We start from the raw sequence: 56,355 nt of genomic DNA, 5'->3' as shown, positions 1-56,355 counted from the left end.
TGAGCCCGTGGCCAATGGGGTCGCCGGGCAATTGCTGGTACGCGGCCCCTACACCATCCGCGGCTACCTGAACGCGCCGGAACACAATGCCAGGGCCTTCACGCCAGATGGTTTCTACCGCACGGGGGATGTCGTGGTGTTCCGCGATGACGGCTACCTGGTGGTCACCGGCCGCATCAAGGACCAAGTGAACCGCGGCGGCGAAAAAATCGCCGCAGAAGAAATAGAAGGTTATCTGCTTGCTCATCCAGGCGTTCTGGAGGCCGGGATCATCGGGCTGCCGGACGAGTACCTGGGTGAGGTGTCGTGCGCCGTGGTCGTATTGGCGCCCGGCGCGCAGCTGACTGCCAGCGCCCTCAAGTCGTTCGTTCGCCAGCAAGGCATAGCGGCCTTCAAAGTGCCGGATCAGGTTCATCTGGTCCCGTCGTTGCCCAAGACCACGCTGGGCAAGATCGACAAGAAATTACTGCGAGTACAACTGGGCCAATAAACCCAAGGCTTAACTGGCACCTGAACCTACAAGGACTGAATAATGGCAATCCCGAAAATCATGGAATACCGCGCACCGAGCGAAGTGGCACTGCAACGCAAACCGTTGGACTGGACCGTCGAGCCGTCCCGTGCGGCGCTGTTGATCCACGATATGCAGAATTACTTCCTGGCGCCTTACGCCTCCAAGGCGTTCATCGATGGCGTGATACACCGTATCGCCGCCATCAAGGAGTGCTGCCATGCGCTGAATATTCCGGTGTATTACACCGCCCAGCCGGGCAACCAATCCAGTGACGACCGCGGCTTGCTGACGGACTTCTGGGGGCCGGGCATGCCCGAGGAAGGCAACGCCAAGGACATCGTCGCAGGGCTTGAACCCACCGCCGAGCGCGATGAGGTGCTGGTCAAGCATCGCTACAGCGCCTTTGCCAAATCGCCTCTTCTCAAGAGTTTGCAGGAGGGCCGGCGCGACCAACTGATTATCTGTGGTGTGTATGCCCACATCGGTTGCCTGGTCACGGCGACCGAAGCATTCATGTGCGACATCCAGCCCTTCGTGGTGGCGGATGCCATGGGCGACTTCTCTCTGGACTTGCATGAAATGGCGATACGCCATATGGCCAGTTGCTCCAGCAAAATCATGTCCTGCGACGACATGCTGGCAGAACTGGGGAAGGCACGATGACCCAGGGCAAGCTGATCTACGACAAAGCGGATTTTTATGCCGAGATTGCCGCGATACTGCGCATCCCCACGGAGGAGCTTGCCGAACTCGAGTCGCCTCAAGAGGCTGGAGTCGACTCGGTTCGCCTGCTGACGCTCAGTGAGAAATGGCGCAAGCGCGGCATTGACGTGAGCTTCATGGAGCTTGCCGAACGGCCCGGGTTTACCGCCTGGTGGGAACTGCTCAGCGCGCGGATGCCTGTGACGGAGTGCGAGCAGCCATGAACCGTTTCGAACATCAGTCGATTGTCGTTACCGGCGCGGCCCAGGGTATCGGTGCCGCCATCACCCGCCTGCTGCTCCAGGAAGGCGCCGATGTGTTTGCCCTGGACAACAACGCCCAGGCATTGGCAGCGCTGGCAGACGAACAACGCTCACCCAGGCTGCATCCGAAGGTGGTCGATATCACCCGGCCCCACGAAGTGGAACTGGCCATTGCCGCCATTGACAACCAGTACCCGCTGACCGGGCTGGTCAACAATGCCGGTGTACTGGTCGCCAAGAGCATTGCCACTACGTCAGCCGAAGAATGGCAGACGACCTTTGAGGTGAATGTCCACGGTACCTTCTTCGTCTCCAGGGCCGTGGCCACTCGTATGGCCGAACGGGGTCAAGGCGCAATCGTTACGGTTGCCTCCAATGCCGGCAGCACGCCGCGCATCAACATGGGCGCTTACTGTTCGTCCAAGGCCGCGGCAGCCATGCTCACCCGGTGCATAGGCCTGGAGTTCGCCGCTCAGGGAGTTCGTTGCAATGTCGTATCGCCCGGCTCGACCCGCACCTCCATGCTGGCAACCATTGCCGGTGAAGGACCGCAGACCGAGCAGCGCATCATAGCGGGCGACCCCGGGCAATATCGACTCGGGATTCCGCTGCAAAAAATCGCCGAGCCGCAGGATATTGCTGCGGTAGTGGCCTTTCTGCTGTCTGGCGATGCGAACCACATAACCCTGCAAAACCTGGTCGTTGACGGTGGGGCCACTTTTGAGTGAGTCGCCTATCGCCATTGATGTCGAGTACTGCCTGGAGGCTTGAAGTGTTGAATCTCGATTCGGTATACGCGTCGCAATCCTGGCGACCGGGAAGCTGGCGCGATAAAGAGCGCCGGCACATGCCTAACTATCAAGGCAAGCAGTTGCCCGCCGTGCTCAAGCAACTGTCACGGCTGCCCGGGCTGGTCAGTGAAGACGACATTGTCCGGCTGCGACGGGCACTTGTGCACGCAGCGCAAGGGCACACGTTCGTGCAGCTGATGGGCCAACGTGAACAAAGCCTGAACGATGTTACTCACGCCACGTTCGATCAACGCTTCAAGACGGTTGAATCGTTGAGCCGCTACCTCGCATTGATGCTGGGCCTGCCAGTACTGGCAATCGGCTCGGTCGCCGGCAGTTATGCGCACACCCAACCTGACGCCACAGAACTCGTCGACGGCATCACGCTGGATCGCTACTTTGGCGACATGGTCAACTGCCAGGCGCCAACGCCGTGGGCCAGGCGCCCGGACGCCAATCGCCTGCTGTGGGCTTACGAGGCCACTGAAGCGGCAATGCAGCGGTTGCGCGCCAAGGCATCGGCGATCCATACCAGCCATGAGTGCGCGCATCTGGACTATGAAGAAGCCCTGGTACGTCGCACCCGTCACTCGGGTTTCTATGCCTCCAGTGCATCGTTACTGTGGATCGAGGCGTGCAACCTGTTCAGCGACAGTTGCTACGTGGAATTTGCCCGTGGCCTGGACAACCCCATCGCCCTTCGCCTCGGGGGGCCATTGGATACGCACACGCTGGTCAACATCGTGGAGCGCCTCAACCCTGAGCGTCAAACGGGCAAAATCCTCCTGATTGCCAATACCGCAGATGGCACCCAAGCAGTGGGCGAAGCGATCCGCGCCCTGCAGACACAACGATCGCCCGTAATCTGGTTATGTGACCCACTCAATAGGCACACCGCGCACCCAGCGACCTGCAGCCTGACCCAAAGCGTCGCCCAGCAATGGGATCAGACCCTGAATCTGCACAGGACCCTCGACAGCCGGTTGAGTGGCATCGCCCTGGAAGTTCGCAGCCACGCCTCCAGTCTTGCGGCCCCTGAGCGCCATGAAGACGCAGTGCCCTTCTTCGATTTTCAAAAAACCTTGCAGCTATGCAGTCATCTGGCCCATGCCTATCGGGAGTCTCGATGAATACCCCTAAACAGTCGAGCTACGCCAACCCTTATCCAAACCTGAACGCACACGAACTGGGCGCCGCATTGTTACCGGTATTGGAGCGGCGTTTTCCGAAGCTGGCCGGTGAGTTCATGGGCTTGTTCAGCCAGCATACCGACGGCGTGCGAACGTCGATGGTCGGCCTGGGCAGTGAGTTTCGCGTAGTGGTCACCCATGATGGGGCGCACCTGAACCTGCAGTTGCAGCACGAGCAGGCGGTGTGTCTGGCGCAGACGCTGGCACTGGACGCTTCGCGATTGTTCCATGAACAGTTGTTTGATGCGGTGGCCCGCTTTGTGGAGCAGCTATGCCCATGGTTGATGCAAAAGCATGGCTTGCCCGCTTCTGCGACTTTCCTCGGAGGCTGGCGTTGCGCAACCCATCCCGAACACTTGAGTGAACCACTGGTCTTCACCCTGCCCCGGCTATTCTGCCGGATCAGCGACGAGCAGCTGACGTTCAGCTGTCTGCACGACGATATCTGGTACGCCATCGACGAGCGCCTCATCGCCTCTGCGGCAGACTTCACGCCAACGGCCAACCCGCGCATCACCCAACGCGAAGACATTCCTGCGTGTGCCGACTACGTCAACGATCTGGTCGGTTTGTTGAACGAGCTTGCCTGCACCGATGCAGACAAAGTGGTCATTGGCCGTGAAGTCAAACTGACCCTCGAACGGCCAATTTCACCCGCACTGCTGCTGCGCCTGGTGGCACCGCGCCCCAACCCGCATTACGAGTTCGTCTTCCGATGGGCCGACCAGGTAGCCTGGGTCGGTATTTCACCCGAGACGCTGCTGCGCAAAGACAACGACCTGCTGGTTGTCGAGCCTTTGGCGGGAACCCGCAAAGGCTCGAGCGAGGGTGAAAAAAACGCCCGCTATCGGCACGAACTCACCAGCGACCTGAAGGAACTCGAGGAGCATGAAACCGCAGCCGGGCTCTTTCTTGAACAGCTGGCCACGGTCTGCGAGAACGGCTCATTGGACTTGCGCGAGTCGCGCAGCGTAATCGACCTGGGTTATGTGCAACACCTCAAAAGCTTGATCAGTGGCACGGTAAAAGCAGGGCTGAACGTATTCGATGCCTTGGCGGCGGTCTATCCACCCGCCACGATCTGGGGGAAACCCTTGGCCGTCTGCGGCGAACGTATTCGTCGCTATGAACAAATCGACCGCGGCTTTTTTACCGGTGGGCTTGGTTACTTCACCCTGGGAGATGATGCCAACTTCGCGCTGGCCATTCGCACGGTCAAGCTCACCGAATCGCACATTCATGTCTACGCCGGCAGCGGCATCGTCAAAGCCAGTGACCCCTACCGGGAATGGTTGGAAACCACTAACAAAATGAAACCCTATCTCGCCAATGAATATGTATGGAACATATCGTGATATGGTTGCACACCGCAGTTCCAGACGCTCAGGCAGCATACACAGGATGTGTTGCTTATAAGCTCATGTGCCTATACACGATGCATTCACCCGTTAGAAACTATTAATATTCGAGCACCCTTACATATGGTCACTATCGCTCTACCGGACGGCAGTCGCAGAGATTTTCCAGAAGCTTTGACTGTGCAACAGCTGGCTCAATCCATTGGCGCAGGCCTCGCTGCCGCGACGATTGGCGGCAAGGTCGACGGCACGCTGGTCGATGCCAGCTACCTCCTGGAAACAGACGCTACCGTAGAGATTGTCACGACCAAAAGCCCGCAAGCGCTGGAGCTGATACGCCATTCGACGGCCCACTTGATGGCACAGGCGGTTCAGCGCCTGTACCCCGGCACGCAAGTAACGATAGGCCCCGTTATTGATAATGGCTTCTATTACGACTTCGTGGCACCTCGTCCTTTCACAATGGACGATCTTCCGCTCATCGAAGCCGAAATGACCAGGATCGTCAAAGAACAACTACCGGTTACCCGTACGCAATTACCACGGGATGAAGCACTGGCGTTTTTTGAACAACTGGGCGAAAGCTACAAGACGCAAATCATCGACGCCATACCCGCCGGGGAAACGCTCTCACTTTATACCCAGGGCGAGTTCACCGACCTGTGCCGTGGGCCGCATGTGCCCAACACAGCGAAGCTTGGCGCCTTCAAACTGATGAAAGTGGCTGGCGCCTACTGGCGCGGCGACTCCAACAACATCATGCTCAGCCGTATCTACGGCACTGCCTGGGGCAACGAAAAAGAGCTCAAGGCCTACTTGAACCAACTTCAAGAAGCTGAAAAGCGTGATCACCGCAAACTGGCAAAACAGTTCGACTTGTTTCACCAACAAGAAGAAGCGCCAGGCATGGTCTTTTGGCACCCCAAGGGCTGGTCGTTGTGGCAGACGGTTGAACAGTACATGCGCCGGGTTTACCGCGATGGCGGCTACCGTGAAGTCAAGTCGCCGCAAGTACTCGACAGCACCCTGTGGAAGAAATCAGGGCACTGGGACAACTACAAAGAAAACATGTTTGTCACTGAGTCCGAAAACCGCCAGTACGCACTCAAGCCGATGAACTGCCCCGGCCACATCCAAATCTTCAAGCATGGCCTGCGCAGCCACCGTGAACTACCGATCCGTTACGGCGAGTTCGGCGGCTGCCACCGCAACGAGCCTTCGGGCGCTTTGCACGGCATTATGCGGGTGCGCGCATTTACCCAGGATGACGGGCACATTTTCTGCACCGAAGAGCAAATCGCGGCCGAGATCAAGGCGTTCCATTACCAGGCAGTCAAGGTTTATGCCGACTTCGGCTTCACTGACATTGCGGTAAAAATCGCACTGCGTCCTGAGCCAGGCAAACGCCTGGGCAGCGACGAAGTGTGGGACAAGGCCGAAAACCTGTTGCGTGAAGCCCTGTCCGAGTGTGATGTGGAGTGGGAAGAACTGCCGGGCGAAGGCGCGTTCTACAGCCCCAAGATCGAGTACCACCTGCGTGACGCCATCGGGCGTGAATGGCAGGTAGGCACGATGCAGGTCGACTATCACATGCCGGATCGCCTGGGCGCCGAATACGTCGATGAGCATTCGCAACGACGCAAGCCGGTCATGCTGCACCGCGCAATCGTGGGCTCCCTGGAGCGGTTCCTTGGCATTCTCATCGAACACCATGCCGGTCAGTTCCCGCTCTGGCTTGCGCCGGTGCAGGCCATCGTCGTGACGGTCACTGATGCACAGAACGATTATGCCGACCAGACACGCAATGACCTGGTCCAGCTTGGGTTCAGGGTGGAAGCTGATCTGCGCAATGAGAAAATCGGCTACAAGATTCGTGAAAGCACTCTTCAACGCGTGCCTTACTTGCTCGTGGTCGGTGAGCGCGAAAAAGAAAACGGTACTGTCACCGTGCGCTCGCGCGCAGGCGAAGACTTGGGAAGCATGACGATGGAAGCGCTGCACGCCTTCCTGTTGAACGAGCAATCAGCAGGCGGCTGATTATCGGTTCGCAACAAAAAAAGGCCATTCTCGCGAATGGCCTTTTGCGTTTCTACCGTTCACCCGACAGTGCCGGCACGGTGGGCGCCCCGGCACTTGTTGCTCATCCGTTGAAGAGCGCCTGCACGTTCTTCATCGCATCGTCGGCAAAACCCTGCAGGAACGCCTCGAATGCCGGCACGTCCTCCTTGCTGCCAGTGTGCGGCTGACCAATGATGGTCCAGGTCGCCTGGCTCTGGTTGTCACCGTCAGGCACAACCTGCATCACCGCCCAGAGGTTGCCGATGTTCAGCGAGGTGTAGAGCAGTGACCAGGTCATGGCCATCGCTTGATCGTCATGGGTATTGAGTTGCTCAATCACCACATTGCCGTCCTTGAACAGTTTCTTGCGCACCGAACGCACGCCCTCGCCCGTCATTTCGATATGCGCCAGCGCAGGGATAAACGTTGCGAAACCGGCGAAATCCCCAACGACATTCCACACGCTGCGCGCATCGCTCTTCACCGTGACACTCGCGACGACAGGATTGCCCACTGGATTGCGGACCAAAGTATCGGGTTCAAACTGTTGCACAAGAAAGTTCCTCTGCTGTTCAGATAAGTCGATTTGCTTAAGATAGACGTACCCCTTTGCAGTGCGCTGTTCCTGACCGGTTAATCGCCACCCATGGTCCGAGACGTGAATCGCGATAAACCGTGCAAGGAAGGCCACCGGCATCCGGTCGAAATCGAGCGCCCGTTCGGGTACCTGCTTAAGTTGCAGCGAATCCTTGAGCATTGACATAAGACGGTTCTGATGCAGCCGGCACACATCGGCACGCGTATTGAGCGCAATGTTCCCCAGCGTTCTGCCGTTCAGGAATGTGTATGGGCTAACCAGCGAGATGAACCGATCACGGCGCAATGCGTGTCGATTTGGCGATGCGGAATGACAGGCAAAAAAAAACCCGGAAATCCTCACTTGCGTGGGCCTTCCGGATTTTCTAAACCGCCAAAAATGGTGGGTCGTGTGGGATTCGAACCTACGACCAATTGGTTAAAAGCCAACTGCTCTACCAACTGAGCTAACGACCCGCTGTGTGGTGGCGCGTATAATACTGATTTCTAAGGATTATTCAACACCTTATTTGAAAAAAATCAGAAATAACGCATTGAAGCTAAAAATGGCGCGGTTTGAAGGCCTTCCACAGCCTTCTCATCAGCCGCATCAGCGACCTGGTTCGTCGTTCCACAGGTATTTGTGCAACTGCAATTGCAGACGCACCGGCAGGTTATCCGCCACTACCCAGTCCGCAAGCTCGCGCGCGTTGAGGTCGTGATGACTCGGGGAGAACAGCACCTCCCCTGCTCGACGTTCAAGCCCATACTGGATCAGCTTGGAAGTCGCCCAGTCATAATCATTACGAGAGCAGATGACGAACTTGACCTGATCGTTAGCCGTCAGCAAGTCCATGTTCTCGTAGCGATTGCGGTGGGCTTCCTTGGAGTCAGGGGTCTTTAGATCGACCACTCGGCTGACACGCGGATCTACCGCAGAGATATCCAAGGCGCCGCTGGTTTCCAGCGACACCTCGTAGCCTGCGTCACACAGCTGTTTAAGCAAGGGGATGGCATTGGGTTGCGCCAATGGCTCGCCGCCCGTCAAACAGACGTAGCGCGGCCGGTAACCGGCAACCTGCTCCAGGATGTCATCCAGGGTGCGTAGGGTGCCGCCGCTGAAGGCATAGGCGCTGTCACAGTATTGACAACGCAAGGGGCAGCCAGTGAGTCGTACGAATACGGTAGGCAGGCCGGCAGTGCGCGTTTCACCCTGCAACGAGTAAAAAACTTCGGTAATACGTAATGTGTCTTGCATAGTCGCCACGGGCGTAACAGCTAAACAGGCTGTCCGCCTCCGTCAGGCACTTCAAGGGATCGCGCCAACGCGTCAACCCCAGGAAGCGTGTGTCATAAAAGGGCGTGGATTCTAACGAAAAAACCCGCGCCAGGCGCGGGTTTCTTCTAAACGGGCTGCATTGCCTACAAGCGTTGCAGATCCCGCTGGGCCAGCTGCGCGGCGGAGGAGCCCGGATACTGGGCAACCACCTGCTGCAGAATGCCTTTGACCTTGTCGGTATGACCCAGGCGGCGTTCTACGTCAGCCAGTTTATACAGCGAGTCCGGCACCTTGGAATGCTTGGGGTACAGCTGGCTGACCTTGGCAAACGCCTGGCCCGCCCCCTGCAAATCACCTTTTGTCAGGTTGACCTCACCCAACCAGTACTGGGCATTGCCCGCGTACTGACTATTGGGGTACTTGCGCAGGAACGCGGTAAAGGCCTGGCTGGCCTTATCGAAGTCCTTGGCCTTGATCAGGTCGAAGGCTGCATCGTAATACAGTTTTTCCTTCGCCGGATCGCCCGGTTCGCTGCTCGCGGCAGGGGCAGCCGCTGCGGCCCCCGCTACTGCGCCACCGGCAGCAGCACCACCGGCAGCGGCACTGGGCGCGCCACCGGCAGAAGAATTATCAGGAGTAGCGGCAGGTGCAACACCGGCTCCAATACGTCGATCAAGATCCTGGTAACGTTCCAGGCCTTCTTGCTTGAGTTGATTCACTTGATTCTGCAGAACTTCAATGGCGCCTTGTTGCTGGGCCAATTGATCCTGCATGCGTTGCAGCTGGTTGAACAGCTCGCCCTGTGCCGAGGGCGCGGCCGTAGCCGCCCCCCCAGCATAGGCGCCGTTCGTGCCATAACCCGCTGGCGGATAACTGCTGCCGCTATTGTTATAGCCAGAGTTGCTATCCGTTACAGGAACCGCAGCCCACACCGCAAGCGGTGCGAGGCTGAGAGCCAATACAGTCAGAGCACGACGGCACGTTCGCATGACGAATTACTTACGCAGTTCGACGCGACGGTTCTGAGCCCACGACTGCTCGTCGTTGCCAGTTGCAACTGGACGCTCTTTACCGTAGGAAACCAGTTCCAGTTGGCCTGGAGCAACACCTTGCAGTACCAGGTAGCGCTGAACGGCTTTCGCACGACGCTCGCCCAGAGCCATGTTGTACTCACGAGTACCACGGGCGTCAGTGTTACCTTCCAGAACAACGCGAGCGCCGTTAGCTTTCAGGTCCTTGGCGTGAACGTCCAGAGCGCGCATGGCTTCTGGCTTCAGGTCCGAACTGTCGTATTCGAAGTAGAAAGTGGTGATCGCGCGCAGAGCAGCTTCTTCGCTCAGGGAGCCGTCGACTGCACCAGTGTTAGCGCCGTAACCAGCGTTTGGATCAACAGCTGCGCCTTCACCGGCATTGTCGCCGCCTTTAGAGGAGCAACCAACGGCTACGGACAGAGCCAGAGCCAGAGCAGCAAACTTACCAAACTTCAGCATTTCCATCGTGAAACTCCTAATGAACCCCAGTGTGTTAAGTACTTCTTTTTGTAGCGCCGCGTCAGTTCAGGTAAGGGGACCAGGATGGTTCTCTGACTTCGCCTTGTGCGGTAGGAAGCGGGAGCCTTACGCGTCCGTTGATGGACACGAGCATCAAGACTCCCCGGCCCTGCTGGCGGGTGGCGTAGATTACCATGGTGCCGTTGGGCGCAACAGTGGCTGACTCATCAAGGTTGGTATCTGTAAGGATTTTCACGGTTCCGCGCTGCAAATCCTGGGCCGCAACCCGGAAATTAGTGAAACCATCCTGACGGTGAATCATTACCAACGTCTTTTCATCGGCCGAAAGCTTGGGATTGGCGTTGTAGTTACCGATAAAGGTCACACGTTCCGCGCCGCCACCGTTCACATTTGCCTTGTAGACCTGAGGCTTGCCGCCACGGTCAGAGGTGAAATAGATGGTCGAACCATCTTTACCCCAGAACGGTTCGGTGTTGATACCTGGGCCGCTGGTCACACGCGAGAGCTGACGCGAGGCCATGTTCATCACGTAGATATCCGGGTTGCCGTCCTTGGACAGCACGAATGCCAGGCGCGAACCATCCGGCGACCAGGCCGGTGCACCGTTGAGGCCTTCGAAGTTGGTGATCTGCTCACGACGGCCCGTATCGATGTGCTGGACGAAGATACGTGGACGCTTCTGTTCGAACGATACGTAGGCAATACGCTTGCCGTCCGGCGCGAAGCGCGGCGACAGGATCGGCTCACGCGACTGCAACAAGGTCACTGCACGCGCACCGTCGTAGTCCGAACGCTGCAGGGTGTAGCGAGTGTTGTCTACAGAGAAACGCTCAGCCGTCACATACAACAGGCGCGTCGAGAACGCCCCTTTGATACCGGTGAGTTTTTCAAACGACTGGTCCGAAATGTAGTGGGCCATGTCACGCAGTTGTTCAGCGGTGCCGGAGACGTTGCCGGTCAGGACCTGCTGCTCGGTGGCCACGTTGAACAAGGTGTAGGTGATTTGCAGGCGACCGCCGGCCGGCGTGATGTTGCCGACCATCAGGTACTGCGCGCCCACCGCTTTCCAGTCACGGAACACGACTTCGCTGGCCTGGTTGGGCTGGCTGATCATGTTGCCCTTTGGAATCGGTGCGTAGTAGCCGGAATTGCGCAGGTCGTCGCTGACGATCTGGGCCATGTCATCCGGCAGCACGCTGCCGCCCTGCCAGCCGAACGGTACTACCGCGATCGGGGTGGCCCGATCGCTGCCGCTGGTAACCAGGATGTTCTTTTCATCCGCCGCCGCTATCCCTGCCATACAGCAAATAACGACAAGCATTCCTCGAAGAAGGTTTCTCACAAGGCTAGATCCTCAGGTGTGAATGTCATCTTGAATGAACGATAGGGAGCGAAGTCGCTTGGTTTCATTCCCTGCATCTCGGTCAACCGGCCAATATTCTTGACTGCGGCAACCGCCGAACTGTCGAACGAACCGTCACCACTGGACTTGGCCACGCTGACCGAAGTCACCGTACCGTCCGGCAACATGCCGATCTGCAGCACTACTGTCATGCCTTTACGTGCCGAAGGTGGACGTGTCCAGCCTTCCGCTGCCCGCGCCCGGATCAGGTCGTCAAAACTGCCCGCGACTTCATCGCCACGTTCATCGGCCAAGGCTTGCTGACGCTGCGGCGTGTCGGAAAGCAAATCTGCCAGGGCCTGGGCCTTTTTCTCTTCGGCGGATTTACGGGCTGCTTCCTGGGCCTTTTTCTTGGAGGCGTCGGCGGCAGCTTTCTTCTTCGCGTCGTCGGCGACTTTCTTCTTCGCCTCGTCTGCTTCTGCTTTTTTCTTGGCGTCTTCGGCGGCTTTCTTCTTCGCGTCTTCGACGATCTTTTTCTTGGCTTCCTCAGCGGCCTTTTTCTTGGCCTCTTCTTCGGCAGCTTTCTTGGCTTCTTCTTCGGACTTCTTCTTGGCTATATCAGCCAATTGTTTCTCTTCGGCCTTTTTGGCTTCGGCGGCTTTCTCGGCTTTCTTGGCTTCATCAGCCTTTTTCGCTTCGTCGGCTTTCTTGGCTTCGTCAGCCTTTTTCGATTCCTCGGCCTTTTGAGCCGCCTCTTCTTTCTTTTGTTCCGCAGCAGCCTTCACCGCTTCCTGCTCGACCTTCTTCTGTTCCATCTGCTCGACTTCGGTCTGGCGCGCAGCCGACTTCTGGGCCTCACCCGCAATCTTCTGATTGGTCTGGGTGGTGGCCTGACTTTTCGATTTCAGCTGATACAGGGTCGCCTGCACGATCGGCTTGGCTGGCGGCAGGTCCGGGGTCATGGCAAAGCTGACGAACAGCATGCCGAACACCAGCACGTGCAGGGCAATTGCCCACACGCCAGGCCAGAAGTAGCTTTCCGAGGCGGACGGCTCTCGCTGTTGCTGCATCAGGGTGCCTCGGTAATCAAGCCAACGTTACCCACGCCGGCCTTCTGCAGCCCGCCCATGGCGCCCATGACGGAACCGTAGTCGACCGACTTGTCACCGCGGATGAACACCTGGGTGTGCTTGCCGCCTTCGTTGCCGGAGCGAATGATCTTGGTCACGGCATCCGTCATCGCTGGCAAGGTCAAGGCCTTGTCCTGCTGCTTCTGCGTGTCGACTTCGCTGCCAAGGTTCCAGTAGTAGGTCTTGTCAGCCTTGATCGAAATGGTCAGGACCTGAGTGTTGTTGTCCTGCGGCAAGGCTTCACTGGAAACCTTGGGCAGATCAACCTTCACGCCCTGGTTGAGCATCGGCGCGGTCACCATGAAGATGACCAGCAGCACCAGCATCACGTCGATGTAGGGCACTACGTTCATCTCGGCGACCGGCTTGCGCTTTTTGCGAGCTCGAGCGATTAAAGCCATTGGGAATTACCTGCTTATTCTTCGCTGGTGTGCACTTTACGGTGCAGGATCGCCTGGAATTCATCGGCGAAGGTGTAGTAACGGCCGATCAAGGTTTCGCTGGTGGCGGCAAAACGGTTGTAGGCGATTACTGCGGGGATAGCGGCGAACAGGCCGATCGCGGTGGCGATCAGGGCTTCGGCAATGCCCGGGGCCACGGTGGCCAGGGTCGCCTGCTGGGCCTGGGCCAGACCGCGGAAGGAGTTCATGATGCCCCATACGGTACCGAACAGGCCGATGTACGGACTGACGGAGCCGACGGTCGCCAGGAACGGCAGGCTTTGCTCCAGCTTCTCTTCTTCGCGGGAGATGGCCACGCGCATGGCGCGGGCCACGCCTTCCATCACGGCTTCCGGATCAACGCCCGGCTGCTGGCGCAGGCGCGAGAACTCCTTGAAGCCGGCGCGGAAGATTTGCTCGACGCCCGAATCCGGGTCCGGGTTGCTGCCGGCCTGGCGATACAGCTTGGACAGGTCGATACCCGACCAGAAGCGCTCCTCGAAGCTCTCCAGGGCGCGTCGACCGGCACGCAGCAAGTTGCTGCGCTGAAAAATCATGACCCAAGAGGTAACCGATGCGGCCACCAGGGTCAGCATGACCAGTTGCACCACGACACTGGCATTACTGACCAGGCTCCACATCGAGGAATGGTCGACGACGGTAGGTTCCACGCTAAATCTCCTGCTTTGATTGTTTACCCGCGCCGCTCACGGCAGCAAAGGCCGCACGTAGAGTTTCGGGAATGGCCCGAGGTTTCAAACTGTTGGTGCGTACACACGCCACCAGGAACTGCCCCTCACAGAGCAGCGTTGCATCCGTAGCCCGCCTGACCTGCTGCTTGAATCGCAGGCTGGCACGGTTCAATTCGACGACTTCAGCGCTGACCAGCAACTCATCGTCCAGTCGCGCCGGTGCGTGGTAACGCGCCTCGCTGGAATGCACGACGAATAACAGGTCCTCCCCTGCCAGCGTGGATTGGGCAAAGCCCAGCTCCCTGAGCCGCTCGGTTCGAGCCCGTTCCATGAATTTCAGGTAATTGACGTAATAAACGATGCCGCCGGCATCAGTGTCCTCGTAATAAACGCGACAGCGATGTGCGAACGACTGATCCCCGTTTTGCGCGCGCATACTCTAGTGCTTACTCCTCAGGTTGCCAATCCGGCTGGACAACTGTTTTTTCATTCCTGAAACTTTCTTCAGTGACTCAAATGACGACACCAGACACTGGGACAGCACAAAGCTCGGATAAATCACCCCACATGGCAAATACCCTGTAGGAGCGAGCTTGCTCGCGAAGGACCTGAGGCCGCCGCGCATAACCAGACACACTGCGTTATCGTTGGCGTTTTTCGCGAGCAAGCTCGCTCCTACAATTTTTTTAATCGTCCACTGCATCGAGAAATTCGTCTACCACAGGCATGTCTCCCAATCGTGACGGGATGTTTAGCCCAAAGTGCAGATAGGCATGCCGCGTCACCACCCTGCCCCGCGGCGTGCGCATGATGTAGCCCTGCTGGATCAGGTAGGGCTCCAGCACATCCTCGATGGTGTGACGCTCTTCACTGATGGCGGCAGCGAGGCTATCCACGCCCACCGGGCCGCCGTCGAACTTCTCGATCATGGTCAGGAGCAGACGCCGGTCCTGATGATCGAAGCCATGTTCGTCCACATCCAGCAGATTCAAGGCCAGGTCCGCGACCGCCTTGGTGATATGCCCCTTGGCGCGCACCTCGGCAAAATCGCGCACACGGCGCAGCAAGCGGTTGGCGATCCGTGGTGTACCGCGGGCGCGCCGGGCGATTTCGAACGCGCCTTCCGGGTCCAGCGGCAGGCCAAGGATGCTCGCCGAACGGCTGACGATGGTCGCAAGGTCTGCCGTGCTATAGAACTCAAGACGTTGAACGATGCCGAAACGGTCTCGCAGCGGGTTGGTCAACATGCCCGCGCGGGTCGTGGCACCCACCAATGTGAACGGCGGCAGGTCGAGCTTGATTGAACGGGCCGCCGGGCCTTCACCGATCATGATGTCGAGCTGGAAGTCCTCCATCGCCGGGTACAGCACTTCCTCGACGATCGGCGACAGCCGGTGGATCTCATCGATGAACAGGACGTCGTGAGGCTCCAGATTGGTCAGCAACGCGGCCAGGTCGCCAGGGCGCTCCAGCACCGGGCCGGACGTGGACTTGATCGACACGCCCATTTCCTGGGCGATGATGTTGGCCAGGGTGGTCTTACCCAGGCCCGGCGGGCCGAAGATCAGCGTGTGATCCAGCGACTCACTGCGCCCGCGTGCGGCCTGGATGAACAGCTCCATCTGCTCGCGCACGGTGGGCTGGCCGATGTAGTCGGCCAGGCTCAGGGGGCGGATGGCGCGGTCCTGGACTTCTTCACGGTCGCGCGGACCGGTGGCCGCGATCAGACGATCAGCTTCTATCACTTAAATCATTCCCTTCAGGGCTCGGCGGATCATGTCTTCACTGCTCAGGTTCTTGTCCTTGATGGCCGATACCGCCTTGCTGGCCTCCTGCGGCTTGTAGCCCAGGGAGATCAACGCACTGACCGCATCGCTTTCGGCACTGGCGACCTGGCCTGCCGGCATATCCGGCTGGTTCGGTACCAGGGCGAACATGCTCGGCACCACTTCCCAGGCCTTGAAACGGTCCTTGAGTTCCACCAGCAGGCGCTCGGCGGTTTTCTTGCCCACACCCGGCACCTTGGTCAGGGCCGAGGTGTCCTGGGCTGAAACGGCACGTACCAGTTCATCCACTTCCAGGCTCGACATCAATGCCAGGGCCAATTTCGGCCCGACGCCGTTAAGCCGAATCAGCTCGCGGAAGAAGTCGCGGTCGCGCTTGCCGATGAAACCATAGAGCAGTTGCGCGTCTTCGCGCACGACTAAATGCGTGTGCAAGGTTATCGGCTCGCCGACCGAAGGCAAGCGGTACAAGGTGGTCATGGGCACTTCAAGCTCATAACCCAATCCATTCACATCCAGAATCAGGTGCGGCGGCTGTTTCTCAGCCAGGGTGCCGCGCAAGCGTCCAATCACGGTTCAGATCCTTAAAGCTTGGGGTCAGAGCAGGCCTGACCGGAAATAACGATTGCGCTGATGCTATCAGAGACGCAGGCGTCCGCCACGACTGCGTGCCGCGCCCAAACCATGGGGCAGCAGGCTGGAGCGGGTGTGGGCGTGGCAAATGGCGATGGCCAGGGCGTCGGAGGCGTCGATCTGGGGTTTTGAGGTGAGTTTGAGCATGTGCATGACCATCATCTGCACCTGCTCTTTATTCGCCCCACCCGTACCCACGACGGCCTGCTTGACCTGGGTCGCGGTGTATTCGGCGATTTCCATGCCCTCCTCGGCCCCCGCCACGATGGCCGCACCACGCGCCTGGCCGAGCTTCAACGCCGAATCGGCATTCTTGGCCATAAAGACTTTTTCGATGCCCATGGTCACCGGACCGTAGGTCTGGATGACTTCCCGCACCCCGCGATAGACGATCTGCAGGCGTTCGGCCAATTCCCCCGCGCCGGTGCGGATGCAGCCCGAGGCGACATATACGCAGCCGCGCGGAGTCTGTTGCACCACGCCAAAACCGGTGATGCGCGAACCGGGGTCGATACCTAGGATTAAAGTCATAACGCCTGCGGATTAAATAAACATATTTTTTGATACACCGAGAACCCAATGTGGGAGGGGGCTTGCCCCCGATGGCGGTGGGTCAGTCACAAATGTGCCTACTGACACTCCCTCATCGGGGGCAAGCCCCCTCCCACATTTTGAACGACATTTTTCTCAGCCTAGCTGTTCAGCCACGGATTCCGGGATGTCGGCATTCGAATACACATTCTGCACATCATCCAGGTCTTCGAGCATGTCCAGCAGCTTCAACACCTTCTGCGCACCGTCCAGGTCAAGTTCGGCGCTGGTGGTCGGCAGCATCACGATTTCCGCATCGGTGCCCTTGAAGCCTGCGGCTTCCAGGGTATTGCGCACTGAGTAGAAGCTGGCGAACGAGGTGAATACGTCAATAGAGCCATCTTCGTGGGTGACGACGTCGTCGGCGTCCGCCTCCATCGCCGCTTCCATCAGCGCGTCTTCATCCGTGCCCGGAGCAAAGGTGATCTGCCCCTTGCGCTCGAACAGGTAGGCCACCGAACCGTCGGTCCCCAGGTTGCCGCCGCACTTGCTGAAGGCATGGCGCACCGCTGCAGCGGTACGGTTGCGGTTGTCGGTCATGCATTCGACCATCACCGCCACGCCGCCCGGGCCGTAGCCTTCATAGGTCAATTCGACCATGTCGTCGGTATCGGCCGCACCGGCACCACGGGCCACGGCGCGGTCGATGATGTCGCGGCTCATGTTGGCGCCCAGCGCCTTGTCCAGCGCCAGGCGCAGGCGCGGGTTGGAACCCGGGTCACCCCCACCCTGGCGGGCGGCGACGGTCAGTTCGCGAATCCACTTGGTGAAGATCTTGCCTTTCTTGGCATCCTGACGCTCTTTGCGGTGCTTGATGTTCGCCCACTTGGAATGGCCAGCCATAACACAACTCCGAAATTCTCTAGAAACCTATCAATCCCGCCGCCGGCGAGATTTCCCTCTTTCAAACGCAAAGGCGCATCCGAAGATGCGCCTTTTTGACTGCTTACAACCTTATCGCGCTTTCACGCAGCAGCCTTACTCAGCCTTCGGCGTCTCGCGCAGACGGATGTGCAGTTCGCGCAGTGCCTTGGCATCCACCACACCCGGGGCCTGGGTCATGACGTCCGCGGCGCTCTGGGTTTTCGGGAACGCAATCACTTCACGGATCGACTGGGCGCCGGTCATCAGCATCACCAGGCGGTCCAGGCCGAACGCCAGGCCACCGTGGGGCGGCGCACCGTATTTGAGCGCGTCGAGCAGGAAGCCGAACTTCTCTTCCTGTTCCGCTTCGTTGATGCCCAGCAGACGGAACACCGCTTGCTGCATCTCTTTGCGGTGGATACGGATCGAACCGCCACCCAACTCGGTGCCGTTGAGCACCATGTCATAGGCACGGGACAGCGCGCCGGCCGGGTTGGCTTCCAGCTCGGCCGGGGAGCACTTCGGCGCGGTGAACGGATGGTGCAAGGCGCTGAAGCTGCCGTCGTCGTTTTCTTCGAACATCGGGAAGTCGACAACCCACATCGGCGCCCATTCGCAGGTCAGCAGGCTCAGGTCGTGACCGAGCTTGATGCGCAGCGCGCCCAGGGCCTCGCTGACGATCTTGGCTTTGTCGGCACCGAAGAACACGATGTCGCCATCGACTGCACCGACGCGATCGAGGATCGCGTTGAGGTTGTCCAGCGGAATGTTTTTAACGATCGGCGATTGCAGGCCGTCAACGCCGTTGGCGCGCTCGTTGACCTTGATGTACGCCAGGCCCTTGGCACCGTAGATGCCGACGAACTTGGTGTAGTCGTCAATCTGCTTGCGCGGCATGCTCGCGCCGCCCGGCACGCGCAGGGCGGCGATGCGGCATTTCGGGTCATTGGCCGGGCCGCTGAACACCTTGAAGTCGACTTCTTTCAGCTGGTCGGCCACGTCCACCAGTTCCAGCGGGTTGCGCAGGTCCGGCTTGTCGGAACCGTAGCGGCGCATGGCTTCTTCGAAGGTCATGTGCGGGAAGTCACCGAATTCCAGGTCCAGCACTTCCTTGAACAGGTTGCGGATCATCTGTTCGGTGAGGCCCATGATCTCTTCTTCATTGAGGAAGCTGGTCTCAATGTCGATCTGGGTGAATTCAGGCTGGCGGTCGGCGCGCAGGTCTTCGTCACGGAAGCATTTGGCGATCTGGTAGTAACGGTCGAAGCCGGCCACCATCAGCAGTTGCTTGAACAATTGCGGCGATTGCGGCAGGGCGAAGAAACTGCCTGGGTGGGTACGGCTAGGCACCAGGTAGTCACGCGCGCCTTCCGGGGTGGCGCGGGTCAGGATCGGGGTTTCGACGTCGAGGAAGCCGTTCTCGTCGAGGAAGCGGCGGATGCTGGTAGTCATGCGCGAGCGCAGACGCAGCTTCTCGGCCATTTCCGGGCGACGCAGGTCCAGGAAGCGATAGCGCAGGCGAGTTTCCTCGCCAACGTCGGAATATTCGTTGAGTGGGAACGGCGGGGTTTCCGACTCGTTCAGCACTTCCAGCTCATAGCCCAGCACTTCAATGCCGCCGGACGCCATGTTCTTGTTCACCGCACCGGCCGGGCGCAGGCGCACCTTGCCGGTAATCTTCACGACGTATTCGCTGCGCACGCGGTCGGCGGCAGCGAAGCTCTCGGCGCGGTCGGGATCGAACACCACCTGGGCCAGACCATCACGATCACGGATATCGAGGAAGATCACCCCGCCGTGGTCGCGGCGACGGTGAACCCATCCGCAAAGGGTGATTTCCTGACCTTCCAGGGTCTCGTTCAATTGGCCGCAATAGTGGCTGCGCATCATGGTAGTGGTTTCACTTCTCGTAATTCGAAATTCGGTGGCAGGCCTGCCGCGCCACCGTACATTAAAGCAGGGGACGGATAATGCAGGAGCCTGCGCGTAGAGTTCAACTCAGTCTGCTTTGTCGCCGCCCGCCAGGTTCTTCTTGGCGCCGGTCTTGAAATCGGTCTCGTACCAGCCGCTGCCGCTCAGGCGGAAGCCCGGCATGGACAACATTTTTTTCAACTCAGGTGCCTGACAGGCTGGGCAATCGACCAACGGCGCGGCGCTGATCTTCTGAATGACTTCCAACTGATGACCACAGGAAGCACATTGATAGTCGTACATGGGCATGGAGATGTCTCGGCGATCAGATCGTGACTGCGCCACGCCCTGCCGTTGTGCATATAGCCCGGCATGCGCAGCAAAGCGCGGGATTATATCTGGTAAATCGAGGCAGCGCAGCCGGCTTTCTGCCCGAGGCCCGGCCCGCCAGAAGGACGGGCCGGGCCCTGGAGCCATCCAGTCACACTGCCCCGGAGGCGCCAAGGCGATCTTTCAACAGGTGAACGACGCACACCACCCGCACCAGCCCGCTGAAGTTCTTCACACCGCCATAACGCAGATGCACTTCGCGGTCGACGTAGGACAACAACGCGCTGACCGAGCAGGTATTGATCCTGGCTATTTCCGTCAGGATATTCCAATAGATCTGTTCAAGCCGCAGGCACGTGGAAAACCCATTGAGGCGCACCGACCGCGATAAGGGTTTGGCGAGCCCCATGTCGAACCCTTTAGCGAAGGGATCGACCTTTATCTTGTGAAAACCACCGGTTTCCACGCCCTTACCCACTCCACATGACATACACCTGACACTCCCTTGCCAAACAGCAGTCCATGGGTTTGTCCCATTGGACGGTAGGCCTATAAAACCGCAGGAACACAAGAGCGGCCAGAAGACGCGGGAGCTGGGATTCGTAGGACAACGCCAGGAAGTGCAGGGAAACCAGTGAGTGGCGCCCTGCAGACGCCACCCGGTTCGACGATTACTGGTTTTCGAGCAGCGAGCGCAGCATCCAGGCAGTTTTTTCGTGCACTTGCATACGCTGGGTCAACAGGTCCGCCGTCGGTTCATCGCTGACTTTGTCGAGCAACGGGAAAATGCCACGCGCGGTGCGAGTGACGGCCTCTTGGCCGGCCACCAGTTGCTTGATCATCTCTTCGGCGCTCGGCACACCCTCTTCTTCCTTGATCGAGGACAGGCGGGCATAGATCGAGTAGGCACCCGGCGCCGGGAAGCCCAGGGCACGGATCCGCTCGGCAATGGAATCCACCGCCAGCGCCAGTTCGTTGTACTGCTCCTCGAACATCAGGTGCAGCGTACGAAACATGGGACCCGTGACGTTCCAGTGGAAGTTGTGGGTCTTCAGATACAGTACATAGGTATCGGACAGCAACCGCGAAAGTCCGTCGACGATGGATTTACGGTCTTCTTCACTGATACCAATATCGATTGCCATGTTTTTCCCCTTCAATTGATGAGCATTCATTGATCAGGTGCAGGACCACTCTAGCAAGAGTGCGGGCCTCGTGCAGCCCGGCATGTCCAGGCGATGTGCGGCAAATCGCCCCGCATCGCTTGCGAGGCAGCGGCTGGCGAGCCTGTTGTCCTGTAGGAAAACGCTCGAAAGGCCGCTCAAATTACCTGCACCCGTCTAGGACAAGCCTTCGGCGCAAAAATGCCGCCGCGATTGCAACACCCCGAAATGCTTGATTTGAGTAGGCACAGCCTTTGCTGTTAAATAGGCGCCGTGTGGCTGCCGTTCATTTCTGCGGCACGCCTCATAGGCTGATACCCGCGCACGTGCTCAACGCCTCCCATTGTTCAGAAGCGAACCGTGCCAGTCAGCTCTTCCTTGTGATCCGTCTTAACGTGAGTTAATCAAAATGTTGAAAATCGTCCACCTGCTAACGGGCGTTGCAGCTTTGCTGCTGTCCTTTATCCCGAGCCTGCAGCCTGAAAGCCTGCCCTACCTGCAACAACACGACGCTCTATACCTGGCCTTGTTCGGCCTTCTCAACCTGACACTGGCACCGGTAATTCCTTACTGGAACAAAGGCACGCGTCATCAACTGCAAAACCTGGTCAGCGCGCTGCTGGTACTGACCGTTGTCGTTCAAACCCTCACCCTGCTGGCACCCATGCCTGAAGTGGGCGGCCACCCGGCCATCCTGCTCAGCCTGGTGATTGCGGTGGTCGCCATCGTTCTTCACCTGGCCATCAGCTTCTACCGTTCGTCCCCAGCGGCCGCGTCGCAAAATTACGACATGACCAACCGGGATACCGGGACCGTCAAGTGGTTCAATACCTCCAAAGGCTTCGGCTTCATTTCGCGCGACTCGGGCGACGATATCTTCGTCCACTTCCGGGCTATCCGCGGTGAAGGCCACCGCGTCCTGGTCGAAGGCCAGCGCGTGGAGTTCTCGGTAATGAACCGCGACAAAGGCCTGCAAGCTGAAGATGTAATCGCTGCCCTGCCGCGTCGCTGATTCCAGCCTGCGCTGCAAAAAAAACCGCGATCCGGCGTTGGCTGGATCGCGGTTTTTTATTGCGCGCTCATTCAATAGTGCGGCGGCGGTGCTTCTTCTTCCGAGGTTTCAAACTGGCCGCCCATCTCTTCCTGGCGCTTGAGCAACGCGATCATCTGCAATTGCAGGCGCTCCACAGCTTGCTGTTGGGCGACCAGAATGTCATTGAGGGTTTCGATGGTGTCGTCCTGGAAGGCCAGGCGGCTTTCCAGATCGGTGACGCGTTCTTGCAGGTCCATGGTTCAGTCCTGGGTAAAAATGAAGTCGGCGGGCAGTAATTCACGCAATCGACTGCGGATCGCCACCACTTGCTCCGCGCTGTAGGGACGGGCCGGATGCTTGCCCCACACCGGCGCCGGCCAGGCTGCGTCATCGCGCTTGCGCACGATCACATGCACATGCAACTGGCTGACGACGTTGCCCAGCGCGCCGATGTTCATCTTGTCGGCGGCCAGGCCTTCGTTCAGCAGCTGTGCGAGGCTCGTCGTTTCCTGCCACATCGTCTGTTGATCGGCGACATCCAGCTGAAACACTTCGCTGATACCGTTGACACGCGGTACCAGGATGAACCAGGGGTAATTCGCATCATTGGAGAGCAGCAGGCGGCAAAGCGGAAAGTCCCCGATGGCCAATGTGTCTTGTTGCAGGCGTTGATCTAAAGCGAACACGTAGGCACTCCGTTCGGCAGGTCAATTCAGGCGCCCAGCATAACGCCGAATGCTCACGGCTTCACGGTGAATGCGCAGGAAGCCTTGAGGCAAATGGATCGCCTGCACGCACCCTTTCGAGGCAGCGGGACACTTGAACCACCCTAACTCGGGCTTCGAAGGGATGCACCAAAATGACCCAGCCGTGCCTCAAAGAGGTCCAGCACCTACCCACTTGGAGGGTCAATAGGTAACGTTTTGCTCAGGCGCGGGTTTGGTAGCCCACCAAAAGGGGGTAACACCCGCGCGCCAAGCGAGAACCAAACGGTTTAAAAAGCCCGTGCTTATGCGGTTTTTACATTCCCGTAACGTTTTTCACGAAAAAATGACATTCGGTCAGTGCTTTGTGCACGCTTGTTGCATTCACCTCACTATCGTCGGCAACGACACTGGGTGGATGCCAGGGTTTCGCGATAGGAAACAATAGCGTTTCAATGTGTACCAGGGATGAGTTTCAAACTTTTAACCCGTTTGAAGAGAACATTGAAGTTGTCAGCCGGGTGATAGCCGGGCTGTGATTTGCGACACGGAGCTAGCAATTTACGACAGCCTCGTAAAGAAGCTGAAAGGATAGTTGAGTCAGTATCGTCAATAGAGCCGGCGTGAGATAACTTTGCGCCGACACAAATAAAGAAAGAGCCGCCCAGATAAAAATACAGGTGGGACGGCAGTACTCTTCCTAAAACCAAAGGAGCAAATCACGATGCGCGTGATGAAGTGGAGCATGATCGCCCTGGCTGTTTCAGCAGGCACCTCGCAGTTCGCAATGGCGTCCGCCCAGGACGATTCCAAGGGCTTTGTTGAAGACAGCACTTTCAGCATCAATACTCGCGCTCTGTACTTCAGCCGCGACTTCCGTAACAACCCGTCGGGCCCGGGCTCCAAGAGCCGTGCCGAAGAAACCGGCCTGGGCTTCAACGCCTTGTACGAATCGGGCTTCACCCAGGGCACCGTGGGTGTCGGTGTCGACGTGATCGGCCTGATGGGCCTCAAGCTCGACAGCGGCAAGGGCCGCGCCGGCACCGGCCTGTTCCCCACCGGTTCCGACGGTCGCTCGCAAGACGAATATTCCAAAGGCGGCGGCGCGGTCAAGTTCCGTATCTCCAATACCGTGCTTAAAATCGGTGACCAGTACACTACGGCACCGGTCTTCGCCTCCGATGACAGCCGTCTGCTGCCCGAGCTGCCACAGGGCATCTCGATCACCAGCAACGAAATCAAGGGCCTGAAGCTCGAAGGCGGTCACTTCACTTCCAGCGTCGCGCAGAGCCAGACCTACCACGACAGCCTGGGCCTGACGAAGACCGACTTTGTCGGCGGCGTCTATGCCTTCACGCCTGAAGTCACCGGTAGCCTGTACTACGCGAAAACCGAAGATTACTTCCGCAAGTACTACAGCAACCTGAACTGGACCCACGCCCTGAGCGATGACCAGTCGTTCGCGCTGGACTTCAACATCTACGACACCAAGAGCGATGGTGCCGGCCTGCAACGCGCCGAGAAAGATGGCGTGACCAAGCTCGACAACCGCGCATTCAGCTTGCAGGGCGCGTACACCATCGGCGCTCACACCTTTACCCTGGCTGCGCAGAAGGTTACCGGCGACGGCGACTACGGCTATGGCGTAGATGGCGGCGGCACCGTGTTCCTGGCCAACTCCATCGCCCGTTCCGACTTCAACGCCGAAGGCGAGAAGTCCTACCAGGCGCGTTACGACATCAACATGGCGACCTTCGGCATTCCCGGCCTGAGCTTCATGACCCGTTACGTCACCGGTAGCGGCGCCAACACGGCCACCACCAGCAACGGTAAAGAGTGGGAACGTGACATCGAAGCCAAGTACGTGATCCAGAGCGGCCCGGCTAAAAACCTCAGCCTGCGTCTGCGTCAAGCAACCTATCGTTCCGGTGACGGCGTTTACTACGGTTCGCCTTCGATCGACGAACTGCGTCTGATCGCGAACTACCCGCTGAACATCCTGTAATCGCGCAAGCCGTTACAACGATGACTTGAGGTTTCGACCTTGAATAAAAAGCCGCTCCCCTATTACAAGGGAGCGGCTTTTTTATGGCAGTTATATTTCAACGGACAAGTAACTAGCAAGCTAAGTAACTATTCAGTCAAGCCATCCAATAACGCTATTCCCCTGTTGCGTTTAAGCTGACCCATCGGCCAACTTAAATGCGGCACTGCTTATCACTTCGCCGGGGCTTCCTGCATCACGCGAATAACGCGCTGCGGGAACGGAATATCAATGTTCGCCGCTTTCAAACGGTCGCGCGCCAGTTCATTGAGCATGAACACAACATCCCAGTAATCCGCAGTTTTGGTCCAGCAACGCAGCGAAACGGTGATGGAGCTATCGCCCAGGGTCGATACCACTGCAGCGGGGGCCGGGTCGGCCAGTACGCGCGGGTCTTTGGCCAGTTCCAGCAACACTTCACGGGCTTTCTGCAGGTCAGCCTCGTAGTCCACGCCTACATCGAACACCACCTTGCGAGTCGGCTGGCGGTTGGTGTTGGTGATGATGCCGTTGGACAGGATGCCGTTCGGCACGATTACGGTCTTGTTGTCGCCGGTACGCAGCACCGTGTGGAAAATCTGGATACTGTCCACGGTCCCCGAGGTGCCCTGGGCTTCGATCCAGTCACCGATGCGAAACGGGCGGAACAGCAGAATCAGCACGCCGCCGGCGAAGTTGGCCAGGCTGCCTTGCAATGCCAGGCCGATAGCCAGGGTGGCCGCACCGATGGCGGCGACGAACGAGGTGGTTGCCACGCCGATCATCGATGCCACGCTGACGATCAGCATGACTTTCAGCGCGATGTTCGCAAGGCTGGTGATGAAGTGCTGCAGCGCCAGGTCGGCGTTACGCAGCGCCAGCAGGCGCCCTACGCGGTGGGTAAACACGTTGATCAACCACCAACCGATGGCCAGGGTGATAACGGCCAGCAGTACCCGGCTGCCATATTCCATGATCATCGGGATCCAGGACTGCGAGGTCTTGATCAAGTGATCCACTTCTGCGTTTAAATCCATGTAGCTTCTCCTGTCTTAGCGGATATGCGGCTTGATTGACTGCCTGAAAACGCAATTGAGCCCCGTAGGGCTCAATTGTAGGCGCCGATTCTGCGCCGTGGGACGTCAAAAACGCCCACAGGTTCCCCAAACTGCCATCAGTCGCGGAAGTTATTGAACTGCAGCGGCATGTCGAAGGTCTTGGCGCGCAGGGCCGCAATGGCCTCTTGCAGGTCATCACGCTTCTTGCCGGTGACACGTACCTGCTCGCCCTGGATGGCAGCCTGGACCTTCAGCTTGGCATCCTTGATGTGCGCGACGATCTTCTTCGCCAGTTCCTTGTCGATGCCTTCCTTGAGCACGGCTTCCTGCTTCATCAGCTTGCCGGAAGCGTAAGCGTCCTTGACTTCAAGGCACTGCACGTCGATCTTGCGCTTGACCAGGGCCAGCTTGAGGATTTCGATCATCGCTTCCAGCTGGAAATCGGCTTCAGCGGTCAGGTTGACGGTCAGTTCCTTTTCCTTGAATTCGAAGCTGCCCTTGCCTTTCAAGTCATAGCGACGGTCCAGTTCCTTGACGGCGTTTTCGACGGCGTTGGTGACTTCGTGTTTGTCCAGTTCGGATACCACGTCGAACGAAGGCATGTCATTTCTCCAATATAAGGGGCGGGCTCAGTAGAGATGGAGCGTGCCCGAGCTAAAATGCCGGGGCATTATAGCGGTTCTTTCGCCGCGTTCACCGCTGGCGACCCTAAGGAGCACACACTGATGGCGACCACCTGGCATATTCTCGGCGCCGGTAGCCTGGGCACCCTCTGGGCCACGCGGTTGGCGCGGGCGGGTGTGCCGGTGCGGCTTATCCTGCGCGATCAGGCGCGCCTGGCCAGCTATGCGTCGGGGGCGGGCCTGACCCTGGTTGAACAAGGCATTGCGCACACCTACCGGGTCACCGGCGAAACGCCCGACAGTCCCGAACCAATCCATCGCCTGCTGGTGGCGTGCAAAGCCTACGATGCCCAAAGCGCCGTCGCACAGGTGCAACATCGCCTGGTGCCCGACGCGGAACTGATCCTGCTGCAAAACGGCCTCGGCAGCCAGGATGCGGTGGCCGCGCAGTTGCCGCAGGCGCGTTGCATCTTTGCCTCCAGCACCGAAGGCGCGTTCCGCGATGGCGAGTGGCGCGTGGTATTTGCCGGCCACGGCTACACCTGGCTGGGGGACACGGCGCACCCCACCGCGCCGCACTGGCTGGCGGACTTGCAGGCCGCTGCCATTCCCCATGAATGGAGCGCCGATATCCTTACGCGACTGTGGCGCAAGCTGGCGCTCAATTGCGCGATCAACCCGCTGACCGTGCTTTACCAGTGCCGCAACGGAGGCCTGCAGGCTCATCAATGCGAAGTCGCCACCTTGTGCGCCGAATTGACCGAACTGCTGGAGTGGTGCGGCCAGCCTGCGGCTGCGCAGGATTTGCACAGTGAAGTGCAGCGGGTGATCCAGGCCACTGCGGCCAACTACTCGTCCATGTACCAGGACGTGGCCAACGCGCGGCGTACCGAAATCAGCTACTTACTGGGCTACGCCTGCCAGGCGGCCGCCCGCCATCGACGGGTGCTGCCGCATCTGCAGCAGGTGCAGGCGCGTTTGATCGAGCACTTGGTTGCACGCCGATTGCCCCGCGACTGAGGCACGCGCTACCCTGCCTTATATCTATTGCCTGCGAAAAACCTGATGCCACTGCGCCAGCGTCTTGAAAACTTACCGGTAGGGCAGAAATTGCTGGCCGCCCTGCTGGTACTGCTGACCACCGTATTACTGGTGGCCAACCTGACCTTTATCAGCGCCGCCTACTGGATCTCCCAGGAAAGCATGGCGCCCCAGGCCTTGCAGGCCATCGGTCGACTGGTGTCCAACCCGGCACTCGCCGCCGAAGCCCTTCAATCCCCGGCCAAGGCCAACGCGCTGCTCAATGAACTGACCAGCTATTCACCGTTGCGCGCCGCCGCTCTGTACGACGGCGAGGGCAATCGTCTGGCGCAGATGCAGCACGGCGACCGCCTGCACCTGCCCGACAACTATCGACATATCGAGGCCTGGCGCATCACCGAGTTTCGCAGCAATCAGGTCATCAGCCTGCCCCGCGCCGGCCAGCCGTCAGGGCATTTGCTGCTGGTGGCCAGCAGTGAGCTACCGGTGGCGTTCTATACCGGCACCCTGACCGCGAGCCTGGGCATCCTGATTTTCAGCGTCTTGCTGTGGCTGGTGATTGCCCGGCAGATCAAACGCCTGATCACCCGCCCCATCCATGAGCTCGAAGAACTGTCACGCCAGGTGACGCGCGAAGAGAACTACGCCCTGCGCGCAGGCCCCGGCAACCATGACGAAATCGGCAGCCTGGCGGAAGCGTTCAATACCATGCTGTCGCGCATCGAGGCCCGTGAACAACAGCTCAAACGTGCACGGGATGATTCCCAGGCCGCCTACGACCAGGCCCAGGGCCTGGCTGAAGAGACCCGCCATACCAACCGCAAGCTGGAACTGGAAGTCCAGGTGCGCAGCAAAATCGAGAAAAAGCTCACCGGTTTTCAGAATTACCTGAACAGCATTATCGACTCAATGCCTTCGGCGCTGATTGCCCTGGACGAACAGCTCTACGTCACTCAGTGGAATCAGGAAGCCACTGCGCTTTCCGGCACGCGCCTGGATGAAGCGCTCAATCAGCCGATTTTCCTCGCATTCCAACCGCTCAAGCCGTACCTGCCGCAGATCAAGGCCACGGTGGAACAGCACACGGTGGAGCGGATCGAGCGGGTCACCTGGGTCAAGGACGACGAGCCAAAGCATTACGCCCTGACGTTCTACCCGTTGATGGGCGGTGCCGGGCGTGGCGTGGTGATCCGCATCGACGACATCACCCAGCGCCTGTCCCTGGAAGAAATGATGGTGCAATCGGAAAAAATGCTGTCGGTGGGCGGCCTGGCTGCCGGCATGGCCCATGAAATCAACAACCCGTTGGGCGCGATCCTGCACAACGTGCAAAACATCCGGCGCCGCCTGTCACCCGACCTGCCCAGGAACCTGGAACACGCCGAACAGGCAGGTATCGAACTGGAAACGGTCAACCGTTACCTGCAAGCGCGCGAAGTCCCGCAATTACTCGACGGCATTCAACAGGCGGGGGCGCGTGCAGCGAAAATCGTCACGCACATGCTCAGCTTCAGCCGGCGCAGCAATCGGCAAATGGCCCCCTGCGACCTGCCGGCCCTGATCGACCAGGCCGTGGAGATCGCCGGTAACGATTTCGACCTGGCCATCGGTTTTGACTTCAAGGGCCAGGCGATCATCCGCCAATTCGACCCGCAACTGGGCCCGGCGCCCGGCACGGCCAACGAACTGGAGCAAGTGCTGCTCAACCTGCTGAAAAACGCCGCCCAGGCGATTCACTTGCGTGAAGACGACAGCGAACCGGGGCGCATCATCCTGCGCACCCGCCTCAACCCGCCCTGGGCCGAGATCCAGGTGGAAGACAATGGCATCGGCATGAGCGAAAACGTGCGCAAACGCACCTTCGAGCCGTTCTTCACCACCAAGGAAATAGGCCAGGGCACCGGGCTTGGGCTGTCGGTGTCGTATTTCATCATTACCAATAACCACAAGGGCCAGATGGAAGTGCACTCAACCCTTGGCCAAGGCACGTGTTTCACCTTGCGCCTGCCGCTGGCCGGCAGCCAATTATCCCCTGCTGAACTCACCCAACTGGAGCAATGACCATGGGCTTTCGCCTGTCGAAGATTTACACCCGCACCGGCGACCAGGGCGAAACCGGCCTCGGCGACGGCCGCCGCGTGCCCAAGGATCACCCCAGGGTGGAGGCCATTGGCGAGGTGGATACGCTGAACAGTCAGCTGGGGTTGCTCTTGGCCAACCTGGAAGAACAGAGCGGCAAGCACCCCGAATTGAATGATGTCATTGAAGTGCTCACGCCCTGTCAGCATCGATTGTTCGACCTCGGCGGCGAACTGGCGATGCCGGCGTACAAAGCGTTGACTGCAGCGGAAGTGGATCGGCTGGGAGCGGCCATTGATCGGTGGAACGAAGAGGTGGGGCCGCTGGAGAACTTCATCCTGCCCGGCGGTTCAGCACTGATCGCCCAGGCACATGTGTGCCGCAGCCTGGCGCGCAGTGCCGAACGTCGCTGTCAGCATTTGAATGCGGTGGAACCGTTGGAGGGGGTGGGGTTGGCGTATATCAATCGGTTGTCGGACTTGCTGTTCGTGGCGGCCAGGGTGATTGCCAGGCGCCAGGGGGTTGCTGAAGTGTTGTGGCAGGCGGCGGCCAAGCCACACTGATATTTTTCCGGTGTCTGGCAGGGCCTCATCGGGGGCAAGCCCCCTCGCACATTTTGAAAGTGTTCACAAATCAAGTGTGGGAGGGGGCTTGCCCCCGATAGCGCCCGTCAAAGCAACATCAATCCCCCGGCCAAAACGCCCGAATCCCCGCCACACCCTGCGCCCCAACCTCCCACGCCTGCTCCCGCTGCGCAGGCCCAACGCCGCCCAATAGAAACACCGGCTTGCTGAACCCACGGATCAGCTCGGCCGCCTGCTCCCAACCCAACGGCTGGGCCTCGGGATGGGTTTGAGTCGGCTGAACCGGTGACAGCGTGACGAAATCCACGTCCATCAATTCTGCCAGCGCCAGCTCCTGCGCATTGTGGCAAGAAGCCGCCAGCCAACGATCCTTAGGCAGCGGACGGCCCTTGCTCGCATATTTGCGTAATTGCGCCGAGGTCATGTGCCAGCCAGCTGCGGGAAAATCCCCCAGCCATTCGAACGGCCCCTTGATCATCAATTGCGCCTTGCCGGCACACAGGCCCACCGCATCCACCGCCAGATCACGGTATTTGGGGTCGTAGCCGTTGGGCGCGCGCAGTTGAATCAGCTTGATGCCACCTGCAACAGCCTTCTGGATGCCACGTAACAGGGTCGGGGTTTCCAGCTCGCCAGGGGTGATCAGGTATTCGGCGGGCAGGCGCGCAGCGGCGACAATCGGCGCATTCGCCGCCGGGAACGCATAGTTGACGAGGTCCCGTGGCGTCACCCATTCCAACGGCTGCCCTTCAGCGCCGTGGGGCTCGCCGGTGAAGGCCGAGACCTCCCAGACATCCAGCAGCACCTGCTTGTCCGGGTAGTCGTGTTGCACCTGGATCAACGGCCGCGCCGTGGTGACCTGGATGCCCAGTTCTTCCTGCAATTCGCGGGACAAGGCCGTGGCGACCGACTCATCAGCCTCCACCTTGCCGCCGGGAAACTCCCAGAGGCCGCCTTGATGCTGAGTATCGGCGCGGCGTGCCAGCAGGATCCTGCCATCGACACCGCGGATCACCGCTGCTGCTACATGCACTCGTTTCACCGCCACTGCTCCCTCTCGTTATAACCCTTGTAGGCGCGAGCTTGCTTGCGAAGAACGCCAACCATAACGCGTACAGCCTGGATAACGCGGTGGCGTTGAGTTTTTCGCGAGCAAGCTCGCTCCTACTTTCAGGTGCGATATTCCGCGTTGATCTTCACGTATTCGTGGGACAGGTCCGTGGTCCAGATGGTTTCGCTGCACTCGCCGCGACCCAGCTCGATGCGGATGGTGATTTCTTCCTGCTGCATCACTGCCGAGCCCTGGGCTTCGGTATAGGTTTCAGCGCGGGCGCCACGGCTGGCAATGCACACGTCGCCGAGGAACACGTCGATCTTGCTCACATCCAGGTCAGGCACACCGGCACGACCAACGGCCGCGAGGATGCGGCCCCAGTTCGGGTCGGACGCGAACAAGGCGGTCTTGATCAGCGGCGAGTGCGCCACGGTGTAACCCACGTCCAGGCATTCCTGATGGTTGCCGCCGCCGTTGACTTCAACGGTGACGAACTTGGTCGCGCCCTCGCCGTCCCGCACGATGGCCTGGGCCACGTCCATGCACACTTCGAATACCGCCTGCTTCAACGCCGCAAACAGCGGGCCTTCGGTGGAGGTGATTTCGGGCAGGTTGGCCTGGCCGGTGGCGATCAGCATGCAGCAGTCGTTGGTGGAGGTGTCACCGTCGATGGTAATGCGGTTGAACGACTTGTTGGCGCCGTCCAGCATCAGGCGCTGCAACACCTCACGGGAAACTTTGGCATCGGTGGCGATATAACCGAGCATGGTGGCCATGTTCGGACGGATCATGCCCGCGCCCTTGCTGATACCGGTCACGGTCACGGTCACGCCGTCGTGCACGAACTGACGGCTCGCGCCTTTGGGCAAGGTGTCGGTGGTCATGATGCCGGTGGCCGCCGCCGCCCAGTTATCCACAGACAGGTCATCCAGCGCGGCTTGCAGGGCGCCTTCGATTTTCTCCACCGGCAGCGGCTCACCGATCACGCCGGTGGAATACGGCAGCACCTGGCTGGCGTCTACACCGGTCAACTGAGCCAGCTTGGCGCAGGTGCGCGCAGCAGCGACCAGGCCAGGCTCACCGGTACCGGCATTGGCATTACCCGTGTTGGTCAGCAGGTAACGAATCGACCCGGCCACACGTTGCTTGGCCAGGATTACCGGCGCCGCGCAAAAGGCGTTGAGGGTGAACACACCGGCGACGGTCGAGCCTTCGGCACAACGCATCACCACCACATCCTTGCGCCCTGGACGCTTGATACCGGCCGAAGCGATGCCGAGTTCAAAACCGGCGACCGGGTGCAATGTGGGCAAAGGACCAAGACCAACAGCCATGTATGCGCTCCTTGAGAGAGAGGATGTGTGTGCCGTCACTGTCGACGGGGAATTAATGGCAAAACGCCGCGACGGCTGATGCCGGTCGCGGCGCAGGATGTTGCAGCGTCAGGCGAAAATCTTATTCGATCTGGCCGTGGCAGTGTTTGAATTTCTTACCCGAACCGCAGTAGCACAACTCGTTGCGGCCCAGCTTCTGATCATTGCGTACCGGGGTTTGAGCCAGGGCCACATCGACCTCTTCGCCCAACACCTCAGGCGCATCCAGGCCTGGCGCTTCGTCATGCTGGAACTGCATGCGGGCCGCCAGTGCCTCGGCTTCCTGACGCAGACGTGCTTCTTCCTCGATCGGGTCTTCGCGACGCACCTGAACATGGGACAGCACGCGAATCGAATCGCGCTTGATCGAATCCAGCAGCTCGGAGAACAACGTGAACGACTCGCGCTTGTACTCCTGCTTCGGGTTCTTCTGGGCATAGCCACGCAAATGGATACCGTGGCGCAAGTGATCCATGGTCGACAGGTGGTCTTTCCACAGGTCGTCCAGCACGCGCAGAACGATTTGCTTCTCGAAGGTGCGCAGTGCTTCGGCACTCGCCTGCTCTTCTTTCTCGTTGTACGCGGCCAGCAGCTCGGTCATCAGCTTCTCGCGCAGCGTCTCTTCGTACAGGTGATCGTCTTCGTCCAGCCACTGCTGAACCGGCAGGTCGACCCCGAAGTCGCTCTTCAACGCAGCTTCCAGACCGGCCACATCCCACTGCTCAGGCAGCGACTGCGGCGGGATATGCGCGCTGACGGTAGCGTTGAGCACGTCCTGGCGGAAGTCAGCGATGGTTTCGCCAATGTTGTCGGCGGCCAGCAACGTGTTACGCATGTGATAGATCACTTTACGTTGTTCGTTGTTGACGTCATCGAACTCAAGCAGTTGCTTGCGAATGTCGAAGTTGCGGCCTTCAACCTTGCGCTGGGCCTTCTCGATCGCGTTGGTCACCATGCGGTGTTCGATCGCTTCCCCGGACTGCATGCCCAGGGCCTTCATGAAGTTCTTCACCCGATCCGAGGCGAAGATACGCATCAGGCTGTCTTCCAGGGACAGGTAGAAACGGCTGGAACCGGCATCACCCTGGCGACCGGCACGACCACGCAACTGGTTGTCGATACGGCGCGATTCGTGACGCTCGGACGCAATCACCTGCAAACCGCCGGATTCCAGCACGGCCTGGTGGCGTTTCTGCCAGTCGGCCTTGATCTGGGCGATCTGCTCGGGGGTCGGGTTGTCGAGGGAGGCCACTTCCACTTCCCAGTTACCGCCCAACAGGATGTCGGTACCACGACCGGCCATGTTGGTGGCGATGGTCAGCGCGCCGGGGCGACCGGCCTGGGCGATGATCTCGGCTTCCTTCTCGTGGAATTTGGCGTTGAGGACCTTGTGCTCGATGCCTTCCTTGTTGAGCAGGTTGGACACGTGCTCGGACGTCTCGATGGTCGCGGTACCCACCAGGATCGGGCGGCCCTTGGCCATGCCGTCCTTGATGTCGTTGATGATCGCCGCGTATTTCTCTTCGGCGGTCAGGAACACCAGGTCGTTATAGTCTTTACGCGCCAGTGGCTTGTTCGGCGGGATGACCACCACCGACAGACCATAGATCTGGTGGAATTCGAACGCTTCGGTGTCGGCCGTACCGGTCATGCCGGACAATTTGTTGTACAGACGGAAGTAGTTCTGGAAGGTGGTGGACGCCAACGTCTGGCTTTCGGCCTGGATGTTGAGCACTTCCTTGGCTTCGATGGCCTGGTGCAGGCCTTCGGACAAGCGACGACCGGGCATGGTCCGGCCGGTGTGTTCGTCGACCAGTACCACCTGACCGTCCTGGACGATGTATTCGACGTTGCGATGGAACAGCTTGTGGGCGCGCAGGCCGGCATACACGTGGGTCAGCAGGCCCAGGTTATGCGCCGAATACAGGCTCTCGCCTTCGGCCAGCAGGCCGATCTGGGTCAGCATGTCTTCGACGAACTGGTGACCGGCTTCGTTGAGTTCGACCTGACGGGTCTTCTCGTCAATGGTGAAGTGACCTTCTTTGGTCACCACGCCTTCGACTTCCTCGATGTGCTGCTCCAGACGCGGGATCAACTTGTTGATCTCGGTGTACAGGCGCGAGCTGTCTTCGGCCTGGCCGGAGATGATCAGCGGGGTACGGGCTTCGTCGATCAGGATGGAGTCGACTTCGTCGATCACGGCAAAATTGAGTTCGCGCTGGAATTTTTCTTCCATGCTGAACGCCATGTTGTCGCGCAGGTAGTCGAAACCGAATTCGTTGTTGGTGCCGTAGGTGATGTCGGCGGCGTAGGCGGCGCGCTTCTCTTCCGGCGGCTGGAACGGCGTTACCACGCCGACGGTCAGGCCGAGGAATTCATACAGCGGGCGCATCCAGTTGGCGTCGCGGCGAGCCAGGTAGTCGTTCACCGTCACAACGTGCACGCCCTTGCCGGACAATGCGTTGAGGTAAACACCCAGAGTTGCCACCAGGGTCTTGCCTTCACCGGTACGCATTTCGGCAATCATGCCTTCATGCAAGGTCATGCCGCCGATCAACTGGACGTCGAAGTGGCGCATGCCCATGACGCGCTTACCGGCTTCACGGGCAACCGCAAAGGCTTCGGGAAGCAGCTTGTCGAGGGTTTCACCTTTGGCTATGCGGGCCTTGAACTCTTGGGTCTTGGCGCGCAATTGCTCGTCCGACAGGGCAACCATCTGCTCTTCGAAGGCATTGACCAGCTGCACCGTCTTGAGCATGCGTTTGACTTCGCGCTCATTCTTGCTTCCAAAAAGTTTCTTTAACAAAGGCGCAAACATATCGGCAGGTTCTTCCACACATAGGGATGGAGGGCGCACCGTGAGTGGCCCGAGCAGCCCTCACGGCCGCATGCGAACGCGCATTCTACCCGGAATCGTGGGTGAGGAAAGTGGCGTTGTTCCCGGATGCGGGCACGGCGCTGTGAGAGGGCTTGTTTAAAATAAGGACTTTTGCTGGACTTTCAACCCATCAAGCGCTGAAGTTACTTATTGATTTCACGGGAAAAGCCCTGCCGATGCATGGGTTCGGGGCCCACAGGCGCTTTCTGTTAAGATGCTCGCTCTGTTACCTAAGGTGTCTAAACATGGCATTTCGCCCTCTTCCAGCCCGCGCTCCCGGCGTGTTGCTTCGCGAAGCCAAACCGTTGAGAGCCATCTTTGGCCACGCGCAGCGCCTGGGGCATTTGCAACGCCTGCTCGAAAGCCAGCTGCAGCCGGCCGCGCGCGAACACTGTCATGTGGCGTCCTGGCGTGAAGGTAATCTGCTGCTAATTGTCACTGACGGCCACTGGGCGACCCGTTTGCGTTATCAGCAAAAACGCCTGCTGCGCCAATTGATGGTGTTCGATGAGTTTGCCGGCCTGGTGCGTATCCAGTTCAAGGTCCAGCCGCCCACCGTGCTGCGCAGCACGGCGGGACATACAATGGACCTGTCGGACAATGCAGCCGAAACCCTCCAGGCCACGGCCGAAGGGATCAACGATCCGGGGCTGCGCGCGGCCCTGCAACGGCTGGCCGCCCATGCCAGGCCCAAACCCTGAGCCTCACTTGCGCTTGCTGCCGCCCAGCAACGAGCCCAGCAAGCCGCGCACCAACTGCCGCCCCATCTGATTGGCGGCCTGCTGCATGGCCGATTTCAGCGCCTTGCCTGCCGCGGTTCCCAGGAACGCGCCGGCCTTGTCGGTGAAGCTGGGCGCTTGAGCCGCAGGTTTGGCCTCCTCGCTCGGCCCCAAGTCCTTACGCGCCATCAGCACCTCGTAGGCTGATTCGCGGTCAATCGGCTTGTCATAACGACCCTGCAGCGGCGAACTGGCGATCAACGCCGCACGTTCAGCCTCGGTCAGCGGCCCGATCCGCGACTGTGGCGGCGCAACCAGCACCCGCTGGACCATTTCCGGCGTGCCCTTTTCCTGCAAGGTGCCCACCAGCGCCTCCCCGGTGCCCAACTCGGTCAGCACCGCCAGGGCATCGAAGGCCGGGTTGGGCCGGAAACCGTCCGCCACCGCCCGCAGGGATTTTTGCTCTTTGGTGGTGAATGCCCGCAGGCCGTGCTGAATACGCAAGCCCAGTTGCGCCAGCACTGTGTCTGGCAAGTCGCCCGGCGATTGCGTGACGAAGTACACGCCCACGCCTTTGGAGCGAATCAACCGCACCACCTGCTCCAAACGGTCCTGCAACGCCTTGGGCGTGTCGGCGAACAACAGGTGCGCCTCATCGAAAAACAGCGCCAACAGCGGTTTTTCCGCATCACCGCGCTCGGGCAACTGCTCGAACAGTTCCGCCAGCAGCCACAACAGGAAGGTCGCATAGACCTTCGGCGCGTCATGCACCAGGCGGCTGGCGTCCAGCAGATGGATACGGCCGCGCCCGTCGCCGGCGGGCTGCAAAATATCCTCGAGCTGCAGGGCCGGCTCGCCGAACAGGGCTTCGGCGCCCTGCTGCTCCAGCACCGCGAGACGCCGCAACAACGCCTGGCTGGAACCGGTGGTCATCAGCGCCGCATCGTCGCCCAACAGTTCAGGGTGATAACGCAAGTGGTTGAGCAATGCCTTGAGGTCTTTCAGGTCCAGCAGCAACAGGCCTTCCCGGTCGGCCACCTTGAATGTCGCGTACAGCGCCGACTGCTGGCTGTCGGTGAGTTCCAGCAGGCTGCCGAGCAACAACGGGCCCATTTCACTGATGGTGGTGCGCAACGGATGACCGGACTGCCCGTGGATATCCCACAGCGTGACCGGATAAGCCTTCGGCGCGTAATTAAGGAAGGGCATCCCGGCGATGCGTTCGGCGACTTTGCCCTGGGGATTGGCCGCCGCGCCCAGGCCGCAAAGGTCGCCCTTGATGTCGGCGGCGAATACCGCCACGCCCGCATCACTGAAGGCTTCCGCCAGGCGCTGCAAGGTGACGGTCTTGCCAGTCCCCGTGGCACCGGCGATCAGCCCGTGACGGTTGGCCAGGCGCATGGGCTGGGCGATGGGCTGGCCATCTGGGCCGGCGCCGATAAGCAGTTGTGTGGAGTCAGGCATTTCGTCACCTATGGTTAATCTTTAATGCCGCGAGGTCGATATAGACGTATGTAAGCCCGACAAAGACTAAAAAACGGCCAGATAATTCCGACATGGACCAACGGAGCTATCACCAGAAATATCACACCTTTTTTAACGCTGCCATTTTGCGCCTCTTGTACAGGGCGCGCCCTGGATATCAAGACCTTAGCGGACCCTACAAGCCATGAATAAAAACCTGCGCTTCAGCCATAAAATTTTGCTTGCAGCCTCCCTTATCGTCATCGCCGCCTTTGCGTTGTTTACCCTCTATAACGACTACCTTCAGCGCAATGCGATTCGTGACGATCTCAATAGCTACCTGCATGAAATGGGCGACGTCACCGCCGGCAGTATTCAGACCTGGCTCACCGGGCGTATCGCGCTGGTCGAAAACGCCGCGCAGAATATTGCCCTCAACCCCGAACCGTCCGTGGTTGCCAGCCTGCTGGAACAGAAAGCCCTGACATCATCGTTCATGGCAACCTACGTCGGCGACAGCCAGGGCACGTTCACCATCCGCCCTGACACCAAGATGCCCGACGGTTTCGACCCGCGTGTGCGCCCTTGGTACAAGGGCGCACAGGCCAGCAACGGCGCGACCCTGACCGAGCCTTATATCGACGCGGCCACGGGGCAGCTGATTATTTCTATCGCCACACCGAGTACCAAGGCCGGCCAGAGCATCGGCGTGGTGGGCGGCGATCTGAGCCTGCAAACCCTGGTGGACAACGTTGGCGCGCTGGACTTGGGCGGCATGGGTTACGCGTTTCTGGTCAGCGCTGATGGCAAAGTGCTAGTTCACCCGGACAAGGCCCTGGTCATGAAGACCCTGGCTGACGTGTACCCCAAGGACACGCCGAAGATCAGCGCTGATTTCAGCGAAGTGCAGGCCAATGGCAAGACCAATATCGTCACGTTTACCCCGATCAAGGGCCTGCCATCGGTAAACTGGTACCTGGGCATTTCGGTGGATAAAGCCAAATCGTTCGCCATGCTCACCGAGTTCCGCACGTCGGCGGTCATCGCCACCCTCATCGCCGTGGTGATCATCATCGCGTTGCTGGGCATGCTGATCCGCGTGTTGCTGCAACCGCTGCACGTGATGACCCGCGCCATGCAGGATATTGCCGACGGAGAAGGCGACCTGACCCGGCGCCTGACCATCCAGAACCACGACGAGTTCGGCACCCTGGGCACCGCGTTCAACCGTTTCGTCGAACGCATTCACACCTCGATCCGCGAAGTGTCGTCGGCCACCGAGCAGGTCAATGAAGTGGCATTGCGGGTGGTCAGCGCGTCCAACTCGTCGATGGTCAACTCAGACGAACAGGCCAACCGCACCAACAGCGTCGCTGCTGCGATCAATCAACTGGGCGCTGCCGCCCAGGAAATCGCGCGTAACGCGGCGCAGGCCTCCAGTCAGGCCAGTGATGCGCGGCATTTGGCCGAAGACGGCCAGCAGGTGGTAGACCGCAATATCAAGGCCATGACCCAGCTGTCGAGCATGATCAGCGCCTCCAGCAGCAATATCGAAGCACTGAACAGCAAGACGGTGAACATCGGCCAGATCCTTGAAGTGATCACCAGTATTTCCCAGCAAACCAACTTGCTCGCACTCAACGCCGCCATCGAGGCCGCGCGTGCCGGTGAAGCCGGTCGCGGCTTCGCGGTGGTGGCCGATGAAGTGCGCAACCTGGCGCATCGCACCCAGGAATCGGCGCAACAAGTGCAGAAGATGATCGAGGAACTGCAAGTCGGCGCCCGCGACTCGGTGAGCACCATGAGTGAAAGTCAGCGCCACAGCCAGGACAGCGTGGAAATCGCCAACCTGGCCGGCGAGCGCTTGAACAGCGTGACCCAGCGTATTGGCGAGATCGACGGGATGAACCAGTCCGTGGCCACCGCCACCGAGGAGCAGACCTCCGTCGTGGAGTCGATCAATATGGACATTACTGAAATCAACACCCTCAACCAGGAAGGTGTGGAAAACCTGCAATCGACGCTGCGCGCCTGCACCGACCTTGAACGGCAAGCCGCCCGCCTGAAGCAATTGGTGGGCAGCTTCCGCATCTGATACACAGAGGAGCTTGGCGGTACTCGGTAAAAATGTGGGAGGGGGCTTGCCCCCGATGGCGGCCTCTGGGCCGGCCAGGATATTGGATCAGACCGAGTACATATCCGTTTCTGCGGTAACGGCTGCTAACGGTTCCGCTTTTACAGCGGCTCACTTCGCATCGTGGTTACGGTCAGGTGCTACGGAGGTGTGTAGATACCTATGCCCCGATGAGGGAGATGACACACCGCCATCGGGAACAAGCCCTGATACCAGTCAGCTAAGGCTTTTTGTAGGAGCGAGCTTGCTCGCGAAAAACTCACAGGCACTGCGTTCATTCAGGAAGCACGCGTTATCGTTGACGTTTTTCGCGAGCTTGCTCGCTCCTACAGAGGGCGGTGTTCGCTTAACTGACTGGTATCAGGGCAAGCCCCCTCCCCCATCATTTCAAGCTCGAACACGCAGCACGACCCCAATCCCGATCGAACATCTATCCTTACCTCAGGTCCACGTTAAGGAGAGCAATGGATCGGAGGGATGTTCATCGTGCATATCGCTGACATAACCATGTTCTACGCCCCGGCCAGCGGTGGCGTACGCACTTATCTGGACGCCAAGCACCGGCGCCTGGCGCTCAAGCCCGGCATTCGCCACAGCCTGTTGGTGCCGGGCGCCCACTTGAGCGAGCGCGATGGTATTTTTCAGGTGCCGGCGCCGCCGCTGCCCTTCGGCAAAGGCTACCGCTTCCCCCTGCGCCTGGCGCCATGGCGAAATGTCCTGCACGATTTGCAGCCTGACCTGATCGAAGTCGGCGATCCCTACCTGACCGCCTGGGCCGCCCTGGACGCCCGGCGCCAGTTGGATGTGCCCGTCATCGGTTTTTACCACTCCGACCTCCCCCTGCTGGTGCGTAACCGCATGGGCGCCTGGTTCACCCCCAACGTCGAAGCTTATGTCAGCAAACTCTATGGGAATTTTGACCGGGTACTGGCTCCCAGCCAGGTAATGGCCGACAAACTCATTGGACTTGGGGTAAAAAACGTCTTCGTGCAACCCTTGGGCGTCGACCTGCAAACCTTCACGCCACAGGTACGCGACCCCGGCCTGCGCGCCGAACTGGGGATCGATGAAGACACCCGGCTGCTGATTTTCGCCGGGCGTGGCTCCAAGGAAAAAAACCTGCCGGTTCTACTCAACTGCATGAAGCGCCTGGGCGAGGGTTATCACTTATTGCTGGTGGGTTCCGGCATGCCGGCCAATGTGCCGGACAATGTCACCGTAGTCGATGGCTTCCGCCCGGCCGATCATGTTGCCCGCCTGATGGCCAGTGCCGATGCGTTGCTGCATGGCGGTGACCAGGAAACCTTCGGCCTGGTCATTCTGGAAGCCATGGCCTGCGGCATTCCGGTGGTCGCCGTGGCGGCGGGGGCCTTCACTGAGATTGTCGACGAGCGCTGCGGCCTGCTCTGCGCGCCCAACAACCCCAAGGCGATGGCCGATGCGGTATGCGAACTGTTTGGCGCCGACAGCCGCCGTCTGGGAGAACAGGCCCGGCGCCATGTCGAACAGCATTACGCGTGGGATGCGGTGGTGGACAGCCTGCTGGGGCATTACCACGCCGTGCTCGGCACACAAAAACCGATGCTCGCCCATGGTTGAACGATCGGTCATGCTGGTGCTGCACGACGTGGCGCCGAGCACGTGGGCCGATTACCGGCCCTTTGTCGAGGCTGTCGATGCCCTCGGCAATGTCCCTATCACCTGGCTGGTCGTTCCGGACTTTCATCATCACAACGCCCTGGCCGCCCATGCAGACTTCCGCCGCCTGCTCGACAACCGTGTAGCCAAAGGCGATGAACTCACCTTGCACGGGTATTACCACTGCGACGACCAACCCCGGCCGCGTACGCCACGGCAATGGTTCATGCGGCGCATCTATACGCATGAGGGCGAGTTCTACCAGTTGTCCGAGGCCGAGGCCTTGCGGCGCTTGACCGACGGCATCGAGGTATTCCAGCGCAATGACTGGCCCCTGCAAGGGTTTGTCGCTCCCGCCTGGTTGATGAGCCAGGGCACGCGGCTGGCGTTGCGCCAACTACCGCTGAGTTACACCAGCGACCCGCAGCACCTGTATCGCCTGCCTGACTTCACGCCCATCCACGCCCCGGGCCTGGTGTGGAGCGCGCGCAGTGCGTGGCGCCGAGGCATGTCCAGGGTCTTGAGCGATCGACGCGAACAGCGCTGGCAGTGCGCACCGGTGATCCGATTAGGGTTGCACCCCGTCGATATGCGTCACGCATTTTCCCGTGATTACTGGCTGCAAACCCTGGAGCGCCTGCTTGACGATGGACGCACGCCACAGACCAAATCCGCGTGGCTGTCGACGCTGCCATGCGCCGGCTGATCTGGCTGGTGTTGGCGCTGATGGTCGCACTGGTGATCCCGGTGTGGCTGGGTGGCGGCGAAACCGTTGCGCGCCTGCGCCAGTTCCCCCTGTCCCAGTTACTGGGGATGTTTGCCATGATCATCGGCTGCTGGTTGATCAACAGCCTGCGCCTGCGCTTGTTGCTTGGCCAGCAGCGCAGTCGGTTGGGATGGCGCAAAAGCCTGGGCGTGGTGATATCGACCGAATTCGCCACGTGCGCGACCCCAGGCGGCAGCGGCGGACCACTGACGCTGATGGGACTGCTGGCACGCAACGGCATACGGCCCGCCCATGGCAGCGCGGTGTTTGCCATGGACCAGTTGAGTGACTTGCTGTTCTTTTTCTGCGCACTGGCGGGCATCGTGCTGTATGCGCTGTTCCATACCCTCAGCCCACGCCTGGAAGGGCTGCTGGGGCTCAGTGCCGTGTCGATGGTCGGTGGAATCGTCGGCTGCGTGTTGGTGGTGCGCTTTCATCGCCGCCTGATTCGCCTGGCCGGACGGGCACTCAAGGCCATGAAGGTGCGCTTCGGCACCCGCCGGCGCTGGGCCCGCCGGTTGCTGCGCTTTCTTGCGGCATTCACCCAAACGCTGAAATTGCCCTGGAGCACTCTGCTCGGGGTGTTCGCGCTGACCAGCCTGCATTGGTTATTACGCTACAGCGTGTTGTACCTGGCGCTGCGTGGCCTGGGTGGGCAGGTGCAGTGGGCCTGGAGCTTCCTGATCCAGATGCTGTCATTGACCGCCGGGCAATTCAGCCTGCTGCCAGGCGGGGCCGGGGCGGCGGAGTTGACGTCGGCGGCATTGCTCGCGCCGATGGTGGGCAACGCCACGGCGGCGGCGGCCATCCTGATCTGGCGGGCAGTGACCTACTACTTCTATCTGCTGGCCGGTGCGCCAGTGTTTCTGTTGATGGTGGGCAAGCCGCTGCTCAAGCGTCTTTTTCGGGAGCAGCGGGCGGCTTCTCATCCTGCAACTGTTCCCACAACTGGGCAGCACCGGGAAAGTCAGTACCATCCTGCGCATCCAGCGCGTCCGGGTCGTAGCGACTCAGACAGCCCTCGCCCACGGTAGCGGGTGGCCTGGAAGTCGCCTTGTCGAGTGGGTCGGTCATGGCCGCCTCCTGAAAATGAAAAGGGCCCGGAGAGTTTTACTCCCGGGCCCCTGCTTGTTCAATCAAAACGCGTCGGTCAGAACACCACGGTCTTGTTGCCGTGCACCAATACGCGATCTTCCAAGTGATAACGCAAGCCACGGGCCAAGACCATCTTCTCGACGTCGCGGCCGAAACGCACCATGTCTTCGATGCTGTCGCTATGACTGACGCGCACCACGTCCTGCTCGATGATCGGACCGGCGTCCAGCTCTTCGGTGACGTAGTGACAGGTCGCGCCGATCAGCTTCACACCGCGCAGGGACGCCTGGTGATAAGGCTTGGCCCCCACGAACGACGGCAGGAAGCTGTGGTGAATGTTGATCACCTTGCCGGCGTATTCGCGGCACAGTTCCGGCGGCAGGATCTGCATGTAGCGCGCCAGCACCACCACGTCGGCATCGTGCTGCTTGACCAGGCGCGATACCTCGGCGAATGCGGGCTCCTTGTCCTGCGGGTTGACCGGCACATGGTAATAGGGGATGCCATGCCACTCGACCATGCTGCGCAGGTCGTCATGGTTGGAGATTACACAGGCGATCTCGCAATCGAGTTCATCGCTGTGCCAGCGGTGCAGCAGGTCCGCCAGGCAGTGGGATTCACGGCTGGCCATCAGCACGACGCGTTTCTTCTGTTCTGTGTCGGTGATGTGCCAGGTCATCGAAAACTCTTCGGCAATCGGCGCAAACGCCTCACGAAAAGCTTCCAGACCAAAAGGCAAGGTATCGGCACGAATTTCGTGACGCATGAAAAACCAACCGCTGAGATCATCCGAGTGATGACTCGCCTCGGTGATCCAACCGTTATGAGAAGCCAGAAAGTTACTGACCTTGGCAACGATGCCAACCCGGTCCGGGCAAGCAATCACCAGCCGAAAAGTGCGCATTAGGGGGAAACTCCAGAACTTCGCAAAGGCCGCCATTCTAGCGATTGCGCAGAAAAACTGCAGTACTCCTTGTGCCTTATTCTGATCCCCGGCGCTGGCAACACCCCTTAATAGCGTAAGGTTTTACCACCGTTATATGGCCTTACACACGCACGCTCGGCACTTAGCAGAATTAAGCTGATTGTTTTTAGCCGCGCCCCCCACTAATTAACTCGACTGCACAGCGCTGCGAAAAACTTCACTCTAATTCACCCGAATAGCTGCTTAAATGTTTACTTGATGAAATTGCCTGACTATTATTAGGCCACTCACCCTGTCAATCAGCGTTCTACATAAGGTAGTCCACATGTCTCTGATCAACGAATACCGCGCCACCGAAGAAGCTATCAAAGAGCTGCAAGCCCGTTTGAAGAACCTGTCGCAAGACGACAAGCTGAAAACCGAGCTGGAATTTGAAGGCAAACTGCGCACCCTGATGGGCGAATACTCCAAATCCCTGCGTGACATCATCGCGCTGCTGGATCCGGAATCCAAAGTTAAAGCACCGCGCGGCGCTGTGAAAACTACCGGCACCAAACGTGCTCGCAAGGTCAAGCAGTACAAAAACCCGCACAACGGTGAAGTGATTGAAACCAAAGGTGGCAATCACAAGACGCTGAAAGAGTGGAAAGCCAAGTGGGGCGGTGACGTGGTAGAAGGTTGGGCTACCCTGCTGGGCTAAGCCTGGTCGGAACCCCATCCGATACGCGACACATTAAAAACGCCAGCTTGCTGGCGTTTTTTATTGTCTGGATGTTTGCAGTTGCTCGGCTACAGATTCAGGCGGGCCGCTAAAGAGTCGGCATAGTCTTGCCATTCACCCAGTACCTGGCACTGAAACGCTGTCGCACTGTTTTTCAACTCCTTATGGGCCAGCTTAAATGCCGCCAGGGTATTGGGTGCGCCCCATACCGGGTCTGACAACCGTTGCTGACAGAAAAGTCTCCAGCGCTCTTGCTCCTCATTGTTCAAGGTTTCAGGAAAGTTACGCGCGCGATAGCGGAATAATAATTCAGGCAATCGATGATCATCGAACGGCCATTGCTGGCGTCCCAGTTGTACCGGCTCTGCCAGGCGAACTTGTTCACATAAGCGCCGATCACGGTCGCCGATAAAACCCTCATAGAGCTGCTGCTCCGGATCGGCATTCGGCGCATATTCCTCCTCGGCGTAAACGCTCGCCAACTTGTCACGCCAAACTTCCTGTGCGTCAGTTAGTCGCAGCGCCCGCGCCTGGTAAACCTCCCTATCCAATTGCAGCCGCTCGTGATCTTGCGCGCGCAGCACTTTCAAGGGCGCGACGACCGGGCAGCGGTTGATGTGCAGCAACTTGAGCGGCACCGGCAGTTCACCCTCCGCCAGCTCGTCGCGCCGCGTATAGAGGCGCTCGCGCAACGTCTCGGCATCCAGTTCGAGCAGGGCCTGCGGATCGAGCCCCAGGTCACACACAATCAGTGCATTGCGATTGCACGGATGCCAAGCCAACGGCAAGACCACCCCCAGATAATGCCGCTCGGCGCTGAAGCGTCCAGAAATGTGCACCAGCGGCTGCAGCAAGCGCACCTGGTCCATCACCCGTTGCTTGCTACGCAACTGGAACAGCCACTCATACAGCTTGGGTTGTTTTTCCCGCACCAATCGCGCCAGGGCGATGGTCGCGCGCACGTCAGACAACGCATCGTGGGCCTGGCCATGGTCGATGCCGTTGGCTTGCGTCAGGCGTTCAAGCTTGAGCGTCACGCGCCCGTCCTGCTCGGGCCACACAATCCCGTCCGGGCGCAGGGCATACGCGGTACGCATCACATCGATCAAGTCCCAGCGGCTGTTACCGCCCTGCCACTCGCGCGCATAAGGGTCGAAAAAGTTGCGGTACAGGCTGTAGCGCGTCATTTCATCGTCAAAGCGCAGGGTGTTATAACCCGCACCGCAGGTACCGGGGGCCGCGAGTTCGGCATGCACCCGCGTCATGAAATCCGCCTCGGCAAGGCCTTTCTGCGCCAGGACCTGCGGCGTTATACCGGTGATCGCACACGCTGCCGGATGGGGCAGGATATCGTCGCTGGGCTGGCAATACAGATTGATCGGCGGGCCGACCTCGTTGAGCTCGAGGTCGGTACGAATGCCGGCTACCTGCAGCGGGCGATCGCTGCGCGGGTTGATCCCGGTGGTTTCATAGTCGTACCAGAAAATGGAGGTCACGGGCTGTTCCTGTGCTGAAGACCGGCAAAGTCTAGGCGCTGCAAGGTGTCAGGGGCCAGCGATACCTTTACTGGACAAATATCCAGTAAAATCTTGAAGGGTTGCTTCCCGCCTCGACACTGCTAGCATCCGTGTCTCTCAGTTGCTTCGCGCTGCCAAGGATCGCAATGCCAACAGCTCCTCTGGATACCTGCTACCAGATCGAGACCCCCGAGGGTATCGACCTGCCCTTGCGCCCTGCCGGCCTCGCGCCAAGGGCATTGGCCTACGCCTTCGATCTGCTCGCGCGTGGCGTGATCATGGGCATCCTGCTTGTGCCCCTGGCGCTGCTTGGCAACCTCGGGCTTGGCCTGGGCGCGCTGCTGCTGTTCCTGATCAGCTGGTGGTACATGGTGCTGTTCGAAGTGCTCAACCAGGGCTGTTCGCCTGGCAAGCAGGTCATGGGCCTGCGGGTGGTACAGGACGACGGCACCGCCATCGGCTGGTCGGCGTCACTGATCCGCAACCTCCTGCGTTTTGTCGACATGTTGCCCTTCGGCTACTTCTTCGGCGCCATCAGTTGCCTGCAACACCCGCACTTCAAGCGGCTCGGCGATCTGGCAGCGGGTACGCTGGTGGTTTATCGCGAACAGTCGCTGGCCCGCCCGCCCATACCTCAAGCAGCCCCCCTGCGCCTGCCCTTCGCGCTGGAACTGAGCGAACAGCGGGCCATCCTCGGTTTCGCCGAACGCCAGGCGGACCTGTCTGTCGAGCGGGTGCATGAACTGGCTGCAATCCTCGCGGCGCCCTTGCAGGTGTCTCCAGCCCGCGCCGTGGAGCAACTCAACGGTGTGGCCCATGGTTTGTTGGGGCCTACATGAAGCAGAGCCTTTTTGAAAGTCGGCACCAGCAGCAATGGCAGACGTTCGCCGAACAGCTGAACCAGCTGGAGCGAGGCAAAGCCACCGAGGTGGCCGACTTCCCTCATCAATATCGACGCCTGTGCCAACACCTGGCCCTGGCCCAGGAACGCGGCTACAGCAGCTACCTGGTGGACCGCCTGCAACAACTGGCGCTGCGCGGGCACCAACAACTGTATCGCCATCGCAGCCAAACGACAGCGAACGTGCTGGCTTTCATCCTCGCCGACTTCCCGCGCCTGGTGCGTGAACAATGGCGCTTCGTACTGATCGCCAGCCTGCTGTTCTTTGGCAGCCTGCTGGGCATAGCCCTGTTGGTCTACCTGTTCCCCGACCTGATCTACAGCATCGTCAGCCCGCAACAGGTGGCCGAGATGCAAAGCATGTACGACCCCGCCGCCAGTCGCCTGGGCCGCGCGGCCGAACGCGCCGCCAGCGAAGACTGGATGATGTTTGGCTACTACGTGATGCACAACATCGGCATCGCCTTCCAGACCTTTGCCGCCGGCTTGCTGTTCGGCCTGGGCAGCGTGTTCTTCCTGATATTCAACGGCTTGATCATCGGGGCCGTCTCCGGACACCTGAGTGAAATCGGCTACGGCCAGACCTTCTGGTCATTCGTGATCGGCCATGGTGCCTTCGAACTCAGCGCCATCGCACTGGCCGGTGCGGCAGGCCTGCAACTGGGCTGGTCACTGATCGCGCCAGGGCCCCTGGCACGTAGCGAATCCCTGCGCCTGACGGCCCGTAAAAGCGTGCAGATGCTCTGCGGGGTCATGGTGTTCCTGCTGATCGCAGCGTTCATCGAAGCCTACTGGTCATCCACCACGAGCATTGCGCCCTGGATCAAATACCTGGTGGGCAGCGCACTGTGGTTGCTGGTGGCCGCCTACCTGATCTTCGCTGGCCGGACTCGCCATGCGCCTGACTGACGCCAGCGTGGTGATCCGCCCGCGTACCTCCTGGGAAGCCATGGACCTCGGCGTACTGATGGCCCGGGAACATCGTGCAGTGCTGATGAGCAGTTGGGCCCTGGTCAGCCTGCCTGTGTTTATTCTGCTCACCGCATTGCTGTGGCAGTACCCGTCTTACGCCCTATTCCTGTTCTGGTGGCTGAAGCCCGCCTTCGAACGCTTACCCTTATACGTTCTTTCCAAGGCCTTGTTCGGTGAAACGCCGAGCCTGAAACAGGCCGTTCGCCAGTGGCCACGCCTGCTCAAGGGGCAACTGTTTGCCAGCCTGACCTGGCGCCGGCTGAGCCTGAGCCGCAGCTTCATGCTGCCGGTGAGCCAGCTCGAAGGCCTGGATGGGCCAGTGCGTCAACAGCGCCTGGGCGTACTGCAACAGCGCAATGCAGGTGCCCCGCGCTGGTTGACGATCATCGGGGTGCATTTGGAGATCGGCCTGTGGTTCGGGTGCATGGCGCTGTTCTACCTATTCATCCCGGAACAGGTCGAACTGGAGTGGGACTGGCAGCGGCTGGTACTGGCGACAGGCCCGCAGGGGCTATGGCTGGAACACCTGAGCAACGCTTTCTATGCGCTGGTGCTGGTGTTCTGGGAACCCATCTACGTCGCCTGCGGTTTCAGCCTGTATCTCAACCGTCGCACCGCCCTGGAGGCCTGGGACCTGGAACTGGTATTTCGCCGGTTGCGCCAACGCCTGAGCAGCGTCGTACCGCTGTTGCTGCTGGTCGTCGGTCTCACACTGGTGCAACTGAGCCCATCGGCGCTGGCCGATCAAACCGCTGATCCGAAGCCACTCAGTACCCAGGCGGCCAAGCAGTCGATCAAAGCATCACTGGAAAGCCCGCCGTTCAAGAATCAGGAAACCGTCACCCGTTATCGTTTTGGCGAGGAAAAACCCGCCACGGCCCGCAAAACCCACGGCGACGGTAAATTACCTGGCTGGCTCCAGCAATTGCTCGACAACTTCAACAGCGATGCCTTCAAGCACTTGGCCCAAGGCTTGGAGATACTGCTATGGAGCGTGGTGATTGGCGGGCTGGCCCTGGTGATGTGGCGCTACCGTGAATGGCTGCGCACGTTTGTCAGCCGCAGGCGGCGACCTCAACCCAAAACCGCAAAACCTGCGCCTGCCCAGTTGTTCGGCCTGGAAGTGGGGATCCAGACGTTGCCCGATGATATCGCCAGCGCCGCCGAACAGCTGTGGCCCACCCAACCGCGCGAAGCCCTTGGCTTGCTGTATCGCGGCCTGCTCAGCCGACTGCTGCACGAATTCAACCTGCCACTCAAAGGTGCCGACACCGAGGGCCAGGTGCTGGAGCGCATTGATCATTTGCAGCAACCGCAGTTGCTGGCATTCAGTCGCGAATTGACTGATCACTGGCAAAACCTCGCCTACGGCCATCGACTGCCTCCCGATACCGCCCGGCAAAAGCTGTGCAGCGATTGGCGCGCACTCTTCAGTAGCAGGACCAGCCAATGAACCGGCCATTACTGTGGATAGCCGCGCTGCTGGCTTGCCTGTTGGGAGCGGGCGGCCTGTATGCCTGGCACAAGGCAATTCCTTATGAGGAGGTGGTGGACCGCGGCCCGTCGCCGGAGGCACTGGCCAATCCCTATTTGGCGGCCGAGCATTTCCTGGGGCAGCAAGGCTTGACGGTGGCGCATGCCAACGGGCTTGAGCGGCTTGCGGACTTGCCCGCCCCGGGCCATAGCCTGCTGTTGCTGGGGGAGCGTGGCAACATGAGCCCACGCCAGGTCGAACAACTGCTGGCGTGGGCAAAAGCCGGGGGGCACCTGCTGCTGGTGGCCGAGGCGATATGGGATGAAGAGACCGGCAAAAGCGGCGACCTGCTGCTCGATCGTCTCAATCTTCGCCAGACCTTCAGCGATGACTTCGACGAGCCGGCGCCACCGCGCAAAAAAATCGCGCCGGACCTCACCAAACTGTATGTCGACAATGAAACCGCGCCGGCGTATTTCAGTTTCGACACCGCCTTCAACCTGACGGACCCCAGGCACCTGGCGCAGTTTTCAGCCAACAGCGTCCAGTCCAGCCATCTGATGCAACTTGACCTCGGGTCAGGCCGCGTCACGGTGCTCACCGACAGCGACCTGTGGAAAACTCCAGATATCGGCAAACACGACAACGCCTGGTTGCTGTGGTACCTGAACCAGGGCACCGACGTCACCCTGCTGTTCAATAGCGATGCGGACAACCTGCTTACCCTGCTGGTCCGTTACTTCCCCCAGGCCCTCGTCGCGCTGGTCGCACTGATTGCCCTGGCACTCTGGCACGCCGGCATGCGCCAGGGCCCGATCCTGGCGCCGGCGCCCAAGGCGCGTCGACAGCTACAGGAGCATTTGCGCGCCAGCGCCGACTTCCTGCTACGCCGCAGCGGCCAGGGCGCCTTGCTGCAAGCCTTGCAGCAGGACCTGCTGCGCACCGCACGGCGCCGTCACCCCGGCTTTGAACACCTCGACACGGCAGACCAATGCCAGGTGCTGGAACACCTGACGCGACAACCCTCCCCTATCATCCGCCAGGCACTCGGCGCACCTGCGCTGAAACGGCTCTCCAGCGCCGATTTCAGCCGCCAGGTGGCGTGCCTGCAAAAACTCAGGAATGCCCTATGAGCGACTCTCCAACGGCCACAACCCTGACCGCAGAAAATACTATCCAAAACGCCAGCCAACAGGCCCAGGCCCTGCGCATTGAATTACGCAAGGCAGTCATTGGCCAGGACGCGGTGATCGATGACGTGCTCACTGCGTTGATTGCAGGTGGGCATGTGCTGCTAGAAGGTGTACCCGGCCTAGGCAAAACGTTGCTGGTGCGTGCGTTGGCCCGTTGCTTCGGCGGCGATTTCGCACGCATCCAGTTCACGCCGGACCTGATGCCCAGCGATGTCACCGGCCACGCGGTATACGACCTGCAGACCGAACAGTTCAAGCTGCGCAAGGGGCCGTTGTTCACCCACTTGCTGCTGGCCGACGAGATCAACCGCGCCCCGGCCAAGACCCAGGCCGCACTGCTCGAAGCCATGCAGGAGCGCCAGGTCACCCTGGAGGGCGAGGCCTTACCCATCGGCGCGCCGTTCATGGTGCTTGCCACCCAGAACCCGATCGAGCAGGAAGGCACCTACCCGCTGCCCGAAGCTGAGCTGGACCGCTTCATGCTCAAGGTGCGCATGGACTATCCCGACGCCCAACAGGAAGTGGACATGGTGCGCGAAGTGACCCGCTCGTCCAGGGCCGACATGCTCGATGTGCAACCTTTGCGTACCGTGCTGCAGGCCGTAGACGTGGTACAGATGCAGCAGATCGCCAGCGGCATGCCTCTGGATGAACAGGTGCTCGACTATGCCGTACGCCTGGCGCGGGCCACGCGCAGTTGGCCAGGCTTGACTATCGGCGCCGGCCCACGGGCCTCTATCGCCCTGATTCGCGGCGCCCGTGCCCGTGCGCTGTTGCGCGGCGGCGACTTCGTGACCCCGGATGACGTCAAGGGATGCGCCCTGGCAGTGCTGCGTCACCGCGTACGCCTCGCGCCCGAACTGGACATCGATGGCCTGGAGGTGGACCAGGTGATCAAGCAGTTGCTCGACCAGATTGCGGCCCCCAGGCAGTAGCGCCGGCATGAAACCGACCCGTCTGTTCCTGACCTGGCTGGGTGTCCTGTTGGCCCTCAGTATCCTGCTGGGCGCGTCGATGGCTTTGCAGTTCAAGGTGCCTGATACCTTGCACGCAATCGCCTGGGGGCTGCTATTGGCCCTGCTGTTGCTGGCGATGCTCGATGCCATACGGTTACGCCGCCGCCCTTCGGCACGCGTGCACAGGACGCTGCCCGGTAGCCTCGCATTGGGGCGCTGGGGAGAAGTGCGCCTGTCACTGGAACACGACTATCCACAGCCGCTGACCGTGCAGGTGTTCGATCACGTGCCCGACGGGCTGGTTGTGGATAACCTGCCGCAATCCATTTCGCTGCGCCCAGGCGAGCGTGGTGAGTTGGGCTATCGCGTGCGCCCCGTGCGACGTGGGCATTTCAGCTTCAGCCGCTGCGAAATCCATTTGCCCAGCCCCTTGGGGTTGTGGTCGGCGCGGCGCTGGCTAGAAGTCCCGGACGCCACTCGCGTGTACCCGGACTTCGCGCGGTTATCCGGTGCGCACTTGCAGGGGGTGGATAACTGGCTGAGCCAACTGGGTGTACGCCAGCATCAGCGACGTGGACCGGGCCTGGAGTTTCATCAATTACGCGAGTTCCGCGACGGTGACAGCCTGCGTCAGATTGACTGGAAAGCCACGGCACGACAACGCACGCCGATTGCCCGCGAATATGAGGATGAGCGTGATCAGCAGATTGTGTTCATGCTCGATTGCGGCCGGCGCATGCGCAGCCAGGACGACGAGTTGTCCCACTTCGACCACGCGCTGGATGCCTGCCTGTTACTGAGTTACGTCGCCCTGCGCCAAGGCGATGCCGTAGGGTTGTGTACCTTTGCCAGCGATCAGCCGCGTTACCTGGCGCCGGCCAAGGGCAGCGGTCAGTTGAACGTTTTGCTCAATGCGGTCTACGACTTGCAAAGCACACGCAGGACAGCTGACTACGAGGCCGCCGCCAGCCAATTGCTGGCTCGGCAAAAACGCCGCGCATTGGTAATCGTGGTCACCAACCTGCGCGATGAAGACGATGAAGCACTGGTGAGTGCGATCAAGCGCATCGGCCGGCACCATCGGGTGCTGATCGCGAGCTTGCGAGAGGACGTACTCGATCAACTGCGCCAGGCCCCGGTCCAAACCCTGCCCGAAGCATTGGCCTACAGCGGCGCAATTGACTACCTCAACACGCGCAACCAGCTGCATGACCGCCTGGGTGCCCATGGGCTGCCAGTGTTGGATAGCCTGCCGTCAGCGTTGGGCGCCGCGCTGGTGACGCGTTACCTGCGCTGGAAAAAAGCCGGCGTGTTCTGAACGCAAGCGCACGGCCACGGTGGACACAGCCGCCATAGCCGACAGCACCTGCTGTTCAGACGGATGCCTGTAGCGGATCGAAGCTGAAGTAATGCAACAAGGCGCTGATCAGCTGTGCGTATTCTTCGCATGCATTGAGCACGCGGAACCCTGAGTCGTAATGCTGCGGGTTGACGTCTTCACGGCTCCACAGACAGGTCGCGGTAAGATCGACGGTCTGTAACTCGCCGTGCGGCCCGGGAATCTTCAAGCGCAGCTCGAAGTCGGCGCCGATCATCATCGGTAACTGGCTGATCAGCATCAGCCCGGCTTCGGAAACGTCGCCCAGAAAACCGATTGGCTTGTCCGTAAGCCGATTGAACACCTGCAAGAAATAAGGCAACTGATGCCGTTCGATCCGTCGTTCGATAAACATGGTGAGGTCGCCATCCCATAAAGCCAGTGATTCGAAACGAGCCGTTGTCACCAGACCGCTGCCGAATCCGGACGTTGCATTCTTTTGAATAGAAAGTTGTACAAACAGACATTCAAAGAATAGCCCAAGACTGGCACCAGGCCAGTTATCAAACGCCAAATATCACTACAGCGACGACGGCTGTGGTTGCGCCACACTTGCGCCGGAGTAATGCCCCAACTGGCGCAGGGTATCGAGCCGGGCACGGGCGCGGTAAGCGTACTCGCTGGACGGGTATTGGCTGATGATGAATTGATAGGTTTGCGCGGCATCGACGAACAGCTTCTGCCGTTCCAGGCACTGCCCGCGCAGCATCGACACCTCGGGTTGCACATAACGGCGGGTGCGGCTCTCGCGGTCGACCTGGGACAACTCCAGCGTGACCCGCGCACAATCACCCACCCCATAGGCGCGGTAAGCGTTGTTCAAATGGTGATCCATTGACCAGCGGGTGCAGCCGACAACACTGACGGCCAGGGCAGCAACGAGCAAAATTCGCATGGGGTTCTCCTGTCTTGTGCAGTGTATCGACCCCGCGTCGAAAATCTTCAAGGGCGTTCGTCTTTTCAACCGCAGCAAAAACAAGCCGATCGTCAATAAGTAGTGCAAACGAACAATGACTACAACGAAAGAGCATAGTAGCCTTCCCCAGCGCTTGAACTCAGGAGTCTGTGCATGTCCGTCCGTCGTACCAAAATCGTCGCCACCCTTGGCCCGGCCAGCAACTCGCCGGAAGTCCTCGAACAGCTGATTCTGGCTGGTTTGGACGTTGCCCGTCTGAACTTCTCCCACGGCACCCCGGACGAGCACAAGGCTCGCGCCAAGCTGGTGCGTGACCTGGCCGCCAAACACGGCCGCTTCGTGGCGCTGCTGGGTGACCTGCAAGGCCCGAAGATCCGTATCGCCAAATTCGCCAACAAGCGGATCGAGCTGAAGATTGGTGACAAATTCACCTTCTCCACCAGCCATCCGCTGACGGAAGGCACCCAGGACATCGTCGGCATCGACTACCCGGACCTGGTCAAGGACTGCGGCGTCGGCGACGAACTGCTGCTCGATGACGGCCGCGTGGTCATGCGCGTCGACACCGCGACCCCGACCGAACTGCATTGCACCGTGATCATCGGCGGCCCGCTGTCCGACCACAAAGGCATCAACCGTCGCGGCGGTGGCTTGACCGCACCGGCCCTGACTGAAAAAGACAAGGCCGACATCAAGCTCGCCGCCGAGATGGAAGTGGACTACCTCGCCGTGTCCTTCCCGCGCGACGCCGCCGACATGGAATACGCCCGTAAACTACGCGACGAAGCCGGTGGTACCGCCTGGCTGGTGGCGAAGATCGAACGCGCCGAAGCCGTGGCCGATGACGAAACCCTCGATGGCCTGATCAAGGCGTCGGACGCCGTGATGGTCGCCCGTGGCGACCTGGGCGTGGAAATCGGCGACGCCGAGCTGATCGGTATCCAGAAGAAAATCATCCTGCACGCACGCCGCCACAACAAAGCGGTGATCGTTGCGACCCAGATGATGGAGTCGATGATCCAGAACCCGATGCCGACCCGCGCCGAAGTGTCCGACGTGGCCAACGCCGTGCTCGACTACACCGACGCCGTGATGCTCTCGGCTGAAAGCGCCGCCGGCCCGTACCCACTGGAGGCCGTGCAGGCCATGGCGCGCATCTGCGTCGGCGCTGAAAAGCACCCCACCAGCAAGACCTCCAGCCACCGCATCGGCAAGGTTTTCGAAAGCTGCGACCAGAGCATCGCCCTGGCGGCCATGTACACCGCCAACCACTTCCCGGGCGTCAAGGCAATCATCGCCTTGACCGAAAGTGGCTATACGCCGTTGATCATGTCGCGCATCCGTTCCTCGGTGCCGATCTACGCGTTCACCCCACACCGCGAAGCCCAGGCCCGCGCGGCGATGTTCCGCGGCGTGTACACCATTCCTTTCGATCCAGCATCGCTGGCACCGAACGAAGTCAGCCAGAAAGCCATCGACGAGCTGGTCAAACGCGGCGTCGTAGAGAAAGGCGACTGGGTCATCCTGACCAAGGGCGACAGCTACCACACCACCGGTGGCACCAATGGCATGAAGATCCTGCATGTGGGCGACCCGCAGTACTGAGTGACACGCTGAAAAAACAAAAGCCCCGCCATGAGAATGGCGGGGCTTTTTGCATTTTAAGGCGTCATCGCTGCGCATTTACCTACACAACTGCAGTTCGCAGCCCCCTACGGTAACCACAATGCGAAGCGAGCCGCTCTTGATCTTGATCTTGATCTTGATCTTGATCTGCTTTTGATCTTAGGCGCCCCGTCAAACCACGCTGGCCGTAATCCGCCATGGATTTGGGGGGTAAACCGGCAGGGATGCCGGTTTAGCCGCCCCGCGCCATGGATGGCGCGTGGCGGCGGCCCCCCAAATCCATGGCGGATTGCGGGCACACCGAGCCTAAGCGAGGTGCCGAGTGGTGGGGCATGTACGGGTCAACCACATGGGTTACAAAAAAGTGCACTCACATAGGTGACACTTT

Annotated in this window: 54 protein-coding genes, 1 tRNA gene and 1 pseudogene (1 of these 56 only partly in view); 26 read left to right on the top strand and 30 right to left on the bottom strand. The window is 59.9% G+C overall.

Going from position 1 to position 56,355, the window contains the following annotated elements:
* From CIB54_RS12640 to thrS, 7 genes are all read left to right on the top strand, one after another.
* Window positions 1-490, top strand: the 3' end of a protein-coding gene (locus CIB54_RS12640; protein WP_101219941.1) for a non-ribosomal peptide synthetase. The gene continues 5,243 nt to the left of window position 1, outside the view; 490 of the gene's 5,733 nt are visible here — the last part of the coding sequence; its start codon lies off the left edge, out of view; it ends in the stop codon at window positions 488-490.
* 42 nt (window positions 491-532) lie between these two features.
* A complete protein-coding gene (locus tag CIB54_RS12635; protein WP_065949342.1) occupies window positions 533-1,177 on the top strand; it encodes an isochorismatase family protein in 645 nt (214 codons plus the stop codon).
* Window positions 1,174-1,440, top strand: a complete 267-nt coding sequence (locus tag CIB54_RS27450; protein WP_065949341.1) for a phosphopantetheine-binding protein — start codon at window positions 1,174-1,176, stop codon at window positions 1,438-1,440. The genes CIB54_RS12635 and CIB54_RS27450 overlap by 4 nt, the downstream gene beginning before the upstream one ends.
* Complete coding sequence (locus tag CIB54_RS12630) at window positions 1,437-2,207, top strand: 2,3-dihydro-2,3-dihydroxybenzoate dehydrogenase (protein WP_101219940.1); 771 nt, start codon at window positions 1,437-1,439, stop codon at window positions 2,205-2,207. Before CIB54_RS27450 ends, CIB54_RS12630 begins: the two co-directional genes overlap by 4 nt.
* 17 nt (window positions 2,208-2,224) lie before the next feature.
* Complete coding sequence (locus CIB54_RS12625) at window positions 2,225-3,400, top strand: 3-deoxy-7-phosphoheptulonate synthase (RefSeq protein ID WP_083217903.1); 1,176 nt, start codon at window positions 2,225-2,227, stop codon at window positions 3,398-3,400.
* On the top strand, window positions 3,397-4,815 hold the full coding sequence (locus CIB54_RS12620; protein ID WP_157829716.1) for a chorismate-binding protein: 1,419 nt from the start codon (window positions 3,397-3,399) through the stop codon (window positions 4,813-4,815). Before CIB54_RS12625 ends, CIB54_RS12620 begins: the two co-directional genes overlap by 4 nt.
* A gap of 126 nt (window positions 4,816-4,941) precedes the next feature.
* Window positions 4,942-6,855, top strand: coding sequence for a threonine--tRNA ligase (thrS, locus tag CIB54_RS12615; RefSeq protein WP_065949337.1), 1,914 nt, complete (start codon window positions 4,942-4,944; stop codon window positions 6,853-6,855).
* Between the two features lie 103 nt (window positions 6,856-6,958).
* On the opposite strand, the gene CIB54_RS12610 is transcribed toward thrS, so the two are convergent.
* From CIB54_RS12610 to CIB54_RS12520, 18 genes are all read right to left on the bottom strand, one after another.
* The gene (locus CIB54_RS12610) at window positions 6,959-7,429 is read right to left on the bottom strand and encodes an SRPBCC family protein (protein ID WP_065949336.1); all 471 of its coding nucleotides are present in this window, start codon (window positions 7,427-7,429) and stop codon (window positions 6,959-6,961) included.
* Window positions 7,430-7,853: 424 nt separating this feature from the next.
* Window positions 7,854-7,929, bottom strand: a tRNA-Lys gene (locus tag CIB54_RS12605).
* A gap of 133 nt (window positions 7,930-8,062) precedes the next feature.
* Complete coding sequence (gene queE / locus CIB54_RS12600; RefSeq protein WP_101219938.1) at window positions 8,063-8,710, bottom strand: 7-carboxy-7-deazaguanine synthase QueE; 648 nt, start codon at window positions 8,708-8,710, stop codon at window positions 8,063-8,065.
* Window positions 8,711-8,874: 164 nt separating this feature from the next.
* Window positions 8,875-9,720 carry a tol-pal system protein YbgF gene (ybgF, locus tag CIB54_RS12595; protein WP_065949334.1) on the bottom strand — a complete coding sequence of 282 codons (846 nt, stop codon included), beginning with the start codon at window positions 9,718-9,720 and terminating at the stop codon, window positions 8,875-8,877.
* A 6-nt stretch (window positions 9,721-9,726) separates the two neighbouring features.
* A complete protein-coding gene (gene pal / locus CIB54_RS12590) occupies window positions 9,727-10,227 on the bottom strand; it encodes a peptidoglycan-associated lipoprotein Pal (RefSeq protein WP_003193861.1) in 501 nt (166 codons plus the stop codon).
* Between the two features lie 55 nt (window positions 10,228-10,282).
* Complete coding sequence (gene tolB / locus CIB54_RS12585) at window positions 10,283-11,563, bottom strand: Tol-Pal system beta propeller repeat protein TolB (RefSeq protein ID WP_065887603.1); 1,281 nt, start codon at window positions 11,561-11,563, stop codon at window positions 10,283-10,285.
* A 17-nt stretch (window positions 11,564-11,580) separates the two neighbouring features.
* Window positions 11,581-12,654, bottom strand: coding sequence for a cell envelope integrity protein TolA (tolA, locus tag CIB54_RS12580; RefSeq protein ID WP_034115767.1), 1,074 nt, complete (start codon window positions 12,652-12,654; stop codon window positions 11,581-11,583).
* Window positions 12,654-13,106, bottom strand: coding sequence for a protein TolR (gene tolR / locus CIB54_RS12575; protein WP_161793227.1), 453 nt, complete (start codon window positions 13,104-13,106; stop codon window positions 12,654-12,656). Before tolR ends, tolA begins: the two co-directional genes overlap by 1 nt.
* A gap of 23 nt (window positions 13,107-13,129) precedes the next feature.
* Window positions 13,130-13,825, bottom strand: a complete 696-nt coding sequence (gene tolQ, locus CIB54_RS12570) for a protein TolQ (RefSeq protein ID WP_015885609.1) — start codon at window positions 13,823-13,825, stop codon at window positions 13,130-13,132.
* Between the two features lies 1 nt (window position 13,826).
* Window positions 13,827-14,282, bottom strand: coding sequence for a tol-pal system-associated acyl-CoA thioesterase (gene ybgC / locus CIB54_RS12565; RefSeq protein ID WP_065949333.1), 456 nt, complete (start codon window positions 14,280-14,282; stop codon window positions 13,827-13,829).
* A gap of 250 nt (window positions 14,283-14,532) precedes the next feature.
* On the bottom strand, window positions 14,533-15,591 hold the full coding sequence (gene ruvB, locus CIB54_RS12555; RefSeq protein ID WP_065949332.1) for a Holliday junction branch migration DNA helicase RuvB: 1,059 nt from the start codon (window positions 15,589-15,591) through the stop codon (window positions 14,533-14,535).
* Window positions 15,592-16,203, bottom strand: coding sequence for a Holliday junction branch migration protein RuvA (gene ruvA / locus CIB54_RS12550; RefSeq protein ID WP_003175802.1), 612 nt, complete (start codon window positions 16,201-16,203; stop codon window positions 15,592-15,594). It abuts the gene before it with no gap.
* Between the two features lie 66 nt (window positions 16,204-16,269).
* Window positions 16,270-16,794 carry a crossover junction endodeoxyribonuclease RuvC gene (ruvC, locus tag CIB54_RS12545; RefSeq protein ID WP_019821257.1) on the bottom strand — a complete coding sequence of 175 codons (525 nt, stop codon included), beginning with the start codon at window positions 16,792-16,794 and terminating at the stop codon, window positions 16,270-16,272.
* Between the two features lie 156 nt (window positions 16,795-16,950).
* Window positions 16,951-17,697, bottom strand: coding sequence for a YebC/PmpR family DNA-binding transcriptional regulator (locus tag CIB54_RS12540; RefSeq protein ID WP_065949331.1), 747 nt, complete (start codon window positions 17,695-17,697; stop codon window positions 16,951-16,953).
* 135 nt (window positions 17,698-17,832) lie between these two features.
* Window positions 17,833-19,608: an aspartate--tRNA ligase gene (gene aspS, locus CIB54_RS12535; RefSeq protein WP_101219936.1), complete on the bottom strand. Its 1,776-nt coding sequence runs from the start codon at window positions 19,606-19,608 to the stop codon at window positions 17,833-17,835.
* A 108-nt stretch (window positions 19,609-19,716) separates the two neighbouring features.
* Window positions 19,717-19,938: an FmdB family zinc ribbon protein gene (locus CIB54_RS12530; RefSeq protein WP_065949329.1), complete on the bottom strand. Its 222-nt coding sequence runs from the start codon at window positions 19,936-19,938 to the stop codon at window positions 19,717-19,719.
* Between the two features lie 172 nt (window positions 19,939-20,110).
* Complete coding sequence (locus tag CIB54_RS12525) at window positions 20,111-20,449, bottom strand: ribbon-helix-helix domain-containing protein (protein ID WP_065949328.1); 339 nt, start codon at window positions 20,447-20,449, stop codon at window positions 20,111-20,113.
* Window positions 20,450-20,630: 181 nt separating this feature from the next.
* The gene (locus CIB54_RS12520; RefSeq protein ID WP_003193874.1) at window positions 20,631-21,104 is read right to left on the bottom strand and encodes a Dps family protein; all 474 of its coding nucleotides are present in this window, start codon (window positions 21,102-21,104) and stop codon (window positions 20,631-20,633) included.
* A gap of 427 nt (window positions 21,105-21,531) precedes the next feature.
* Here CIB54_RS12520 and CIB54_RS27820 point away from each other — a divergent pair, with 427 nt between their 5' ends.
* Window positions 21,532-22,134 (top strand): cold-shock protein, encoded by a 603-nt coding sequence (locus CIB54_RS27820; RefSeq protein WP_005790922.1) that lies wholly within the window; start codon window positions 21,532-21,534, stop codon window positions 22,132-22,134.
* Window positions 22,135-22,205: 71 nt separating this feature from the next.
* Here the strand turns inward: CIB54_RS27820 and CIB54_RS12510 are convergent, their stop codons facing one another.
* On the bottom strand, window positions 22,206-22,412 hold the full coding sequence (locus CIB54_RS12510) for a SlyX family protein (RefSeq protein WP_065949327.1): 207 nt from the start codon (window positions 22,410-22,412) through the stop codon (window positions 22,206-22,208).
* 3 nt (window positions 22,413-22,415) lie between these two features.
* Window positions 22,416-22,841, bottom strand: coding sequence for an HIT domain-containing protein (locus CIB54_RS12505; RefSeq protein ID WP_065949326.1), 426 nt, complete (start codon window positions 22,839-22,841; stop codon window positions 22,416-22,418).
* A gap of 742 nt (window positions 22,842-23,583) precedes the next feature.
* Here CIB54_RS12505 and CIB54_RS12500 point away from each other — a divergent pair.
* The gene (locus tag CIB54_RS12500) at window positions 23,584-24,864 is read left to right on the top strand and encodes an OprD family porin (RefSeq protein ID WP_065949325.1); all 1,281 of its coding nucleotides are present in this window, start codon (window positions 23,584-23,586) and stop codon (window positions 24,862-24,864) included.
* Window positions 24,865-25,076: 212 nt separating this feature from the next.
* On the opposite strand, the gene CIB54_RS12495 is transcribed toward CIB54_RS12500, so the two are convergent.
* Window positions 25,077-25,919, bottom strand: a complete 843-nt coding sequence (locus CIB54_RS12495) for a mechanosensitive ion channel family protein (RefSeq protein ID WP_065949324.1) — start codon at window positions 25,917-25,919, stop codon at window positions 25,077-25,079.
* Window positions 25,920-26,056: 137 nt separating this feature from the next.
* Entirely contained in the window at window positions 26,057-26,542 is a 486-nt protein-coding gene (locus CIB54_RS12490) for a YajQ family cyclic di-GMP-binding protein (protein ID WP_003193880.1), read from the bottom strand.
* Window positions 26,543-26,665: 123 nt separating this feature from the next.
* On the opposite strand from CIB54_RS12490, the gene CIB54_RS12485 reads away from it, so the two are divergent.
* The 3 genes from CIB54_RS12485 to CIB54_RS12475 are packed head-to-tail and all read left to right on the top strand — an operon-like array spanning window position 26,666 to window position 30,246.
* Entirely contained in the window at window positions 26,666-27,583 is a 918-nt protein-coding gene (locus tag CIB54_RS12485) for a putative 2-dehydropantoate 2-reductase (RefSeq protein WP_101219935.1), read from the top strand.
* 45 nt (window positions 27,584-27,628) lie between these two features.
* Entirely contained in the window at window positions 27,629-29,665 is a 2,037-nt protein-coding gene (locus CIB54_RS12480) for a sensor histidine kinase (RefSeq protein ID WP_101219992.1), read from the top strand.
* Between the two features lie 2 nt (window positions 29,666-29,667).
* Window positions 29,668-30,246 carry a cob(I)yrinic acid a,c-diamide adenosyltransferase gene (locus CIB54_RS12475; protein WP_101219934.1) on the top strand — a complete coding sequence of 193 codons (579 nt, stop codon included), beginning with the start codon at window positions 29,668-29,670 and terminating at the stop codon, window positions 30,244-30,246.
* A gap of 118 nt (window positions 30,247-30,364) precedes the next feature.
* Here the strand turns inward: CIB54_RS12475 and CIB54_RS12470 are convergent, their stop codons facing one another.
* The 3 genes from CIB54_RS12470 to secA all read right to left on the bottom strand — a co-directional run bounded on the left by CIB54_RS12470 (window position 30,365) and on the right by secA (window position 35,512).
* The gene (locus CIB54_RS12470) at window positions 30,365-31,309 is read right to left on the bottom strand and encodes a Nudix family hydrolase (RefSeq protein WP_101219991.1); all 945 of its coding nucleotides are present in this window, start codon (window positions 31,307-31,309) and stop codon (window positions 30,365-30,367) included.
* A gap of 128 nt (window positions 31,310-31,437) precedes the next feature.
* The gene (gene argJ / locus CIB54_RS12465; RefSeq protein ID WP_101219933.1) at window positions 31,438-32,655 is read right to left on the bottom strand and encodes a bifunctional glutamate N-acetyltransferase/amino-acid acetyltransferase ArgJ; all 1,218 of its coding nucleotides are present in this window, start codon (window positions 32,653-32,655) and stop codon (window positions 31,438-31,440) included.
* Between the two features lie 121 nt (window positions 32,656-32,776).
* Window positions 32,777-35,512 carry a preprotein translocase subunit SecA gene (secA, locus tag CIB54_RS12460; protein ID WP_065949321.1) on the bottom strand — a complete coding sequence of 912 codons (2,736 nt, stop codon included), beginning with the start codon at window positions 35,510-35,512 and terminating at the stop codon, window positions 32,777-32,779.
* A 305-nt stretch (window positions 35,513-35,817) separates the two neighbouring features.
* Here secA and CIB54_RS12455 point away from each other — a divergent pair, with 305 nt between their 5' ends.
* Window positions 35,818-36,273 carry a DUF721 domain-containing protein gene (locus CIB54_RS12455; protein WP_065949320.1) on the top strand — a complete coding sequence of 152 codons (456 nt, stop codon included), beginning with the start codon at window positions 35,818-35,820 and terminating at the stop codon, window positions 36,271-36,273.
* Window positions 36,274-36,276: 3 nt separating this feature from the next.
* Here CIB54_RS12455 and CIB54_RS12450 read toward each other — a convergent pair whose 3' ends face one another.
* Entirely contained in the window at window positions 36,277-37,755 is a 1,479-nt protein-coding gene (locus tag CIB54_RS12450) for a helicase HerA-like domain-containing protein (RefSeq protein ID WP_065949319.1), read from the bottom strand.
* Between the two features lie 205 nt (window positions 37,756-37,960).
* Here CIB54_RS12450 and CIB54_RS27960 point away from each other — a divergent pair.
* The 5 genes and pseudogenes from CIB54_RS27960 to CIB54_RS12425 form a co-directional block, all read left to right on the top strand.
* A pseudogene (locus tag CIB54_RS27960) lies at window positions 37,961-38,992 on the top strand (cache domain-containing protein); the annotation flags it as partial.
* Window positions 38,993-39,085: 93 nt separating this feature from the next.
* Window positions 39,086-39,850 (top strand): methyl-accepting chemotaxis protein, encoded by a 765-nt coding sequence (locus CIB54_RS27955; protein WP_371914478.1) that lies wholly within the window; start codon window positions 39,086-39,088, stop codon window positions 39,848-39,850.
* A gap of 516 nt (window positions 39,851-40,366) precedes the next feature.
* Window positions 40,367-41,488, top strand: coding sequence for an N-acetylglucosaminyl phosphatidylglycerol synthase (locus CIB54_RS12435; RefSeq protein ID WP_101219932.1), 1,122 nt, complete (start codon window positions 40,367-40,369; stop codon window positions 41,486-41,488).
* Window positions 41,481-42,233, top strand: coding sequence for an N-acetylglucosaminyl phosphatidylglycerol deacetylase (locus CIB54_RS12430; protein ID WP_065949316.1), 753 nt, complete (start codon window positions 41,481-41,483; stop codon window positions 42,231-42,233). The genes CIB54_RS12435 and CIB54_RS12430 overlap by 8 nt, the downstream gene beginning before the upstream one ends.
* On the top strand, window positions 42,221-43,327 hold the full coding sequence (locus CIB54_RS12425; protein WP_101219990.1) for a glucosaminyl phosphatidylglycerol flippase: 1,107 nt from the start codon (window positions 42,221-42,223) through the stop codon (window positions 43,325-43,327). Before CIB54_RS12430 ends, CIB54_RS12425 begins: the two co-directional genes overlap by 13 nt.
* Before the next feature lie 116 nt (window positions 43,328-43,443).
* Here the strand turns inward: CIB54_RS12425 and purU are convergent, their stop codons facing one another.
* Complete coding sequence (purU, locus tag CIB54_RS12420) at window positions 43,444-44,292, bottom strand: formyltetrahydrofolate deformylase (protein WP_019821236.1); 849 nt, start codon at window positions 44,290-44,292, stop codon at window positions 43,444-43,446.
* Between the two features lie 346 nt (window positions 44,293-44,638).
* Between purU and mvaT the strand changes: the two genes are divergently transcribed.
* The gene (gene mvaT, locus CIB54_RS12415) at window positions 44,639-45,013 is read left to right on the top strand and encodes a histone-like nucleoid-structuring protein MvaT (RefSeq protein ID WP_003175830.1); all 375 of its coding nucleotides are present in this window, start codon (window positions 44,639-44,641) and stop codon (window positions 45,011-45,013) included.
* Between the two features lie 89 nt (window positions 45,014-45,102).
* Here the strand turns inward: mvaT and sbcB are convergent, their stop codons facing one another.
* Window positions 45,103-46,530, bottom strand: a complete 1,428-nt coding sequence (gene sbcB / locus CIB54_RS12410; protein WP_101219931.1) for an exodeoxyribonuclease I — start codon at window positions 46,528-46,530, stop codon at window positions 45,103-45,105.
* 167 nt (window positions 46,531-46,697) lie between these two features.
* On the opposite strand from sbcB, the gene CIB54_RS12405 reads away from it, so the two are divergent.
* The 6 genes from CIB54_RS12405 to CIB54_RS12380 are packed head-to-tail and all read left to right on the top strand — an operon-like array spanning window position 46,698 to window position 53,365.
* Window positions 46,698-47,390 carry an RDD family protein gene (locus CIB54_RS12405; RefSeq protein ID WP_101219930.1) on the top strand — a complete coding sequence of 231 codons (693 nt, stop codon included), beginning with the start codon at window positions 46,698-46,700 and terminating at the stop codon, window positions 47,388-47,390.
* The gene (locus CIB54_RS12400) at window positions 47,387-48,361 is read left to right on the top strand and encodes a stage II sporulation protein M (RefSeq protein WP_101219929.1); all 975 of its coding nucleotides are present in this window, start codon (window positions 47,387-47,389) and stop codon (window positions 48,359-48,361) included. The genes CIB54_RS12405 and CIB54_RS12400 overlap by 4 nt, the downstream gene beginning before the upstream one ends.
* The gene (locus CIB54_RS12395; protein ID WP_101219928.1) at window positions 48,348-49,877 is read left to right on the top strand and encodes a DUF4129 domain-containing protein; all 1,530 of its coding nucleotides are present in this window, start codon (window positions 48,348-48,350) and stop codon (window positions 49,875-49,877) included. The genes CIB54_RS12400 and CIB54_RS12395 overlap by 14 nt, the downstream gene beginning before the upstream one ends.
* Window positions 49,874-51,031, top strand: coding sequence for a DUF4350 domain-containing protein (locus CIB54_RS12390; protein ID WP_101219927.1), 1,158 nt, complete (start codon window positions 49,874-49,876; stop codon window positions 51,029-51,031). The genes CIB54_RS12395 and CIB54_RS12390 overlap by 4 nt, the downstream gene beginning before the upstream one ends.
* A complete protein-coding gene (locus CIB54_RS12385; RefSeq protein ID WP_101219926.1) occupies window positions 51,028-52,026 on the top strand; it encodes an AAA family ATPase in 999 nt (332 codons plus the stop codon). Before CIB54_RS12390 ends, CIB54_RS12385 begins: the two co-directional genes overlap by 4 nt.
* Window positions 52,027-52,033: 7 nt before the next feature.
* Window positions 52,034-53,365 carry a DUF58 domain-containing protein gene (locus CIB54_RS12380; RefSeq protein ID WP_101219925.1) on the top strand — a complete coding sequence of 444 codons (1,332 nt, stop codon included), beginning with the start codon at window positions 52,034-52,036 and terminating at the stop codon, window positions 53,363-53,365.
* A 55-nt stretch (window positions 53,366-53,420) separates the two neighbouring features.
* On the opposite strand, the gene CIB54_RS12375 is transcribed toward CIB54_RS12380, so the two are convergent.
* Both CIB54_RS12375 and CIB54_RS12370 read right to left on the bottom strand, forming a co-directional pair.
* Window positions 53,421-53,780 carry a PilZ domain-containing protein gene (locus CIB54_RS12375; protein WP_065949308.1) on the bottom strand — a complete coding sequence of 120 codons (360 nt, stop codon included), beginning with the start codon at window positions 53,778-53,780 and terminating at the stop codon, window positions 53,421-53,423.
* A 165-nt stretch (window positions 53,781-53,945) separates the two neighbouring features.
* Window positions 53,946-54,320 carry a tetratricopeptide repeat protein gene (locus CIB54_RS12370; protein WP_065949307.1) on the bottom strand — a complete coding sequence of 125 codons (375 nt, stop codon included), beginning with the start codon at window positions 54,318-54,320 and terminating at the stop codon, window positions 53,946-53,948.
* Window positions 54,321-54,494: 174 nt separating this feature from the next.
* On the opposite strand from CIB54_RS12370, the gene pyk reads away from it, so the two are divergent.
* Window positions 54,495-55,946 carry a pyruvate kinase gene (gene pyk / locus CIB54_RS12365; protein WP_065887576.1) on the top strand — a complete coding sequence of 484 codons (1,452 nt, stop codon included), beginning with the start codon at window positions 54,495-54,497 and terminating at the stop codon, window positions 55,944-55,946.
* The last annotated feature ends 409 nt before the right edge of the window (window positions 55,947-56,355 follow it).

The organism is Pseudomonas fluorescens, assembly GCF_002837185.1.
GTDB lineage: Bacteria > Pseudomonadota > Gammaproteobacteria > Pseudomonadales > Pseudomonadaceae > Aquipseudomonas > Aquipseudomonas fluorescens_AM.
The sequence above is the reverse complement of the archived record's forward strand: the minus strand, read 5'-3'. Positions and strand labels throughout refer to the sequence as shown.

What these genes read in the sequence shown, in the direction of transcription:
- CIB54_RS12635 (WP_065949342.1), top strand. Translation starts at nt 533, where the DNA reads ATGGCAATCCCGAAAATCATGGAATACCGCGCACCGAGCGAAGTGGCA.
- CIB54_RS27450 (WP_065949341.1), top strand. Translation starts at nt 1,174, where the DNA reads ATGACCCAGGGCAAGCTGATCTACGACAAAGCGGATTTTTATGCCGAG.
- CIB54_RS12530 (WP_065949329.1), bottom strand. Translation starts at nt 19,938, where the DNA reads ATGCCCATGTACGACTATCAATGTGCTTCCTGTGGTCATCAGTTGGAA.
- CIB54_RS12435 (WP_101219932.1), top strand. Translation starts at nt 40,367, where the DNA reads ATGTTCATCGTGCATATCGCTGACATAACCATGTTCTACGCCCCGGCC.
- CIB54_RS12510 (WP_065949327.1), bottom strand. Translation starts at nt 22,412, where the DNA reads ATGGACCTGCAAGAACGCGTCACCGATCTGGAAAGCCGCCTGGCCTTC.
- secA (WP_065949321.1), bottom strand. Translation starts at nt 35,512, where the DNA reads ATGTTTGCGCCTTTGTTAAAGAAACTTTTTGGAAGCAAGAATGAGCGC.
- CIB54_RS12620 (WP_157829716.1), top strand. Translation starts at nt 3,397, where the DNA reads ATGAATACCCCTAAACAGTCGAGCTACGCCAACCCTTATCCAAACCTG.
- CIB54_RS12370 (WP_065949307.1), bottom strand. Translation starts at nt 54,320, where the DNA reads ATGCGAATTTTGCTCGTTGCTGCCCTGGCCGTCAGTGTTGTCGGCTGC.
- CIB54_RS12495 (WP_065949324.1), bottom strand. Translation starts at nt 25,919, where the DNA reads ATGGATTTAAACGCAGAAGTGGATCACTTGATCAAGACCTCGCAGTCC.
- CIB54_RS12540 (WP_065949331.1), bottom strand. Translation starts at nt 17,697, where the DNA reads ATGGCTGGCCATTCCAAGTGGGCGAACATCAAGCACCGCAAAGAGCGT.
- aspS (WP_101219936.1), bottom strand. Translation starts at nt 19,608, where the DNA reads ATGATGCGCAGCCACTATTGCGGCCAATTGAACGAGACCCTGGAAGGT.
- pal (WP_003193861.1), bottom strand. Translation starts at nt 10,227, where the DNA reads ATGGAAATGCTGAAGTTTGGTAAGTTTGCTGCTCTGGCTCTGGCTCTG.
- CIB54_RS12625 (WP_083217903.1), top strand. Translation starts at nt 2,225, where the DNA reads ATGTCGAGTACTGCCTGGAGGCTTGAAGTGTTGAATCTCGATTCGGTA.
- tolB (WP_065887603.1), bottom strand. Translation starts at nt 11,563, where the DNA reads ATGCTTGTCGTTATTTGCTGTATGGCAGGGATAGCGGCGGCGGATGAA.
- CIB54_RS12450 (WP_065949319.1), bottom strand. Translation starts at nt 37,755, where the DNA reads ATGCCTGACTCCACACAACTGCTTATCGGCGCCGGCCCAGATGGCCAG.
- CIB54_RS12395 (WP_101219928.1), top strand. Translation starts at nt 48,348, where the DNA reads ATGCGCCTGACTGACGCCAGCGTGGTGATCCGCCCGCGTACCTCCTGG.
- CIB54_RS12385 (WP_101219926.1), top strand. Translation starts at nt 51,028, where the DNA reads ATGAGCGACTCTCCAACGGCCACAACCCTGACCGCAGAAAATACTATC.
- CIB54_RS12405 (WP_101219930.1), top strand. Translation starts at nt 46,698, where the DNA reads ATGCCAACAGCTCCTCTGGATACCTGCTACCAGATCGAGACCCCCGAG.
- CIB54_RS12455 (WP_065949320.1), top strand. Translation starts at nt 35,818, where the DNA reads ATGGCATTTCGCCCTCTTCCAGCCCGCGCTCCCGGCGTGTTGCTTCGC.
- CIB54_RS12390 (WP_101219927.1), top strand. Translation starts at nt 49,874, where the DNA reads ATGAACCGGCCATTACTGTGGATAGCCGCGCTGCTGGCTTGCCTGTTG.
- CIB54_RS27820 (WP_005790922.1), top strand. Translation starts at nt 21,532, where the DNA reads ATGTTGAAAATCGTCCACCTGCTAACGGGCGTTGCAGCTTTGCTGCTG.
- CIB54_RS12475 (WP_101219934.1), top strand. Translation starts at nt 29,668, where the DNA reads ATGGGCTTTCGCCTGTCGAAGATTTACACCCGCACCGGCGACCAGGGC.
- CIB54_RS12490 (WP_003193880.1), bottom strand. Translation starts at nt 26,542, where the DNA reads ATGCCTTCGTTCGACGTGGTATCCGAACTGGACAAACACGAAGTCACC.
- CIB54_RS12375 (WP_065949308.1), bottom strand. Translation starts at nt 53,780, where the DNA reads ATGTTTATCGAACGACGGATCGAACGGCATCAGTTGCCTTATTTCTTG.
- CIB54_RS12425 (WP_101219990.1), top strand. Translation starts at nt 42,221, where the DNA reads ATGCGCCGGCTGATCTGGCTGGTGTTGGCGCTGATGGTCGCACTGGTG.
- queE (WP_101219938.1), bottom strand. Translation starts at nt 8,710, where the DNA reads ATGCAAGACACATTACGTATTACCGAAGTTTTTTACTCGTTGCAGGGT.
- CIB54_RS12485 (WP_101219935.1), top strand. Translation starts at nt 26,666, where the DNA reads ATGGCGACCACCTGGCATATTCTCGGCGCCGGTAGCCTGGGCACCCTC.
- purU (WP_019821236.1), bottom strand. Translation starts at nt 44,292, where the DNA reads ATGCGCACTTTTCGGCTGGTGATTGCTTGCCCGGACCGGGTTGGCATC.
- ruvC (WP_019821257.1), bottom strand. Translation starts at nt 16,794, where the DNA reads ATGACTTTAATCCTAGGTATCGACCCCGGTTCGCGCATCACCGGTTTT.
- mvaT (WP_003175830.1), top strand. Translation starts at nt 44,639, where the DNA reads ATGTCTCTGATCAACGAATACCGCGCCACCGAAGAAGCTATCAAAGAG.
- pyk (WP_065887576.1), top strand. Translation starts at nt 54,495, where the DNA reads ATGTCCGTCCGTCGTACCAAAATCGTCGCCACCCTTGGCCCGGCCAGC.
- CIB54_RS12525 (WP_065949328.1), bottom strand. Translation starts at nt 20,449, where the DNA reads ATGTCATGTGGAGTGGGTAAGGGCGTGGAAACCGGTGGTTTTCACAAG.
- ybgF (WP_065949334.1), bottom strand. Translation starts at nt 9,720, where the DNA reads ATGCGAACGTGCCGTCGTGCTCTGACTGTATTGGCTCTCAGCCTCGCA.
- CIB54_RS12380 (WP_101219925.1), top strand. Translation starts at nt 52,034, where the DNA reads ATGAAACCGACCCGTCTGTTCCTGACCTGGCTGGGTGTCCTGTTGGCC.
- CIB54_RS27955 (WP_371914478.1), top strand. Translation starts at nt 39,086, where the DNA reads ATGGTCAACTCAGACGAACAGGCCAACCGCACCAACAGCGTCGCTGCT.
- CIB54_RS12400 (WP_101219929.1), top strand. Translation starts at nt 47,387, where the DNA reads ATGAAGCAGAGCCTTTTTGAAAGTCGGCACCAGCAGCAATGGCAGACG.
- argJ (WP_101219933.1), bottom strand. Translation starts at nt 32,655, where the DNA reads ATGGCTGTTGGTCTTGGTCCTTTGCCCACATTGCACCCGGTCGCCGGT.
- CIB54_RS12500 (WP_065949325.1), top strand. Translation starts at nt 23,584, where the DNA reads ATGCGCGTGATGAAGTGGAGCATGATCGCCCTGGCTGTTTCAGCAGGC.
- ybgC (WP_065949333.1), bottom strand. Translation starts at nt 14,282, where the DNA reads ATGCGCGCGCAAAACGGGGATCAGTCGTTCGCACATCGCTGTCGCGTT.
- CIB54_RS12630 (WP_101219940.1), top strand. Translation starts at nt 1,437, where the DNA reads ATGAACCGTTTCGAACATCAGTCGATTGTCGTTACCGGCGCGGCCCAG.
- CIB54_RS12430 (WP_065949316.1), top strand. Translation starts at nt 41,481, where the DNA reads ATGGTTGAACGATCGGTCATGCTGGTGCTGCACGACGTGGCGCCGAGC.
- thrS (WP_065949337.1), top strand. Translation starts at nt 4,942, where the DNA reads ATGGTCACTATCGCTCTACCGGACGGCAGTCGCAGAGATTTTCCAGAA.
- tolA (WP_034115767.1), bottom strand. Translation starts at nt 12,654, where the DNA reads ATGCAGCAACAGCGAGAGCCGTCCGCCTCGGAAAGCTACTTCTGGCCT.
- CIB54_RS12480 (WP_101219992.1), top strand. Translation starts at nt 27,629, where the DNA reads ATGCCACTGCGCCAGCGTCTTGAAAACTTACCGGTAGGGCAGAAATTG.
- CIB54_RS12520 (WP_003193874.1), bottom strand. Translation starts at nt 21,104, where the DNA reads ATGGCAATCGATATTGGTATCAGTGAAGAAGACCGTAAATCCATCGTC.